This is a genomic window from Tsuneonella sp. HG249 (assembly GCF_053819205.1).
Genome location: NZ_JBSOQY010000002.1, coordinates 117,501 through 175,010, shown reverse-complemented (window position 1 = coordinate 175,010; position 57,510 = coordinate 117,501). Strand labels below are relative to the sequence as shown.

Sequence of the window (57,510 nt, the reverse complement as noted above, 5' to 3'; positions counted from 1 at the left end):
GGGACTGCAAAGGCTACTGTTACAATTACCATTTCCGGGGTGGGGCCCATCAATCCGACCACCTCCTCCGATGTAGCCACCACCCCTGCGGGCACGCCAGTCACGATCGATGTCACCGCAAACGACACGGGCGGCGCATCAATCACTAGCGTGTCAATCGGCTCGCAGCCATCTTCCGGAATGGTCCACATCTCTGGGTTATCAATAACCTACACACCTAACGCGGGCTTCGACGGGCAGGATACCTTTACTTACGTCGCCAATTCTTTGGGCGGACAGAGTTCGCCTACTCTGGTGACGGTAACCGTCAGTAAGACACTAACATTTGTTCCGGGGTCCATTTCACAGGCGACCGACAATCCCGCGCTGCTCTCCACTGCAGCCGCTTTCGACGATGTATGCATTGCACTCGCGGATACGGCCATGGCTAGCCAGAGCAGGCTGTTCTCAATCTGCCAAGGGCTTGCACAGGATGCGTCGCAGCAGCAGAGCATCGACAATGCGCTCTTGGCAATCGGAACGGAGGAAGCTTTTGCCGCGAGCGATTCATCGTTTGATTTCTCGGACGGGATTAACGCCAATCTATTCGGGCGCCTGCAAGCGGTTCGGTCGGGAGACCGCAAGCGCGGAGTAGACTTGGGATCATTGCGCGCAAGCGACCTGACCGGCCCGTTCACTTCGATGCAAGCCATCGCTATGGACGCGCTCGGCGATGGCCTGAGCTCGCTCGGCGGCGACAACGGGCCGTGGGGAGTGTTCTTTTCGGGCACGCTTGGATTTGGAAATCGCTTGGCCGGGGCATCGGCAGGGAGCCGGTCGTTTGACACGAGAGCCCTCACTGCGGGGGTTGACTACCTGATGTCAGACGCCGTTCTACTAGGCTTAGCAGTCTCCTTTTCCAACCAGGACAGCCAATTCGACGCCCAGGACAGTTTCCATGACGTGAATGGATTGTCCTATTCGTTGTACGGCTCCGCCGAACTCGGCCCAGTTCACCTTGAAGGCCATGCCACCTACGGCACTCGCGAGCACCAATTGCGGCGCAACATCAGCTTTCAAACGAATGGCAATTCGGTCGACGAACTGGCGCGCGCTGACTTCTCGGGCAAGGACCTGATACTCGGTCTGCGCGCCGCGTATCCCGTCGCCTTAGACGACTTCGATATCGATGCGAAGGTCGGGGTCACCTACATAGACGGACAGATCGACGGATACCAAGAGAGAGGGGCTGGCGATCTCAATTTGGTGGTTGGCGAGCAATCGTACGACTATTTGATCACTGACCTAGGAGCGCGGTTCGCCTACTCATTCGAAAAAAGCGACGGCGCCGTCCTCACGCCGTTCTTAGACCTTACTTACAGCCTTATTTCGGGCCGCGACGACCGCCATATCTCGGCAGGTCTCGTGTCGGATCCACTCGGGCGCCGCGACATTCTGCTGACCTCGATCACGGAGAATGACAGCGAGTATTTCGACCTAACCGCGGGTCTTTCCGCACGCATTCGCGGTATATCGATCAGCGGAGAATACTCGACGACCATGGGCCTCGCGGAAGTCAACTTGGACCGCGTTTCTGTTACGCTCTCGATGCCATTTGGACACTGAATTTGATGCATCTCAGATGGCCGCGAGTGTGCGGCAACAATGGAGGGACTACCATGAAGTTGTCGGCCACACGAAACCTAGCTGCGATCCTCTTGGCCGGAAGTTGGGTTGCTCCAGCTTGGGCGGATCACGACGAGGAAGCCAGCAACGCAGGGCCGACCGGCGACGTTGCCGATCTCATCAGCGATCTTTACGGCGGTGACGGAATCACCCTCGATCCTGGGATCGTCTTCCACGAGGCACACTTCACTGCGGATTCTCAAGAAGCCCTGACCAACCTGAGTAACATAATTAGCGCCAATGCTGGTCTCGTCGCGTTCAACTCGACGGTCTCTTCAATATCCTTCGATATCGAGGAAGGAGTGCCCGTTCGCTCGCAGCAAAGCCTGGGACCGATTGTCGCGGAACGAGCTACGACGATCGGGGCCGGGAGGATCAATTTCGGCGTTTCGTATACCCGTGTCGATTACAAACAGTTCAATGGGACTAAGCTTGACCACCTCCAGATAGTACTTGAACACGACGAACAATTCGGCGTCCCTTATGAGCAAGATTTGATTGTCTTGAACTTAGATCTTGACCTGCAACAGGAATTTGTCGCTTTCAGCGGAACCTACGGACTGACCAATAATGTTGACATTGGGGTAACTATTCCTCTTGTTCACTCGTCCGGCAGGGTGCGATCGGAAGCGACGATCATCGACAATGGCGGCGGTGGTATCCACAGGTTTGGTGGAAATACACAGGCCGTGGCGACAAACTCAGCAAGCGCAAGCGGAATTGGCGACATCGCGGTTCGCGCCAAGTGGCACGTTACCGAAGGCCGGTCATCTGTGGTCGACCTTGGAGTGGTTGGGCAGGCCACGTTTGCCACCGGAGATGAGAGAGATCTGCTCGGGTCCGGTGAGACGTCCGTTTTCGTCGGGGGAATTGCCTCGGGGTCTTTTGGGAAAATCAATCCACACCTTAACATCGGGTACGAGTATTATATCGACGAGGGCGATCTGGCGGGGCTTGGTATTGAGCGGTCGAACGCTCGTGCGGCAGCGGGCTTTGATATAAAAGCCCGTGACAATTTCGCTCTCGCGACTGATATCCTTGCCAGGTGGCGGCAAGATGGCCTCTCACTCTACGACCTTGCAATCGGAGCTAAGTGGGCTCCTATTGGCGACGTTCCTCTAAGCGCGAACCTAGTTGTCCCGCTGAATAGAAATGAAGGCCTCCGCTCTGACTTCTATTTCACGATCGGTATCGAGGGAACATTCTGACAGTTATGTTAATCTCGCCGGCTCACTTATTACGAGTCGTTTTAAAGACGATCAGGCGGTCGCGTTCAAGATGACATGCCGTGAACGGCAAGATGTGGGCGCGACACAGCCGCTGGGACTTAAAAATCTCTGAAGAGTCCTCGATAGGTCGAATGTCAGATGGCGTTTCCTAGCGAAGGTGCAGCTAAGGCTGGAGCGGCTGCCAAAAGCGGTCGGTCTCCTTCCGGCCCAATTGCGGATATTCGCGATAGCTCTGTTGGCGCTCAGTCAGTTCTCACTATTCAGATCGGTCGGCTGCTTTTGGGCAATTGCTTGCCGGAACAACGGCAGTGACAGACGGTTAGGGTCTCACGGCCACCTCCGTGGTCGATCGGTGCCGAGAGCTTTAGCGTCCTCCCTGCTCTGAAGCGGGAGGCGTATGCTTCAACGGTCGCCAATTCTGATAGTCGAAGACGAGCCACTCGTGGCGATGAACCTCGCGTTCGAGGTAGAGAGCATCCACGGCGTCGTCGTCGGCCCAACCGCGACGGTGGCGCAGGCGTTAACGCTCCTCAGCGATACCGACGTGGCCGGGGCCATTCTCGACGCGAACCTGGCCGACCGGGACATCACGCCCGTCGCCGTGTTGTTGTGGGAGCGCGGCATTCCATTCGTGCTGCATTCGGGCAAGGGCATCCCGGCCGAGCTGGCCGAGATCGTCCCCGGGTTGAAGTTCATTGCGAAACCGGAACCCGCTGCGGCCGTCGTCGAATGCCTATTAAAGCAGCTCAGATAAGCCACCGAGCTATTGAGAAAGCAGCGACGCCTTCATCGGCATCGTCGCGACGAGGCCGGTCGGCTGCCAGTCGTATTCGATCGTGCCGCCGAGTTCGGCCGCGAGGTTGCGGAACATCATCTTGCTGCCGAAGCCGCTCATCTCTGGCTGCCCGGTCACTTCGGGCCCCCCGGTTTCAGCCCAAACGAGCGTGAGCGTGTCCTCGTCCGCTGCGCCGGTGATGTCGAGGAACCCCGCCTCGCTGCTGAGCGCGCCGTGCTTGGCGGAATTGGTCGCCAGCTCGTGGAAGATCATCGCCAGTGACGTGGCGCTTCGCTCGCCCACCCCGGTGCGCGGCACGGCGACGCGGATTCGCCCGCTGAATGCGCCAAGATCATCGTAGGGCGCGAGCAGGACCGACAAGAGGTCGCCCAGCAGCGCTGCCTTGCCCTGCGAGCCCGGCAGCGGACGAACGAGGTCGTGCGCCCGGCCGAGCGCGGAGAGCCGCTGGGTCAGTTCCTGCGTCATGTGCTCGATGCTGCTCGCCGAGCGCGAGGTGAGCGTGGTGAGCGTGGAGGCGATCGCAAGCAGGTTCTTAACCCGATGGCTCATCTCGCCCGCCAGGAGCTCATTGCCCTCCTCCGCCTGCTTCCGCCCGGTGACGTCGAGGAACACTCCGAACATCCGGCGATCGACGATACCCGCGTCTGCCCCTTGCCCGCGGGCGGAGATCCAACGCACCTCGTCGCCAAGGATCACGCGGAAATCAATTTCATACGATCCCGCCACCGAACGGGTGGCGAGGAACGCCGCCCCTACCCGGTCGCGATCGGCAGGGTGAATGTGCGCCGACATCTCCTCGAACCGCACGGTGTCCGACCACGGCAGGCCCCATAGCTCGAACGCGCGCGCGTCCATCTCGAACGTGTTGTCGTCGACGTTCCACGACCACAGCGCGACGCACGCGGCCTCGACCGCCAAGCGCAGATGCGCGCTACTCCACTGCTCTTGTGTGGTATGGTCGGCGATGGCGGCTGATCCCTAAGAATGCTTGCGCCGTGTTGGCCGCTACCAGCGTTCATCACAACGAGTTTCGCTCCTACCGGCCGAACTAGGCCGTCTCGGCAGGGGTACGGCATGCTGGACTAGTTATCGGCCTAGGTGCACCTCTTGGGGACCGCGCACAGGAACTGAGCATGCCGACAGAGTCAGATGACCCAAAGCAAACATTGCGGTCCGCGCCCACGAGGCGAGCGTTAAGGTGACGCGCTAGGCTACTCGGATAAGCTTCCTAGCGCGCCGCGGGTCCTTTAGCACTTCGCCTGCCGCAATCCACTGTTTGGCCCGCCCGACAACACGTTCAACTATGTAGCCAATCATTCATCTGGGCTGGCCTACGGGGGCGCCGAGGCGCGTTCGGCTATCGAGACTTCCGTCAAAGAAGAGTAGGGCGCGCCTCACCTGTCCCGCGTTGAACGCACCGTCCCACCGACCCCACCCTAATCGTCCTGCGAATGCTCGTCACTTGGGCGTTGAGCGGACGCACGCAACGCTCCATCCCAGGTGAACCCCTGTTCACACCCGTAAATCCTGCCGTTCGTTTCATCCCCGTAACGAACGGAGATTTTGTCATGAAAAGACTTCTACTATCGGCCTGCGCCGTGGCGACGCTCTCGGTGAGCGCCCCAGCCGCAGCCCAGTCCGGCGTCCTGGGCGATGTCTTCCGAGGGATTTTTGGAAGCAACTCGTCAAACCAGATCGGCAACTACGACGAGCAAATTCGCATCGCGTATCAGCGCCGCGAGATTTCCCAGTCGGAAGCGAGCGACCTGCAACGCCGCTACTATGAGTTGCAGCGTCTCGAGCAGCAGTATCGCCAGAACGGGCTGAGCCGCGACGAGCGGTACGACCTAGAGCGCCGCGTGAACGACTTCCAGCGTCGGTTCGAGATGGCCCGCTCGAATGGCGGCTACAACGATGACGATCAGTGGGGTAACAATGACGGGCGTCGGTGCCCCCCCGGCCTAGCCAAAAAGCGGAACGGGTGCCTTCCTCCCGGACAGGTCGGCCGCGAGGACGGGCGCTATCGCGACAGCAACGGATATCGCGAGGGCTACGATTACAGAGACAGCGATCGGTATGTTTGGCAGCGTGACCGCAACGGGCGAATAGTCCAGATCGATCGACGCACGGGACAGGTGGTTTCGACTAGAAATCGCTGAAACACCCTAAGCAGGTAGTAGGCGGCCCCGTTGCTCTAGGTTGACGGGGTCGCCGCTTTGACAGGCTGGCTCTCTGCTCAATGGAAAGCCGCTTCGGAACGTGCCTGGGCCTTTGAGGCCAAGCCGGTAGCGTCGGCTTTCCACCCCAATTCCCGCCGTTGAGTCTAGCGGCTGGCATCGACCCATTGCGGACATTCGGTTGGCGGTCGTCACTTCCCACTGCGGACAGGACGATGGGGCAGCGACGCGCGGGAAGCACCGGCTACCGAATGTCCCCCGACGACTCCGAATCACTTTCCCGCTTGAAAGGTGACATAACCCAGAGGGTAACCAGGGTTGCCACTGACAACATCAGCGCCACGTCGTAGCTCCCAAGCCCCACTGCGGCCCCGATTGCGCCGGTAACCCACAAGCTCGCCGCTGTGGCCGTTCCCTTCACCGAATCCTTTAGTCGAAGGATGGCGCCACCGCCGATAAAGCCCATCCCGGTGATCAGGCCCTCGACGATGCGCGCCATGGCCTCGGGACTTCCTGCCGTCATAGTTTCTGCTGCCTGGATCAGGCCGCACGTCGCAATTGCCACCAGCGGAAATGTGCGAAGCCCCGCGCTTCGCTCCTCGCGCTCACGGTTCCAGCCGATCGGTAGCGCCAGAATGTAAGCAATGGCCAAAGCGATCGCGTGAGGAACCACGTTGAAGGAGTTGGACCCCAGCAGGTGTTCGAGCATGAGGTGTTCACCTTCAGATAGTGGATGTGCGATCCAACTGATCGCGGGTTTCCGTGATCTACGTCGCGTTTCAAGGCACGAGTGTCGTGAACAGATAGACCGCGAAAATAACGAGGTGGACGGCGCCCTGAAGGACCGTCGTTCGCCCGGTGCCGAGTGAGAGAGTCGACACCACAAGCGTCAGGAAAAGCAGCACGGTGCTCTTGGTGTCCAGACCAAGCGCGATTGGCAGTCCCGCTATGAGTGACAAGCCCGCGACCGCGGGGATCGTGAGGCCGATTGTCGCCAGCGCGGAGCCGAGACCAAGGTTCAGACTAGTCTGCAGGCGGTTGGCGAGAGCGGCGCGCAATGCAGCAACACTCTCGGGGAGCAACACCAGCGCAGCGATGATCACGCCGACGATGGCGCGAGGTGCGCCTGCGGCAGCAACCGCGCTCTCAATCGGCGGGGCAAGCGCCTTGGCCAACAGGACGACAGCGCCAAGGCATGCGATCAGCAAGAGCGACGAACGCAGCGTTCTCGCGTTGGAGGGCGGTTCCGCGTGAACGTCGTGATCGGCAGCGACTGTCTTGTCGGGAAGAAAGTAATCCCGATGCCGAACTGTCTGGACGGCGACGAAAGTAGCGTAGAGCAGAAACGATACCACGGCGACGAAGCCGAGCTGCGACGGTGCATAGACCGGCCCCGGTTCGCTCAGCGTGAAGTTCGGCAGCACCAGCGTCAGAACTGTTAGCGCGCATATCGTCGCCAACGCCGCGCTTACCCCGGTCTGCTGGAACACCTGTTCCTTGTGCCTGATTGCTCCCACGAGGATGCAGACGCCCATCAGTCCGTTGAGGATGATCATCACCGCGGCAAACACCGTGTCGCGCGCCAAAGTGGCCGCGCTTTCGCCGCCTGCAGACATAAGCGTGATGATCAGGCCCAGTTCGATGACTGTAACCGCCACCGCCAGCAAGAACGTGCCAAAGGGCTCCCCAACTCGGTGAGCTACCAATTCGGCATGATGCACTGCTGCAAGCACGGTCACGATAAGGACGGCCGCAAGTAAGGAGGACGGCATGATGCCGCCCAAACTGGCCAAATATAGCGCCCAAGCGGCGATAGGCGTGATCCAGGTCCAATTGCGCAGAGCAGCGGTCATGGCTTCGCCTTACCTGAGCGCTGTCTCTGGGCAATGGGTCGTTGGGTGATTGTCCGGTACTGAAGTTCGGCCACTTCCAGCTCTCTAGCTTCCGTCTTGCCTTGGCCACGCGCGGAACGAGACGAAGTCGGACTGGTTGGTGGAACAGACCGATCCAAGGAGACTCACGATGCGCTTGATTGCTGCCGCCAGCCTACCCTTGCTTGCCATTGGACTGGCCGCTTGCGGGTCCGACGCGGATCGACAGGCTGACGCCACTGAGGACCGGATCGAGCAACAGGCAGAGCAAAGCGCCGCCGCAGCAGGCGATGCGGTTGCCGCGCTAGGCTTGACGGAGCGTCAGCTTCTAGACGCTGACCTGGTCTCCGCGACCGGCGTAGACCTAGGCGACATCGAACAAATTCGCAGGGGTGCAGGCAATTCGGTCGAAGGTCTTCTGGTGGAGATCGAAGACAGCAACCCCGACCGCTATGTCGTGGTCCCACTTACGGGTCTGACAACGCGGCAAAGCGGCGGCGATACAGATATTCAAACTACAATGACGCCTGACGCGCTGCGCGCCCTCCCGGACGCTCAACTTGGGTCAAGTCCGGCCTCGGCAGAGACGAGCACGAACTAGGTCGCGAACGTCGGCCATCCCGCGCGGGCGCTCGCGCCTGCCGGAGGTTGAGGCGCTGCAAAGTTGTGCGCCTCGCGGCTGTCTAACGTCGCGTTCTACGCTGGGACGCGATTTTGCTAAGGGCCGAGTGCGGCGACAGATTCAGCAACCCGAATGTCCGGTTTCCACCCAATCGCGGACGGCCGCAAACTAGCGCCTGGCTTTGAGAAGCGGCCACCACCCGAGGGCGATGGCCGCTCCAACGTCAGATCTCAGTGCGCTCCGCGAGCATGAGCGCATCTTCGATATCGACGCCCAGATACCGCACGGTGTTCTCAATCTTGGTATGGCCGAGCAGGATCTGAACGGCGCGCAGGTTGCCGGTGGCTTTGTAGATCATCGATGCCTTGGTTCGGCGAAGCGAGTGGGTGCCATACTCCGCGCGCCGGAGGCCAATCGCTGTCACCCACTCGTCGACCAGCCGAGCATATTGCCTGGTACTCATATGATGAGCGCGGTCGATGCGGCTGGGGAATGCGTGTTCATCTAGCGACCCACCGCGTCGCTCGAGCCAGGCGAACAGGCTCGCGCGTACGTCGCTGGTGAGTTCGAACTGCACAGGCCGCCCGGTCTTCTGCTGCGTGACCATTGCTCGCGCTCGAATCTCATCGCCCGCGACGAGATCGCCGATCCTGATCTTCACAAGATCGCAGCCACGCAGTGCTGTCGATCGCGAGGTCGAACAGCGCTCGATCTCGCAACCGACCCTCCCTGTCGAGGAAGAAGCGGATCGCCCAAATTTGCTTCTGGGTTAGCGGTCGCTTGGTGCCGACAGTCTTGCCGGCATTCCAAGGTGCCCGACCTTGCATCAATGGATCATATTGTGAGTAGCCCATGGCATTTCTCCGTGGCCGGAATGGCCGTGAGAGAAACAGAGCTGCCGGTCGGATGCTGGGCCGTAAGCGGACCGGCCGCTTTCAGGCACACGACGTTCTAAACCTGACTATCCGCATCCTATCCATTTACCGTCATTCCTACCCACCTAAACCGTCAGGGTAACAGCGCCGTGGGGTGCCTGGCTTGATCAGCGGGCGCCGGGGTCGAACCCTCGCCAGTACGGAGACTCCTTTTTCGCCGAGACGACACCGCAATTGGAGGTGCTGGTGTCTGGAACGACTGCCTAGGCCGGCCTGCCGATCCGTTCCGACGACCAAGGAAAATTCAGATAGCGATCGCGGCTGTCGGAACAGATGTTGCCGTACATCTTGAGGTACGAGCTCCGGCGCGACAAGTTGGCATAAACGGTACCTGGATCGGCAACGTCGCGCTCGTATTGCGCAATATTGGCACTCGTTAGGGCCTTCGGCAGGATGTCCATCGCCTGCGGCACTTGCCGCCCGCTCATCCAGTCGGCGGCGAAGCGGCCCATAGCATAACCGAAAATGGGTGAAGCCAGGCTGATGCTGGCCTTGTAGGGGCTGCCAGGCTTCTTTAGTTCGGCGACTGCCGCCCGCTCTCCGTCAATGCCGCCAAGAAACTGGGCTGACCGTGCCTTCCTTGCTTCGCGTAGGGCATCGAGGGCGCCAAGAACCACCGTGTCGGCGCCCAGCACTACGTCGATGTTCGGATGCGCCAGCAAGATCATTTTCATGGTGCGATGGCCACCGGCTCGGTCAACCGTGGGGGGCGAGATGTCGGCCACGATCGTTACGCCCGGCATCTTGCGCAGGGTGTCGCGCATCGCGGTGAACCGGGGGGCGAGAAATTGGAGGTTGTCGTGGGTCAGCAGAACCACTTTGGCCTTCCCGCCCAGACGAGTGCGAATGTGCGCTGCCGCGGCGTCGGCCAGGACCTTGCCGGTCCTGTATTGCGGCGCATTGAGGATGGTCGTCGCGGGCGGGGGGACGACCGCGCCGACATATGTTCCTCCACCGATTAGGCGCTTAAGTCCCGGGCTCAGCGAGGGCGGATCTATCGGAGCAACAACGATCGCGCCTACCCTGCCGACATAGAGGCTATCGATCTGCTTCTTCATCGTGGCCGCGCTGTTGTCGGACCGCAGCACGCGATATGGCAGTCGTCGATCTGACGCGGCCGCGGCCAAGCCCCGCCCGATGCCTTGCACGAATTCTCGCTCGTTATCCTGCACAAACACCAGTTCGTTCCGCAGACCTTTCGGCTTAGCGCAGTTCGCCCGGTTGGGATCAAAAGGCGGAAGGACCACTGGCTTGGTCAAGCCGCCGCCCTGCCCGTGCGCTGGCGCCAGCCACATCATTGCGAACAGCCCAGCCGCCGCCATGCGCGCGGCCCGCTGGAGTGATCGGCGCCTGGTTGGGCGAACCGTCGATCGCCTGTAGTTCATGCGGGCCGCGCGGTCGCGAAGACCAACCGGGCCGCAGTTCCCGGGCCCCGATCGGTGTATTCAACCTTGGAGTGAAGCGCGGCCGCCATCGCAGATACGATCTTCGCCCCCAATCCCGTGCCGCTTTCGCGCCTCGTCCGGCCAAGCCCGACCCCATCGTCTTCGACGACAAGCTCGGCTCGCCCTTCATCAAGCGCTCGTAGCACGACGGTGATGTCCCCCGATTGCCCGGCCGGATAGGCATACTTGAAGGCGTTGGTCACCAGTTCGCTGGCGATCACGCCAAGGTTGATGCTTTGGTCTGTGAGCAGGGATACCGGGTCCAGCGAGCTCACGAGCCGGGCGGTATGACCCTCGGTTTGCATAGCCGCCCCGAGGTTATCTAGCATCGGGCGCAAATAATCATTCAAGGCGACCGCGCGTACATCGCTAGACGTGTAGAGGCTCTTGTGGATCTGCGCGATCGCCTGAATCCGGGTCTCGGTTTCTTTGAGCGCACCCTTGGCCGCTTCGTCGTTGACGGTCCTCGACTGCATATTGACCAACGCCGCCACGAGTTGGAGGCTATTGGCAACGCGGTGATTGACTTCCGCCAGCAGGACTTCGGCGCGTTCCCGGGCAAGCCCTAGCTCATGGGTCCGCTCTTCGACTCGGTCTTCAAGCGTGAGGTTGATCGCGCGCACCTCGTCGCGTGCCTTTGTAATCTCGCGCCGGTTGCGAGAAACCGTGGAGGCTACCGCAGCGACAACCAGAACGATAATGAGGGCGGCCACAATCGAGACCCATCGTAGCATCGCGGCATTGTTGCGCTGCTCCTCTTCGAAGAGAGCGGTTCGTTCATCGGCACTTAGCATCGCGCCGTAGAGAAAGATGTTGATCTCATCCATCAGCGCCTTGCCGCGATTGCTGCGGATGACAGAGAGGGCATCGGTATCCGAGCCGGCGCGTTTGAGATCGACGCTTCGGTCCATCTCTTGGAGCTTTCTGTCGACGGCCGCGCGCAAGCTGGGAAGGTAAGGCGGCGGCGCGGGCGCTGAGCCCAAACGCCGCTCGATATTGGACATCTCCTCCAGCACGCGCGCATGGGCCGTGTCGTAGGGAGCGAGGTAAATCTCATTCCCGCTCAGCAGATAGCCGCGTTGACTTGATTCCGCGGTCCGCAGCGCATCGCGCAGCTCAACCGCCGCGATCCGGATGTCCCGCTGCACCGCCGCGTCAGTGAAAAAGGTGTTGGACCGCTCCCCGAGCCACATCGTCGCCCCGACGACGGCGAAGAGCGCGAGAAATCCAACAATGATCCCTGCGGTGACCCCGAGTGCGAGGCGGCTTCTTGTCATTCGCAACCCCGCCGCCCCGCATCCAACCCCAACCTGCTCGCCTACGCCATACTGGACCAACTGAAAATTGGAATGTCAGCGGAGGGGCTGCGAGGGATCCGCGGCTAAACGCAGACCACGGCCGAAGCAGACAATGCAGTCCTAGCGGGCCAAGCGAGTTGGGCGAATTAACGGACGCACCCTGACCGAGCACACCATATTCAGAGCCTGCGCGTTCATTAGCTATGACAATGCATCATACGCGCACCGGGCGTGGCAAGCCCCTCCTCCTGGTCCACGGCTTGGGAGGGAGCACCCTGTCTTGGGATACCATCTCTAAAAAGCTCGCCGACCATAGAGAGATAATCGCCGTGGACCTGCCCGGCCACGGACAGACACCAGCAGATGCGGACAGCGGCACCTTCGCTGGGCTGGTGCGCACTGTGGATGAGTGGCTCACTGCCGAACAGCTGACAGGAATCGATATGGTCGGCAGCTCGATGGGCGCTCGGTTGGTGCTCGAGCTGGCTCGACGAGACCGTGCTGGCGCCGTCATCGCATTGGATCCGGGCGGCTTCTGGCATGGGTGGGAGCGTGCCTTCTTCCGGTCCACAATTACAGCTTCAATTGCTTTGGTACGTGCCCTGCGGCCGGCGCTTCCGGCGATCGCCAGAAATGTTGCTGGGCGGACCGCGCTTATGCTCCAGCTCTCAGCGAAGCCGTGGGCTCTCGACCCTGGATTGATCTCAAAAGAACTGCAGTCATTTGCGCGCACGCCTACCTTCGATGCGCTCGTGAGGGACCTGGCCACGGGCCCGACCCAACAGGGCTCTGCAGAAACGTCCTCATCCATAATGATCGGCTGGGGACGAAAAGATCGGCTGTGCCTTCCCCAACAAGCACAGCGCGCGATAGCCGCATTTCCCAAAGCAACGATGTACTGGTTCGAAGAGAGCGGGCACTTCCCAATGTGGGATCAGCCCGAGGAAGCTGTCCGGGTCATTCTAAATGCGACGGGCAATCGATAATCAGATTACCGCTTTTGGGCCGTTTGCTGACTGGCAGCTTCTGGCTTGGAAAGTTCAAATGCAGTCGGTCGACGTTTCGCTCGCCCCAGAATTAAGTGACATCTACTGGGCCGAGATGTCCGGTCCCCTTTGGATGAAGAGAGCTGCCTCCGCTGCTGCGTCGCTTGAAGCGAAAACTCGTCATGCAAAGGCGACCCACTCCATCTTCGTAGTACTTCTGTACGATCTCGATTGAGAGGCAAGGGGCCCGGTAATCCCTTCCTCACGAGCGCTCGCGGCGGCGTTAGACGCATTCAGGCGCCAGCCATTTCGCTGTGTTGATGGGCAGTCGCTTGCCAACGCCGCTAAGACCAGTTGTTCGGAGATATGAATGCGCCTCGCCCTTGCCCTGACCGCGGCTTTATCAAGCGTGCCAGCCCTCGCTCAACCGGCACAAGGGCATACAGCGTCCCCTGGACGGCCACCGGCGACCGAAGGCTGGTCGGTCACGGTGGGCGCCGCCCCCGTGATCAGCCCGGCGTGGCAGGGGTCTAAAGACTACGTGCTGTCGATCTATCCCGACTTGCGGGTTAATTATGGCGAGGTCTTCTTCGCGTCGATCCCGGACGGGATTGGCGTTAACGCGATCAAATCGAACGGATGGAGAGCTGGACCGATCGCCAAGGTACGCTTCGGTCGCGACGAAGACGGCCGCGGCTCGCCTTTTGCGGTGACCGGCGGCAGCGATGCCTTGATCGGCCTCGGCGATATCGGTGCCACGGCCGAGATCGGGGCGTTCGTCGAAAAGCGATTCGGTGATCGCCAGCAGTGGCGCGGCAGGCTCGAGACGCGGCGCGGCTTCGGCGGGCATGAAGGTATCGTCGGTGACCTGTCGCTATCCTACCAGGCGCGCGCCGGGCGCACGATCCTCAACGTCGGCCCGCGCGCGACGGTGGCCAGCAAGGACTTCACCCGCACCTTCTTCGGCATCGACGCGGCGCAGTCGCTCGCCTCCGGTCTGGCGCCTTACCGACCCAATGGCGGACTGGTGTCGTATGGCCTCGGCGGTTCACTGATCCATCCGTTCGGTCGGCACAGCGCGATTACCGCGTTCACTAGCCTCGAACAACTGGGCGGGGTAGCGAAGAACTCGCCGCTCATCGTTGAACGCGGCCGTCCGCTCCAGTTTACCGCGGGATTCGGATACGGTTACCGGTTCTGACCGGAAGGTCTTCCGAACCATGTTCCCGACGGCGCTCGCCTAAGCCCGACGACCGCACCGATCACGACAAGCACTGCCGAAACGGCGGCAGCCAGCGCGACTGCTTCCGCCCTTTGCCCGCCCGCCGCATAGATCGCCGAGAGCGCCCACAGGAAGACCAGCGCGTATGGCGGATTTCCGCAACCCCGCACGAGGGCAAGCGCGGCGATGATCCCGCCGACGAGCACGATCGCCGCGCTGATCAGCGGGGTGGCGCCACCTGCCTCCACGCCGTGAAATCGCAGCGAAGCAGCGATGTTGACGATTGTCGCGGCAGTCAGCCACGCGGCGAGCGCGCTGAGCGGAAGCACAGCCATCCAGCGCTGCGCTGTGGTGAAACCGCCATCCCAAGCTGAGAACAAGCGATAGCAACGCATCAGGCACACGAGAGTGAAGATGATGATCGCGGCCGAAATCGCCGACAAGCCAAACGACTGCGTGTACAGCGCCCATACCGCGTTGCCCATGAAGGTGCCCGTTGCGGGCCAGCGCAGCTTTGCGAGCAGCGGATCGGTCACCTTGCTTGGGAGAAGCTGGTAGATCGCGAACACGAACGCGCCGGTATAGAGCGGTCCCCAGATCGAGAACGCCCACCCGGCCGGGGTGATGAGGGTCCGCACGTCGTCTGACTGCGATCCGATCGGTTCGCCCACTCCGAGGCTGGGGAGTATGGGAATTAGAACCTGAAGAATGGCGGCTGCGATGACGAGCCAGCGAACCGACGAGGCTGGCGAGTTATTGATTTGTGATGCTGGCATGGCCCCTTGAACGGGCAGGGTCTGGTTTCGTGCCGTCCAAGGGATTGGACGGCGTTGTGTGACCCCTCCCGCGATGCTGAGATAGTCCAGAGAACGCGTTCCCTCAGGTTCCCGCCAACTCCGGAAGTTCACTTAGGGGGCACGCGGTAGGGACAACATCCAAATGTCGCTTCACTTATCTGCTTTGTAGAACTGCCCATCACCGGCGGTCCAGCAGGGTCGCCTCAGGCGAAGGGACTTGGACATGCGCTACACACAGGATTTCGCCGCCGAAGCGCGGATCGTCACCGCAGAAGAACTGGCGACTCTCACCGCGCCCGCGCCGGCTCTGCCGGAACATTCGGATTTCGAATTCCCGCGCTGGATCTGGGCGGTGATGCTCGGCGGCTATGGCACCTTCCTCGGCGGCCTGCTCGGGGCAACCGCAGGCGAAGGCCGCGCCGAATTCGCGATCCTTATCAGCGCGTTCTACATCGCGATGTTCTTCGGTACGGCGCGCATTCTTGCCAACGTCGACCGCCGCCGCGTGGGCGCGTTCAACCGCACCGGCGGCAAGCTCAACACGTGGACCGGACCGATGGATATCGGCTCGGTCGCCGGGCAGGTTCTCGTCCTTCCCGTGCTGCTCGGCTTCTTCGGGGTGGCGATCGCGGTGATCAGTGCGATCGTAGCCTGACGGTTAGCGGATAACCGTGACGATCGTCACCATCCGCACCAGCTCGGACAGCGTCTTGGCCTGCATCTTCATCATCAGGTTGGCGCGATAGACCTCCACGGTACGGGCACTGATGTCGAGGTCGAAGGCGATCGCCTTGTTCGCCTTGCCCGCGACCAGGCCATCCATCACCTCCCGCTCGCGGGGACTGAGAGTAGCGATGCGGTCGAGCACCACTTGGCGCTCGGCCGCCGCACCTTCATCACCGGCGTGCCGCGCCAGCGCATTGCGGATCGCGGTGAGCATCACCTCATCGTCAAACGGCTTCTCGATGAAATCGGCGACCCCGGCCTTCATCGCCTGGATCGCCAGCGGCACGTCGGCATGACCGGTAATGACGATCACCGGAACGTACCCGCCGCGCCGTTTCAGCTCCTCCGCCAACTCGATCCCGTTCATGCCCGGCATGCGCACGTCGGTTACCACGCAGGCCCCGGCGAGCGGCGGAGCGGCCTTGAGGAACGCGTCCGCGGAGGCGAACGAGCGCACCCGCACGCCCGCCACGTCGAGCAGGAATTCGAGGCTGTGGCGCGCGCTTTCGTCGTCGTCGATCACATAGACGATCCCGTCAGTTGCCCCGTCACTGGCCATCGTACAGTTCCTCCTTGCCGACTGCTTCGAGGGTGAACCCGAACTCCGCCCCGCCGCCTTCGATCGGCTGTCCCCAGATCCGCCCGCCGTGCGCTTCGACGATCGTGCGGCAGATCGACAGGCCGACGCCCATACCCGTGCGCTTGGTGGTTATGAAGGGCTGGAACAGACGGTCCGCGACTTCTGGGTCGATCCCCGGCCCGGTATCGGTGACGCGCACGCAAGCCATCTCGTCTTCCGCCGGCTCGATCGCCACCACGAGTTCGCGGCGCGCGGGGTCGCCGGCCGCCAACGCATCCACCGCGTTGCGAACCAGGTTGAGCACCACCTGCTGGACTTGCACCTTGTCGGCCAGCACGAGATCGACCTCGGAGCTAAACGCATAGTGCACGCGGATGCCGTGCTCCTTCGCGCCGACCAGCGCGAGCGCGCTCGCTTCCTCGACCAGCTTGGGCAGGCTTTCGACCTTGCGCTCGCTTTCGCCGCGGGCCACGAAATCGCGCAGCCGGCGGATGATCTCGCCCGCGCGCAGCGCCTCGCCGGCGGCGCGTTCGACTGCGTCGGCGACTCGCTCGTGCGGCACGTCGTCACGGGTGAGCAGCATGCGGCTGCCCTTAAGGTAATTGGCGATCGCCGAGAGCGGCTGGTTGAGCTCGTGCGCCAGCGCCGAAGCCATCTCGCCCAGCGCGGTCAGGCGCGAGACGTGAACCAACTCGTTCTGCAATTCCTGTAGCCGCGCCTCGGCTTGCTGGCGTTCGGTGAGGTCGCGGATGAAGCCGGTGAAATAGCGCTCCCCATCGGCCCACATCTCGCCCACCGCGAGCTCGAGCGGGAAAGTCGATCCATCCTTGCGCTCGCCGACGACCACCCGGCCCTTGCCGATGATGCGCTGCTCGCCGGTACGATAATAGCGTCCGAGATAGCCGTCGTGCGCGGTGCGGTAGGGATCGGGCATCAGCATGTTCACGTTGCGCCCCGATACCTCGTCGGCGCTCCAGCCGAATGTCCGCTGAGCCGCCGGGCTGAAGTCGCGGATGAGACCCGCTGCGTCGATAACCACAATGGCGTCGGGCACGGTTTCGACGATCGACCGCCAGTGCGCCTCGCTGCGGGCGAATCCCGCGGCGGCGTTTTCGGTCTCGATCCGCGCGCGCTGGAACCACTCTCCGCCAATCGCGATCGCGAGTCCGATCGCGAAATAGGCCGCGGCCGCGATCGCGCTGCCCATTTCGACCGGGCCGCCCGGCCAGTCGCACCACAGGCCGACGGCGGCTCCGGCAAGCGCGGCGAACGCCCCTGCACGCAGCCCCGACAGCGCGCTCGCGAACACCACCCCGGGGATGAGGAAAAGGAACGTGGCGCGGGTGCCGAGCTCGGCGTCGAACGCAAGCCTGACGGCCGCGCCGGCGGCGATCGCCAGCAGCGCAACCGCCACCGCCACCGGGGCCGACAGACGTGGCAGGAAGCGGCTGGCGAACGCCGTGCGGCCGGCCTCCGTTAAAGCCCTTAGGGGCGGTGCAGTAGGGACATCATCCAAATTTCGCGGCCTCCGCCGGGCGCTTAAATCGGCTTCATCAACGGCGCACAAGCAATTCCGCGCCGCCTATGGAGAAGTAACCATGACCGCACCGATCATCGATCTTGGCGTCCACCACCAGCCCAAGGGCGTGTCGGACCGGATCGCCTTCGGATTCACCAAGGTGCTGCGCTGGACTGCCGACACCTTCTTCGCCGAACGCTACGGCCACCGCGCGGTGGTGCTGGAGACGGTCGCCGCGGTGCCCGGCATGGTCGGCGCGACGATCAACCATCTCGCGTGCCTTCGCCGCATGTGCGACGACAAGGGCTGGATCAAGACGCTCATGGACGAGGCCGAAAATGAACGGATGCACCTGATGACGTTCATCGAGATCTCCAAGCCGACGATGTTCGAACGCGCGGTGATCATCGGCGTGCAGTGGGTGTTCTACCTGTTCTTCTTCGCGCTCTACCTGGTCAGCAGCAAAACCGCGCACCGGGTAGTCGGCTACTTCGAGGAAGAGGCGGTCATCAGCTACACGCACTATCTCGCCGAGATCGACGAAGGCCGCAGCGCCAACGTGCCCGCCCCGGCGATCGCCAAGCGGTATTGGAACCTGCCTGAGAGTGCCACGCTGCGCGACGTCGTCCTGGTAGTCAGGGCCGACGAGGCCCACCACCGCGACGTCAATCACGGCTTTGCCAATGAACTGGCCGGGCTGCCGGTGGGCCCCGTGGCGAATTGCGTGCCCCATGTGGTGCTCGAACCGAACTGGAAGAATGCGGCCTGAGCAAAGGCTGCGGGAGAGGAGGACAGGACATGCATGGTCCCATCGCACTGTTGGTGAGCGACCTTGCGGTCCTGTCCTCGCTCCAGTTCGCGCTTTCAGTGGAGGGCTATCAGCTGACTGTGGCCGGAAGTGATCTCGCCGCCGCCGCGCTGGTCATCGATCAGGGCTACTGCGGAGACGGCCTTGCCGCCCTCATAACGTTGCGAGGATGTGGTTGCACCGCTCCGGCGATCGTCCTGGCGACCAACCCCACGCTATCCTTTCGAGCCCGGGCTGCCAGCGCGGGTGCCCTGCTGATTGAAAAACCGCTCCTCGGTGACGAGTTGAGCAGAGCCATTGCCCACGTGATCGAGCCCCGAAAGGCCGCCTGACGATGACCGAACTGACCGTGACCGAGCAGGATATCGGTCGTCTCGTGCCGCGGTTCTATGCTCGCGTGCGCGCCGACGCGGTGCTTGGCCCAATCTTCAACGGCGCGATCGACGATTGGCCGCATCATCTCGGCAAGCTGGAGGCGTTCTGGTCATCGGTCATGCTCACCAGCGGGCGGTACAAGGGCCAGCCGATGGTGGCGCACCTGCGCCACGCCGATCACATGACGCGCGAAAATTTCGGCCGGTGGCTGGCGCTGTGGGGTGAGGTGACCGAAGAGGTGCTCGGCCCCCAAGCAGCCGCTGCGTTCCAGGAGAAGGCAGATCGCATCGCCGAAAGCCTGCAACTGGGCGTGCAGTTTCATCGCGAGCGAGAGTCGGCGGCGTGACCAGCGTGCTGCCCGAAGGTCTCCACTCATACAAGCGAACGCCCAGCTTCAACGAGACGACCGTGCCCGCCGGTTTGCTGGGCGAGCATGCGACCAAGGAAGGCGTCTGGGGATTGATCCGCGTCGAGGAGGGCGAACTCCGTTACTTCGTTACCGACGAACGGAGAGAGCCGACGCAGATGATGCTCACTCCGGCCACCGGGCCCGGCGTTGTCGAGCCCACCATCGTCCACCGTGTCGAGCCGGTGGGAGGGGTCCGCTTTCACGTCGAGTTCCTTCGCCCTACGGAATCGGGATAATTTAAGACCGCTTTTGGGCTGGAGCGAGTTGGTCTGGAATGACCAAAACTGGGCGCAAAGCCGACCTTGAACGTCGTTTGGATGATCGCTTTGGGTTGAAGCAGACACGCGCCGAAGCTGCCCGCTTTAGCCTACTGCAACCTCGTGCTCCTCGAACCCTAAACTTAGAGCGCGAACACGAGCTCGTCATCGGGCCGCATAACTTCCTCAGAGTCAGTTCCCGCGAGATCGAAAGGTTCGTCGGTAACCACGACCTCCGATAAGCCGGCCAACTTGAACACTCCCAGGCGCGGATCTTCACCAACCCTTCGAGCCTTGCTTGAGTTAAGTGCGCTGACGAAAAGCGCGCCGTGCCGTGCGAACATGCTGTGGGGCGAAAGCGCTAACGGAGTCCCGTTGTAGACCGCGGTCACCACCCGTCGGCGCACGATTGCTTCGATGACGGTCCGTTCGGTCGAGGTGGATCTGGTTTCGCCGTTGTGCATTGCAGCAATTTGGGAAGGGACAACGCCGGGAGCAAGCCCTTTTTTGCCTGATCCAGGACGCCACCTGACATTCAAAGGGCTTGAGGAAGGCCCGCTATTGGGCGCGTAGCTGCCGTCCAGAATGAACTCGACTTCGCGAGACGAAGGAGCATTCTGTTCATGCGAATCGCGGCCGCTTCAAGCGGGCCGCTGCCCTGACCGACGCAACCGGCAGGGCCTTGGGTGGTGGGGCGGCATGGTGCTGCTCCAGCAAGGAGAACCACCCATGACCAGCACTGATACGAAGAAGCGACCGCGCCGCATGGCACGCGAGCGGAGTACTGAGGTCACTGCGTTGGCAGAGAGCCGGGAGACCGGCCCACAGACGCCGCGCAGCTCGAATGCTGTCGTTCAATCGAACGGGCCGACGAAGACCGAGAAGATCCTGAACCTGCTCAAGCGCGAGCAAGGCGCCACTCTCCAAGAGCTCGCCGAGGCAACGAGTTGGCTACCCCACACCACGCGTGCGGCGCTGACCGGCCTAAAGAAAAAGGGCCACATCATCGCTCGCAGCAAAACCGATGGCGTGAGCCGCTACTCGGTCACGGAGGCTGGCTCGTGAACGGGCTCGGCGAGGAGCTCGAAGCACTTCAGGCCATGCCGCCTGCAGCGCTGCGCGCCGAGTGGCACAAGCTGTTCCGCACGCCTGCCCCGAAGCTGGGTCCTGACGCCTTGCGCCGGGGACTCGCGTGGAAGATGCAGGCGCGAGTGCACGGCGGGCTGCCCACCTCGACGCGCCGGCGCATCGAGGCCGCGCTCAGGCAGCTTGAGAAGACCGGCCAGGTCACCGGCGATAATGTCAGGCTCAAGCTCGGCACGCGGTTGGTGCGGCGCTGGCACGGTAAGGCCTACAACGTGCTCGTGCTCGAAGACGGGTTCGAGCACGAGGGCAGGCGCTACGTCAGCCTCTCGCAGATAGCGCGCACGATCACCGGCGCCCAATGGTCAGGGCCGCGGTTCTTCGGACTGCGTAAAGGGGTACGCCCCGATGGCTGAACGCAGGCGCTGCGCCATCTACACTCGCAAGTCGACCGAGGAGGGTCTGGAGCAGGCATTCAACAGCCTCGATGCCCAGCGGGAAGCCTGTGCGGCCTACATCCTGAGCTAGGCGCACGAAGGCTGGGAGCCGGTGCGCGACCTCTACGATGATGGGGGCTGGTCGGGTGGCAACATGGACCGCCCTGCCCTCAAGCAGCTGCTGCAGGACGTTGAAGCCGGGAAAGTGGACGTGATCGTGGTCTACAAGGTCGACAGGCTCAGTCGCTCGTTGGCTGACTTTGCGCGCATCGTCGATATCATGGACAAGGCCGGTGCCTCGTTCGTGAGCGTGACGCAGGCGTTTAACACCACCAACAGCATGGGACGCCTGACGCTCAACGTGCTGCTGTCGTTCGCGCAGTTCGAGCGCGAGGTGACCGGTGAGCGCATCCGCGACAAGATAGCCGCCTCGAAGAAGAAGGGCATGTGGATGGGCGGACCGGTACCGCTCGGCTACCGGCCCGAGGACCGGCGGCTGCTTATCGAACCTGGCGAGGCGGCGACTGTGCGCCTCATCTTCGAGCGCTATGTTGTCCTCAAGTCTGTCAGGGCGCTGGTCGATGAGCTGCGCGAGCGGGGCCTCAGGACCAAGGTACGCGAGACGCGCTCCGGGGCGATAGGCGGCTCGCACTTCGGGCGCGGACCGCTCGCGGTCATGCTGAGGAACCCGATCTATATCGGCAAAGTGCGTCACCGAGGGGAGCTTTATGAAGGTGATCACGAGGCGATCATCGACGAGGGGCTGTGGAACGAGGCGCAGCGGGTGATGCTGGACAACGGCAGCGAACGAAGGCTTGGCCGCAAGCTGCAGGCACCGAGCCTGCTCACGGGCATGATCACCGATCCCGATGGCAAGGAAATGACACCCACGCACGCCTGCAAGGGCTCAAAGCGCTACCGCTACTACATCACCAGGGAGCGATCCGGAGCCACGTACTCCAAACCATGGCGGGTACCGGCGGGCGACCTCGACAAGCTGGTGGTCGGTGCGATGGCCACGCTCCTGCGCAAGCGCGGCGAGCATCTTGTAGCGACGGACGCCGGCGACCTCGATGCGCTTGAGCTAGCCAGGAACTTGGCGGCCGCTCTGCCTTCGATGCGGGTCCCCGAGCAGCGACAGGTTGCGCTCGATGCCGGACTCGCGGTTCGGCTGTCCGAAACCTCGATCACCGTGGCGACCACCTCGGGCGCTGCTCTGGAGGCCACTCTCGATGCGCAGCTCACGCGACGAGGCTATGAGCTACGCCTCGCCTTGCCTCCCGAAGATGTTGAAAACATCGGCGACCCCGACCCCGTCCTGCTGAAGCTCGTAGCGCACGCGAATGCTGCCCAACAGATGGCGCTCAGCGGCGAGCCCCATCGTGCTGTTGCCCACTTCGGCAGGCGGCACCTGGAACGGCTTACGCGCATCAGCTGGCTTGCGCCGGATATCATCACCGCAATTGTTGAGGGTCGGCAGCCAGTCGAGCTGACTGCTTGCCGGCTCATGCGTGCATCCACCATCCCCCTCGACTGGAACGGTCAGCGCGCGATGTTCGGCATCGGCTGAACCTCCCCCACTATCCGAAATGGTATCCGGAAAATGGCGAGTAGAGAACTTGGCCAGAAAGGGTGCGTGGAAGCGGCGTCCGACGCGTCTCCAGGACTCGTCGGCGTTCTCAGGCCGACGGCAAGTGGCGGAAAGTGGGCAGGTAATCCTGCCCGTGGCGGGCAGAGCTCTCGTTGGCCCAAAAGCCGTGGACTGGGTGGTGCCGCTTACAGGACTCGAACCTGTGACCCCATCATTACGAATGATGTGCTCTACCAACTGAGCTAAAGCGGCACTCTGGCGGCCCCATATCGGCAGTGCAGCGGGGCTGCAATGCGCTTGGGATACGCGAGGTGGAGGCCCGAGCCGGAATCGAACCGGCGTGCAAGGATTTGCAGTCCTCTGCGTAACCACTCCGCCATCGGGCCTCGCCCGCTCTCGCGGGAAGCGGCCCCCTAGCGCCTTGCCCCTGACAAGGCAATCGCCGGAAAAGCCTCAAAACGTCTTGCTGATGTCGACATACCAGAAACGGCCGCTCGGATTATGCAAGGCTCCGTTGAACCCGTAATTGGAGGACGTGAGCGGCGGGTCCTTGTCGAACAGGTTGCGCACGCCGAGGCGCAACCTCGCTTGGCCGATCGGGCTTTCCTCGTCAAAGCTGTACTGGACGTAGCTGCTGACCGTAGTCCAGCGAGGCACGCGGTAAAACTGGCCGTTAACGACCGAGCTACCGGTGTCGAACACCTCGCCGACCGAGCTCACCAGCGTGGAGAAGGTCACCGGACCCGAGCGCCACAACGCGTCGAGGGCCCAGCGCCAGCGTGGATTGCCACCTTGCTTCACGAGGTCGCCCGCGCGGGTAATCGCGACGTTTGGACCGAGCAGTCCCTGCGCGTTGGCATCGATCAGCTGCTGCTGGAGATCGGATGGGGACTGCTGGAGCTTGGTGAGCTTGGCGAGGTCGGCGTTGAGCTCGAAGCGGCCTATCCCGGTCTCGCCGGTGCGGATGCCGACGTGCGCATCCCACCCCTCGATCACCCTCGGCCCGAGGTTGAAATAATTGTCCTGTACGTAGTCGATCGTGCCGACCACCTGGCCAGCGGCGACCGGCAGGCGGACGACGTTAGGATTGGACGAGCCGCTGCGGCGCAGGAGCAGATCGTAGAGAATCTGGTTCTGCGCGCCGGTAATGCCGATGACGCCGTTCGACTTGATCTGCCACCAGTCCCAGTTGAGCGTCAACCAGCGTCGGGGCTCGATCACCACGCCGCCGGTCAGGTTGGTGGAATTCTCCGGCTGCAATTGATCGTTGCCGGCACGCACCTCGAGGGTCGAGGCGCTCGGGCACGTCAGGGTTAGCGTCACCGTCCGGCAGCCAAAGTCGGTGCGGGTGTTGGAAACCGTCGCGCCGTCGCTGTAGAATTGCGGCAGGTTGGGCGCGCGGAAGCTCTTCGACCATGAGCCCCGCAGCTTGAAGCCCTCGAGCAGTTCCCAAAGGGCCGCGACCTTTGGTTTGGCGACATCGCCGAAGTCAGAATAGCGCTCGTAGCGACCGGCCAACTGGACGTCGAAGGCGCTCACCAGCGGGACGTTCATCTCCGGCGAGACCAGCGGAAGCGCGAGCTCGGCATAAGCCGCCCAGACGTTCCGGCTGGCTCCCACGTCCGGCGCCCCGCTCGCGCCGATGATGTCGGTGCCATAGGAAATTCCGGTGACGCTATCCCGGTAGGTGGTGGTGCCGTCGAGCCGGTCGTCGCGATCGTCCTTGAACGTTTCCCGGCGCCATTCGATGCCCGCTGCCATCCCGACATTTCCGCCTGGTAGGGCGAATAGGTCGGCGGTGTTGATGCGGAGGTCGGCCGTCGCCAGGCTGGTCTTGCCGATGCGGTAGACCTCGACCAGGAAAGGGGCGATCGAAGCGGCCGAGCTCGGCCTCGCGTCGCCAATACTATAGGCCGGGTCGCTCCCGCCATTGAACGGGTTGTAGGCGTCCGGCGTCGAGAGGGCGAGTTGTTGCTGCAAAAGTGTCGCGCTCACCGCGTTGTGGGTGTTGTCGACCGTCTTCGCCTCGGCATAGGTGACCGCGCTCTCCCACTTCCACACGCCAAGATCGCCGCGAAGGCCGAGTACTCCGCGGAACATGTCATCGGTGACCGTGAAAGTGCGAGGACCGGTATCGACGGGCCGATAGTTGGCGATGCGGACAGCGAGACCGGCCGCCGGAACGTTGACCAAGTTCGGCAGCCGGTTTGGATTGGCAACGCCGTTGATGGTGGTCGCGCCGAAGGGGTTCCAATAGTTGGTGTTCGGCACTGTAATCACCGCGCTCGAGATCGGCGCAGACTGTTCGCGCTGCCCGTCAAGCACTGCATGATAGTAGTTGGCCTCGCCGAACAGCTCGATCGAACCGAGCGGCTGCTCGAAACCAGCATAGCCCGTGTAGCGGTCGAGCTCGCCGCGGATCGTGCGGTCGGGGTTCTCGTCGTAGCGGAGCGGTCGGTCGACCGCGCCGGTAATAGCGCCCGTGCGAAGGCACACGCCGCCGTAAACACTGCTCGAGCACGCGGTCGGGGTGTATGTCGAAGGCTGGACGTGGAAAGCCCCGATCGCCGCGCCGGTGGCGGTTGTCACGGCGGTCGTGCCCTGCCGCACAGCGACCCCGTTGCCGGCGGCGTTAATCGCGACGAAGCCGCCATAGGGCCCGCTGGTCGAGCGGTTGTCGAAGCTGGTGTCCCCTTCGAAGGGAGTGCCGACCAGCGCAGGGAGATGATTTTCGCTCGCTGAATACGGCCTTTCGCTGGCGAACAGCGGGGTGCGGTGGAGGTAGCTGGCTGAAATGACATAGCGGCCGCCGGAATCGGTCATGAAGCCGGCCTTGGCAGCCGCGGTTGCCTCGCTGAAGCCGTCGGCCCACCCGTAGCGGCCGGCAACGCGCACGCCTTCGAAGCGGGTGTCGGTGACGACGTTAACCACGCCCGCCACCGCATCGGAGCCGTATAGCGCGGCAGCACCGTCGAGCAGCACCTCGATGCGGCGGATCGAGCCCACCGGCAGGGAGTTGGTGTTGGCGGTCTGCACCGGCACGAAGTTTTCGGTCTGCGTGCCTGGGGTAAGGATCATGCGGCGCCCGTTGAGCAGCACCAGCGTGTTGCCCGTGCCGAGATTGCGCAAGTTTACCGAGGCGTTGTCGCCGCGCGCGTCGTTGAGGTTGCCGGTGGTGCGCGATTCCTGGAACTGCACATCGCCCGCCTGGGGGATGGAGCGGAACAAGTCGTCCCCCGAAGTGCTGCCCGTAGCATCGAGGCGGTCTTCGTTGAGGACCACGACGGGCAGCGCTTCGGTGGTCTTCGCGCCTTCGATGCGCGTGCCGGTCACGACGATGTCCGCTTCGCCCTCAGGCTCGCCGATGGGCGCCGGCACCGTTTCCTGCGCCAATGCCGGGGCGGATAGGGTGGCCGCCGAGAGCAGCAGGACTGCGCGAAGGCGATAAGCACTCATGAACGGTTCCCCCCTTGAAAGCGCGCTCCGGCTCCCAGTTTAGGCGAGTTTGCCATCTCCCTGGCGCCTTGTCCCTCCCACTTGGTTCGACGCGCCATAGTTTCCGGCTATAGTGTGGCCCTACGGCTCCACAGCCAACGCGCCTGGACGACGCGGATCGGCCGCGCCGAGCAGCAGGCCCCGCTCGATCATGATCGACTGCGCGCTGCCCATCGTCTCGCCGGCCTCAACCTTGTGCCCCATGCTCTTCAGCGCCGCGACGGTGTCGGGATTGAAGTTGGGCTCTACATCGAGATCGTCGCTCGCGTCCTGGAAGATGCGCGGCTGGTGAGTGGCCTCGGCCACGTTGAGCCCGTGATCCACCGTGTTGACGATGACCTGTGCGACCGTGTCGATGATGGTGCTGCCGCCCGGCGTGCCGGTTACGAGCCAGGGCTTGCCATCCTTCATCACGATCGTCGGCATCATCGTCGAAAGCATGCGTTTGCCGGGCTCCATGGCGTTGCGCGGGGGCGACTTGCCCGCCTTGCGCGCTTCCCATGCCTGTTGGTGGCTGAAATTGTTCATCTGGTTGTTAAGTAGCACGCCGGTGCCGGCGATCATCACACCCGACCCGAAGTCCGAGCCCAGCGTGTACGTAAGCGTGACTACGTTGCCATCTTTGTCGACCACCGAAAGATGAGTGGTGGACGGGCTTTCGAAAGACAGCGGATCCCCGGCTTCGAGCTGGTCGGCCGGCCGCGCGCGTTGTCGGTCGATCAGCTTGGCACGCTCGGCCGCGTAGCTCTTTGATATGAAGCCGAGCACGGGCGACGACACGAAGTCCGCGTCGCCAAGCACCTCGTAACGGTCGGCGTATCCCAGTTTCATCGCTTCGGCCATTACGTGCAGCGAGGCTGCGCTCCCCACCCCCATCGATTTCAGGTCGAAATGTTCCAGTTGGTTGAGGATGTTGAGCAGCGTCGCCCCGCCCGCGCTGGCAGGCGGCGTCGTGTAGACTGAAAGGCCGCGATAGCTGCCGACAAGTGGATCGCGCTCCACTGGCTTGTAGGCCGCCAGGTCGGCCGCGGTGATGAGGCCGCCGTTTTCTTTCATGTCCGCAGCGATCCGCCGCGCCACCTCACCCCTGTAGAAGCCGTCGGCGCCCTTGGCAGCGACTTCGCCGAGCGTCCACGCCAGTTCGGGCTGCCTGAGCACCTCGTCCTTGCCGTAAAGCTGTCCGCCGGCCTTGTAGAAAGTTGCAAGTCCGGATGCACTCTTTGAGAGGCGCTCCTTGCCCCAGCCGAATACGAACGCCTCGTCGGCGGTCAGCGCGACGCCATCGCCGGCCAGCGCTTGTGCGGGGACGACCAGCGAACGCCATTCCGCGCGTCCCCATTTCCGATGGGCATATTCTAGCCCGGCCACCGTCCCGGGAACGGCAGGAGAAAGGTAGCCGTAGTTGGCCTCGTCTCGCTCCTTGCCGGCGTCGTCAACGAACAGGGCCGGCGTGGCGGCTCCCGGCGCCACGCTGCGGAAGTCGACCACCCGGGTTGCGCCGCTCTTCGAGTCGTACACCATCATGAACCCGTCGCCGCCGAGATTGCCGGCGCGCGGCAAGGTTACGGCCAGCGCGAAGGCCGTGGCGATGGCGGCGTCGACGGCGTTACCGCCCTCGCGCAGGACAACTGCTCCAACCTCGCTCGCCCGAGCGCTTTGCGACACCACCATTCCGCGAGTGCCTATGGTCGGCGAATGGATCGACGCGTATTCGAGAAGATGCCGGCTTTGCGCCACCAGCGGTGCGGGGAGGACCAGTGCGAAGCCCGCCAGAGCGGCGAGAACCCGTGAAATCATGCCGTATCGCATTGTTTGGTGACCTCTCTCGTGCAGCCACAAGCTAGCCGCGAACCTCGATGGCGGCAGGCGGAAACATATCGGCACGGCTTAGCCGAAAGTTATGCGCGTGACGTTCGGTTTCGATTTGCTATGGGCCCGCCCATGCGCTTCGCCAATCTCATAGACGCCGTTCCGGCCGACAATCGCCCGGTGACCCTGCAAGGGGCCGAAAACTGGATGCAGGGCCGCACGCTGTTCGGCGGCGCGTCCGCCGCGCTCGCTTTGGCCGCGGCCCGCAAAGCCATGCCCGACCTGCCCCCGTTCCGCGCTGCGCAAGTGGGCTTCGTGGCCCCGGTCGGCAGCACACTGGCGTTCTCGGTCGGGATCGTGCGCCAGGGGCGTAACGTCACCCAGGTTCGCAGCGACATCGCCTGCGACGGCAAGCTGGCGCTGACCGCGCTGATGCTGTTCGGCGACCCGCGCGAGCCCAACGCCGTTCATCCGGCTGGCAAGGCCGACCCTTGGCCGGGCGCCCCCGAGGACTGCGAGGAGCTTCCCAGCCCGACCAATTATTTCACCCAGAACCTCGAAATCCGGCGCGCGCAGGACGAGCGGGGACCGGGGGTGCCGATGGTCCGCCGGTGGGTCCGCCTGAAAGACCGCGAGGGCCTCGACCCGGTGGTCATGGCGATTGTGCTCGGCGACGCGCTACCGCCCGGTTCGATGCGGGTGATGCAGCGGCAAGGCCCGCTCTCGTCGATCAACTGGAGCTTCAACCTGCTCGATCCCGAAGCGAAGACCCGCGATGGCTGGTTTTTGGCCGAAGCGGCGAGCGACCACGCCGACCACGGTTATTCGAGCGAGCGGCTGCGCCTGTGGAACGCCGACGGTGAGCAGGTGCTGGCGGGCATGCAGGCGGCGGCGATCTTCGGTTAGCTAGATGTCCTCGTAGCGCGCCTTGCGCTTCTCCATCCCGGCCATCACCGCCTCCATCTGATTGCGCGAGCCGAGCAACGGGTGCTGCTCGAGACTTTCTTCCATCAACAGGTCGGCGGTGTTCTTGTCGGCCATGGCATTGATCAGCCGCTTGGCGCCGCGCATCGCGTGCGGGTTCCGGTCGGCGATCGTGCGGGCAATCTCTACCGCGCGGGGCAGCGGGTCTTCCTCGACATACGTCGCGAGGCCGAGCGTCAGCGCCTCGGCGCCGGTGAACTCGCGGTTGGTAAAGGTCAACTCGCGCAGCACGTCGTCGCGCACCAGCCCGCGCCACAGGGCGATCCCGCCCATGTCCGGGACCAAGCCCCAGCGCATTTCCATCACCGCCATCCGGGTATCGGGAGCGACCACCCGGATGTCCGCGCCGCTGGCGATCTGCAGGCCGCCGCCGAAGCACACCCCGTGGACCGCGGCCACCACCGGCACGGGCAGCTTGCGCCACTGCATGGCGACCTGTTGCGCGCGGTTGGCGTTGCCGAAGGTGCGCTCGGTCAAAGGCGGCTCGTCGCCCCGATTTCGGCCGAAGCTGGACAAGTCGAGGCCGGCGCAGAAGGCCCGTCCTTCCCCCGCCAGCACCACCGCCCGCAGGCCCTTCATGTTCTGCAGCGCCTGCCCCGCCTCGATCAGCCGGTCGAACATGTCCGCGTCGAGCGCGTTCATCTTGTCGGCACGGATCAGGCGAACCTGGGCGACACCGTCTTCCTCGAGGTCGATCGATACGCGGTCGTTGGCGCGGAACTTCATCGGCTTGCCCCTCGGCTGTTCTGCGGCAACGTCGCCGAAGCAAAGAGAATTGTCTAGGCCGCCGCGGGGCAGTACGACTTCAGGTAGTCGCCGTGCGCGGGCATATGCTCGACCACGAAGCGGATCGACTGCTCGATCGCATCGACTTCCTGCCGGGTCTGGGGCTCGGGCAACGTATCGGCCATCACGTTATGACCGCCCATCGCGATGCCCTGCCCCATCATCACTGCCGCCCAGCTCGTTTCGGTGAACAGCTCGTCTTCCTCGCGGAATATTTGCCCGTTGGAACGGAACAGCTCGATCTTCTCTGCCAGTGTATCGGGGATCGCCATCGTGCGGCAGTGATTCCAGAACGGGGAATCCTCGCGCTCGGTGGCGTGATAGTGGAGCACGAGGAAGTCCCGGATGCGCAAGTACTCGCGCGTGGTGAGGCGGTTGAAGGCGTCCTCCTGGGCCTGGGTCACCCCATCGAGGTTGAGCAGGGCAATCAGCTTGTTGATGCCGGTGTTGATCAAGTGGATCGAGGTGGATTCGAGCGGCTCCATGAACCCCGAAGCGAGGCCCAGCGCGACCACGTTCTTGTTCCAGAATTTCTTCCGCCGCCCGGTGACGAAGCGCAGGAAGTTCGGGTCCGCGGTCGGTTCGCCGGCCAGATTTCCGAGTAGGATCCGCAGCGCCTCGTCGTCTTCCATGTATTCACTGCAATAGACGTGCCCGTTGCCATTGCGGTGCTGCAACGGAACGGTCCATTGCCACCCGGCGCTGTGTGCGGTCGAACGAGTGTATGGAGCCGGGCCACTGCCGTCCGCCCGCGGGCACGGCAAGGCCACTGCCCGGTCGCATGGCAGGTAATTGCGCCAGTCCTCGTACCCGGACTTGAGCGCCTGCTCGATCAAAAGGCCGCGGAAGCCCGAGCAGTCGATGAAGAAATCGCCATCGAGCGGCTTGCCGCCCTCCAGAGTCAGCCGGGTTACGAATCCGCTGGCGCCATCGAGCGCCACATCGACGACTTTGCCTTCCTGGCGAACCGCGCCGCGCTTCTCGGCGTAGCGGCGAAGGAACTGAGCGTAGCGCCCGGCATCGAGGTGATAGGCGTAGTTGACGGGCGGCAAGTCTTCTCGCTGGTAGTCCTCGGTGCGCGCGAAGCGCCCGAAGTGCGCCGCCACCGTCTCCAGATTGAAGGCCTGGATGGGGCGCTTGTCGCCCGCCTGCCGGTATCTGTGCCAGACGTGGGGGAAGGTCACGCCGTGCATCTCGTAGCCGTAGTTGCCGAACGGGTGGATGTAGCTGCCGCCGAGCTTGCCCCAGTTGAGGAACTGGATGCCGAGCTTGAACGAGCCCTGCGAGGCGGCGAGCATCTCGGCTTCGTCGATCTCCAGCAGGCGGTTGAAATCGACGAACGGCGGGATGGTCGCCTCGCCTACCCCGACAGTCCCGATCGTCTCGCTTTCGACGACGGTGATCTCGACGGCACGGCCAGCGCGTAAGCGCGACAGGGCGGCCGCAGCCATCCAGCCGGCGGTTCCGCCGCCGACGATCACGATATGGCGGATGGCCTGCAAGCTGCTTCTCCCTTAGCGCACGGCTGCCTTGGCACACCGGCCCGGCAGCGCCAAATGTGAACGTTCATTATTGCCTTGTGAACGTTCACGCAATCGGTTATCCAAACGTCACGAGCGGGGCGCGATTCCCGCCGCTATGCCATATCGATCAGGGAGGATCGCTTGATTCGTCGCACCGCCACCGCCGCCGGCTTCCGCGCTTCGCGCCGCATCGTCGCCCTCTCGACCGCGTCGGCGATCGCCCTCGCCGCCCAGCCGGTTCTCGCCCAGGATGCCGAACCGGAAGAAGAAGCCGCGCAAGCCACGCCCGAAGCTGAGGACGAGAACGTCATCACGGTGACCGGCTTCCGCCAGTCGCTCGAATCGGCGCAGAACATCAAGCAGGCGGCCGACACCGTGGTCGACGTGATCACCGCGGAAGATATCGGGGCCTTGCCCGATCGCTCGGTGGCCGAAGCGCTCCAGCGCGTCCCCGGCGTCAACATCGGCCGTTTCGCAAAGCCCAGCGATCCCGACCGCTTCTCGGTCGAGGGCGCGGGGGTGGTCGTGCGCGGCCTGCCCTTCGTCCGCTCGGAACTCAACGGCCGCGACATCTTCTCCGCGACCGGCGGCCGCGAGCTATCCTTCAACGACGTCTCGCCGGAGCTTCTCGGCCGCATCGAAGTATTCAAGAACGTCACCGCCGACATGATCGAAGGCGGCATCGCGGGGACGGTCAACCTCGTCACCCGCCGCCCGCTCGACAAGTCCGGCTTCCACATCGCCGCCACTGTCGAAGCCAACTACGGCGACATGGCGAAGGAATGGTCACCGGGCTTCTCGGTGCTGGCCTCCAACACCTTCGAGACCGGCATCGGCACATTCGGCGTCCAGTTGGGCTATGCGCAGCAGGAGCTGGTCACCAGCACCGACGCTTCGCAGATCACCGACCCATGCTATCGCGCGGCGACCCTGACCGCGACCTGCATCCGCGTCCGTTCGGTGGGCTCGGGCGGTTTCGGCGGCGGCGGCGGTTTCAACGAAACCAATTTCCCGCCGCCCGGTGCGGTAGTTGTTCCCAAGGGCGCGGGCGTGCGCACCTCCACCCTCACCCGCGACCGCGACGCGATCAACGGGACGCTGCAGTGGGAAAGCAACGACGGCCGCGCCACCGTGACGCTGGAATACCTGCGCGCCACCACCGACTCCACGCTCGACGAGGCGGCGATCCTCGCGCAGGTCAACGACGACGCGCTGTTCCCGGTCGCGGCAACGGGCGGAGGCTTTACATTCGACGCGAACGGCATTTTCCAGACCGGAACCCTGACCAACGTCGGCGGGGCCGGGATCCCCACCGAGTTCCTGCGCTTCCAGCGCGCGGAAGACGCGAAGACCGAGGACTTCTCGATCGACATCGATCTCGCGCCCACCGACCGGCTGCGCTTCAACGCCGAAGTGCAATACATCCGGTCGGACCGGAATTACGATGCGATTCTCGCCGCGACCCAGACTTTCACGGACATCCGCATCGATGCGGGCGGCGAGACCCCGTCGGTCGAATTCCTGCAGCCGGGCACTACGTCTTCCTCCGCAGCCTATTTCACCGACCCCACGAAAACCTACTATTGGTTCCTGCTCGACAGCGCGGGCCAGAACGAAGGCAATCTGACCACCGTCCGCTTCGACGGCGAGTTCGATATCAGCGACACCGGCTTCTTCAAGCAGGCCCGCTTCGGCGCCCGCTGGGGCGACCGGGAGCGCATCAACCGCGACACGAACTTCAGCAACTGGGGCAACCTCGGCGCACCCTGGACAGGCCGGAACGGCAACTGGAACTGCGATGACTTCCAAGCCTTCGGCTGCGGCGGCGCCTATGTCGCCGACTTCCCGTCGTTCGCCAGTGCGCGCAATCCTTTCGGCGACAGCTTCCAGCGTGGCAACGCCCCGATCCCGGTCGGTGACGGTTCCGCCCTGTTCTTCGGCGGCGACGACCTACTCGGCGAGTATCTCGATGGCACCGTCGAACAGCGCCGCCGGCAGATCGTCGCGTTCACGCTGACCCCCGAACAGCGGGTGCCGATCTATGATCGCACCGCGACGCTTATCGACGGCTCGATCGTCAACTGCGACCCATTCTGCCCGGGCGAAATCTCGGACGTCGAGGAGTCGACGACCGGCGGCTACGTGCGGGTCGACTTCGGCACCGAGTTCGGCGGCGGAATCAAGCTCGATGGCAACATCGGCGTGCGCTACGTGGAAACCGAGATCCGCACTCGCGGTCTTTTCGGCTTCCCCGACCCACGCGCCCTCGGCCTCGCGCCGGGAACCGTGGTCACGGTGCCGCTATTGCGCGCTCGTTGCGCCAATGCCGCTCCCGGGACGCCGGGCCTCGAGTACTGCCAGCTGACCGATGCGCGGCTCGCGACTTTCGCGGCCGGCTTCACCGGCGAAGTGGTCACCGACAACGTCAACACGAAGTTCGACGACTGGCTGCCAAGCCTCAACCTCAAGCTCGATTTCGGCAACGGCATGCTGCTGCGCGGCGCGGTGTCAAAGGGTATCGTCCGTCCGGACCTCGGAGCCTATCGCGCGGGCGGGACGATCGGCAGCAACGTCGCCACGCTCGCCGCCGGCGGCACGCTGGCGACCGGGCCGCTGTTCGCGATTTCGGGCGGCAACCGCCTGCTGCGTCCCGTTAGCGCGTGGAGCTATGACCTTTCGGCCGAATGGTACTTCGACACGGTCGGATCGATCACGGTCGCCGCGTTCCTCAAGGACATTAAGGACTTGACCAGCAACGGCGCGGAAGTCCGGCAATACACCAGCCCCGGCGGCGTTACCAATGACGTCGAGTTTCGCGGTCCGTTCAATACCGATGGCGGTACGCTGAAGGGCGTTGAGGTAGCCTACCAGCAGACCTACGACTTCCTGCCGGGCATCCTCAGCGGGCTGGGATCGCAGTTGACCTACACTTATGTCGACGCGGGCGATTTCCGGAACACGTTCCTCGAAGCGGCCGGATCGTTCGCCGCCAGCCAGCCGCTGGCGGGCGTGTCCAAACACACGGTCAACGCGGTGCTGTTTTACGAAAAGGGGCGGGTCTCGGCCCGTGCCGCGTACAACTGGCGCTCCGAGTTCCTCATTACCCCGCGCGACGACATCTTCCCGTTCTCGCCGATCTGGGGCGAGGACACCGGTCAACTCGACGCCTCGATCTTCTTCTCCATCACCGACCAGATCAAGCTGGGCGTCCAGGGCGTGAACCTACTCGACGAGGTGACCCGGACCAGCCAGGTGATCGACTTCGACGGGACGCGGGTGACCCGCTCGGCCTTCCGCAACGATCGCCGGTACACTTTCCTGGCGCGGTTCAGTTTCTAGGCGAACCGTCCGGTCAAGATGAGGGAACGGGCCCGGGTCGCGAGATCCGGGCCCAGCCGTTTCCGGGGCTTACTTGCCTTCGGCCGATTGAACCTTAGAGACGTCTGCCATCCAGGCGGCATCAAGGGGGAACACGCAGAATATGGCTCGCCGCCGCCAGGCTGTCACCATCAAGCACGTCGCCGCCGATGCAGGCGTGTCTCTGCAAACGGTCAGCCGCGTCATCAACAAGGAGCCGAGCGTCCGGCCCGAGATGCAGGAACGGGTCCAGGCGTCGATCGACCGACTGGGCTACGTCCCCTCGATCGCCGCGCAGCGGATGAGCGGCTCGCGGTCCTACCTCATCCTTGCGATCAACGACCGCGAGCGGACCATCGCGGACTGGCGCGCGCGGCAAGGGACCGACTGGGTGGACCAGATGCTGCTGGGCGGGATGCTCAAGTGCGCCGAATACGGCTACCGAATGATCTTCGAGCTGGTCGACACGCACGACGATCATGTCGAACGCGAGCTGGCCGCGGCCATCGCTGCACTTCAGCCCGACGGGATCATCCTGACCCCGCCGCACTCCGACAACCCGCGCATCGTCGCGTTTCTCGGCAAGCAGCGCATCCCGTTCGTGCGCATCGGCTCGCGCGAGGACGGACCCGGCATCGCGCTGACGATGGACGACGAGGCGCTCGCGACCACCGCGACCGAATATCTCATAGCTCGCGGCCATGCCCACATCGGTTTCATCGCCGGCTCCCCCGAATATCAGCTCAGCGGCCGGCGGATCGACGGCTGGCGCTCGGCCATGAGCGCGGCCGACCTAACTTGCGACGACCTGCTCGAAGAAGGCGATTTCAGTTATGCCTCGGGTGCCCGCGCCGCGGCCGCCCTGCTCGACCGCCCGTCGCCTCCTACCGCGATCGTCGCCAGCAACGACCAGATGGCGCTGGCCGCGCTCGAAGTCGCCCGATCGCGCGGCATCGCGGTGCCGGAACAGCTCTCGCTGATCAGCTTCGACAATACGCCGCTGGTGCACTTCACCCACCCTCCGCTGACCGCGGTCGACCAGCCGATCGCCGAGACCGTCAGCCAGGCCGTCGAGATCCTCATCCGCGTGCAGAAAGGCGACCCGCCACCCACTGGCGTCACCGTCGTGCATGGAAACCTGGCCGAACGCGGCTCCGTTGCAGCGCTTCGTTGACAACTAAAGTGGCTGCTCCAGGCCGGATCGAGCGCTTCATTGCACTCTATGCGCTGGCCTGGGCGGGTGGATCGATCGCCTATACGCCGTTCCTCACCCTCCTGCTGCCGGAGCGGATTGCCGCGCTTGCGGGGCCGGACCGCGCGGTCGATTGGCTGTCGGCGCTCGCCTTCTGCGGCGCGATTACCGCCAGCATCGGCCACATTCTGTTCGGCTACGCGAGCGACATTACCCGCAACCGCCGAGGCTGGATCGCCCTCGGTCTCGTGCTGTCTTGCGCGCTGCTGGCGCTGTTCCCGTGGGTGACGTCGTTCACCGCCCTGCTCGTGTTGATCGCGGCTTGGCAGCTCGCCCTCAACATGATGCTTGCCCCCCTCGCCGCGCTGGCGGGAGACGTTGTGCCCGACGGCAACAAGGGCCTGCTGGGCGGGTTCCTCGCTTTCGCTCCCGCCGTCGGAGCGGCGAGCGGCGCGCTGGTCACCTGGCCAGGCCTGGCGAGCGCCGAGATGCGCCCGGCAACGGTCGCGGCGATGGTCGCCGTCTGCGTCGTCCCCGTAATCATTCTCGCCCCCCGGGGACGACCCGCTGACGAGGCACAGCATAAGTCGGGCGCGCAGGGCGAACCTCGCGGGCGGGTGGTGGTCGCCAGAATGTGGCTTGCGCGGCTGGCGCTTCAGGTTGCGGAGGCCGCGCTTTTCGCGTTCCTATACTTGTGGTTTCGCGCTATCGATCCTTCATTGGGCGCCAATCGAACGGCGCTGATCTTCGGCGCGGTACTGGCGGTGTCTGCGCCTCTGGGCCTCGCGGTCGGCCGTTGGGGCGACCGGCACGACCGCCCGCTCAAACCGCTCGTCTACTGCGCTGCGGTCTCGGCCTTGGCCCTGGCCGCGATGGCGCTTGCCAAGGATACGGCGGGGGCGATCGTGGCCTACGCGATGTTCGGCATGGCAAGCTCGATCTTCCTGGCGCTTCACTCAGCGCAGACCTTGCGCATTCTTCCTCGTCCGGAGCGCCGGGGCCGCGACCTCGGCCTGTTCAACCTCACCAATACTGCACCATCGATGATCATGCCCGCCCTTGCGCTCATGCTGGTGCCGGCGTTCGGCTATTCGGGTCTGTTCTTTCTGCTGGCTGCGCTCGCCGCACTGTCGGCCGCCCTGGTTCCCGCACGTCTCTCGAAATAAACGCAGGATAGCTTGCGCTCACGACACACCCATGCCACTATGAGAACGTTCACATGACTATGGGACGAGGGTAGGATGCGGGTTGGATGGGCGGCCGTCGCGTGCGCGACTTTTCTTGCGGGCTGCGCGACCAACGGACTGGATCCGGCGCCCGCGCCAGCCACCACCGCCGCGACGCTGAGCGACGAAGCGCGGGTGGCCGATCTCGTCTCTCGCATGAGCCTCGAGCGCAAGGTCGCGCAGCTAATTCAGCCGCAGATCAACTCGTTCACCGCCGCAGACATGAAGCGGTATCGTTTCGGGAGCTATCTCAACGGCGGCAACGGCGGCCCATACGGCGACGAGTTCGCGCCCGCATCGGAATGGCTCAGGCTCGCCGACGAAATGTGGGATGCTTCGACTGCCCCGTTGCCGGCCGGTGAGCCGGTAATCCCCTCCATCTGGGGCACCGACGCGGTTCACGGACACACCAATGTCGTGGGCGCGACTATCTTCCCCCACAACATCGGCTTGGGTGCCACGCGCGATGCCGATCTCCTTCGCCGTATCGGCGCAGCCACCGCCGCCGAGATCGCCGCCACCGGTATTGACTGGAACTTCTCTCCGACCGTTGCAGTCGCACAAGACGACCGGTGGGGTCGTACCTACGAAAGCTATTCCGAGGACCCCGCGATCGTCGCTCCATTGGGCGCTGCACTGATCGAGGGCCTCCAGGGCCATCGGGGCCCCCGCGCGCGGATCCCGGCGGGCCACGTCATCGCAACGGCGAAGCACTTCTTCGGCGACGGCGGAACCGCCCAGGGCGTCGACCAGGGAGAAGTTACCGGCGAAATCGCGGCTTTGAAAGCACTCCACGCAAAGCCCTATCCGGCGGCCATTGCCTCTGGGGTCGAAGCGATCATGGCGAGCTTCAATTCGATCAACGGCACCAAGATGCATGGCAACCAGCCGCTGTTGACCGGCCTGTTGCGCCGCGAGTTCGGCTTCGAAGGGCTCGTCGTCGGCGATTGGAATGGGCATGGCCAGGTCGCCGGGTGCAAAGTGGACGACTGCCCGCAGTCGCTGTTGGCCGGGCTCGACATGTACATGGTGCCGGACGACTGGAAGGCGCTGCATGCAAATCTCGTGCGCCAAGTCCGCGACGGCACGATTCCGCAAGCCCGGCTCGACCAGGCGGTCTCGCGCGTACTGACGATGAAGCTGCACGCGGGGCTGCTCGATGCAGATGCCAAGCGACCCTCTGCGCGCTTGCACGGAGGAAAGTTCGAACTGCTCGGATCGCCAGCGCATCGAGCGCTCGCGCGCGAAGCGGTGGCCAAGTCGCAGGTCCTGCTCAAGAATGATGGCGTGCTTCCGCTTGCGCGCGGAGCCAGGGTCCTTGTCGCTGGAGCGGCGGCTGACCGCATAGCCCAGGCGGCCGGTGGCTGGACGCTCACGTGGCAGGGCGGGCTCGAGCTCACCAACGAGAAGCACTTCCACGGTGCAACTTCCATCTGGCAGGGCGTCGCGGAGGCTGCCGGAGGCGGCGCGATCCTTTCTCCCGACGGCACGTTCTCGACCAAACCCGACGTCGCAATCGTGGTCTTCGGCGAGCCGCCGTACGCCGAGTTCGAAGGCGACCGCAAAACCGCGGTCCTCGCCGACGAGGAGGGGCTTGCCTTGCTTCGCAAGTTCAAGGCGTCTGGAGTTCGCACGGTTGCCGTACTGCTTTCGGGACGCCCGTTGTGGATGAACCGCGAATTCAACGCCGCCGATGCCTTCGTCGCGTCGTGGCTTCCCGGCGGGGAAGGCGCGGGCGTGGCCGATGTCCTCTTCGGCAAAGTGCCGGCCACCGGCCGCTTGTCGTATAGCTGGCCCGCGGCGTGCGGTGGGAACCCGGTCAATGGACCCGACGGGGCGCTTTTTCCCGTGGGCTATGGATTGTCGGCAGACGAGAAGCGTCCGCTTGCGCGGCTCGACGAGGATTGCGACTACCTTGGGAGCGGACCGTCCGCTGTCTGGTTTGCCGATGGTCGGCTGGCTACCGACATTCTCGCTACCGGGGATGACAAGCCCCTCGCAAACTTCCGCGGCTCGGCAGGTGGCATTACTGCCCGCGGCATCGATCGCTTGCGCCAGGAGGATGCGCGCGAGATCGTCTTTGCACCCGGCGCAACACTGACGCTCGCTCAGCCGCGCGGTGGGTCCGGCGCGTACAAGATCGCCTACTCTCTGCCTTCCGCGCCCACGGCCCCCGTGAAGCTTATCACCGGTGGCAACACGACCGACATCACGGCTCAACTCAAAGTCAGCGCGGGGAAAGGCTGGCGCGAAATGATCGTGACCGACGCATGCGCAGCTCGACTGGGCGACTCGATTGCCATCCGGTCGGAAGGACCGATGAACCTGCAAATCGGGAGTATTTCGCGCCAGGTCATGCCGGCCGGCGCCAACTGCTCGTTCTAGGACATCAATCTCGCGGGCCGCCAAGAAGCCTGCACAGGGAGTAACGAAGATGGCATTGGCACCCGAGGTCTCGACAAGCACCGATCCCAATCCGATCGAGAGCGACGCGCCGCCCGTCGACGCGCCCGGCCTCAATTATTTCGTCTTCGCACTGTTCTTCATCTTCGGAGGGATCACATCGCTGAACGACGTGATCATTCCCAAGCTGAAGGAACTGTTCACGCTATCGTATTTCGAAGCGAGTCTGGTCCAGTTCTGCTTCTTCATCGCCTACGCCGTGGTTGGCATTCCGGGAGCGCGCCTCGTCAAGCGCATCGGCTACATGCGCGGCGCAGTCGCCGGTTTGCTGACGATGATGGCGGGCTGCCTGCTTTTCATCCCGGCAAGCCAATCGGCCGTCTTCGGGGTGTTCCTCTTTGCCTATTTCATCCTCGCCACCGGCGTGGTGCTGGTCCAGATCGTCGCCAATCCGCTCATCAGTGTGCTCGGCCCGGCACGCACCACGCATAGCCGGTTGACCTTCGCCCAGGCGTTCAATTCGCTCGGGACGACCATCTTTCCCTACTTCGGCGCCATCCTGATCCTCGGCAGCCTCGCCACCGTAACGGCGGCCCAGTTGTCGGGCGCAGAGCTCGACGCTTATCGCACCGCCGAAAGCCAGGCGATCGTGAACGGTTACCTCGGCCTCGCTGCCGCACTGGCGGTTGTCGCGGCGGTCGTCTGGATGTTCCGCAACCGCTTGAAGGGAGAACGCCACGAAGAGACCAGCCTCGCCGAAGGTCTCAATCTGCTCGGCCGACCCCGGTTCGGCTACGGAGCGCTGTGCATCTTCCTCTACGTGGGTGCCGAGGTTGCTATCGGCAGCTTCATCGTCAACTTCCTGATGCAAGACCACGTGCTGAACATTCCCGAGCAGGACGCCGGCAAGCTTATCTCGCTCTACTGGGGTGGCGCCCTCATCGGCCGCTTCATAGGTTCGGGACTGCTCCGGGTGGTCAGCCCGGGCTTGTTGCTCGCCTCCGTTTCTGCCGGCGCAATCGCTCTCATTGCGATCTCGGCCAATTCCACGGGCGAGGTGGCCGGCTATTCGCTCCTCGCCGTCGGCTTGATGAACTCGATCATGTTCCCGACCATCTTTTCGCTCGCCTGCGAGAAGCTCGGTCCCCGCGCCGCGGACGGCTCGGGCATCATCAACGTCGCCATCGCTGGCGGCGCGGTGATCCCCGCCATCTATGGCGCGCTGGCGGACGAGATCGGCCTTGCGGCGGCGCTGACGCTCCCAGCCCTGTGCTACGCGGTCATCGCGGGCTTCGGGTTCTACGCCCGTCGACCTGCCTGAAGCGGATCGTGTCAAGAATGTCGCACAGCCCTTCCAATTGCTGCAAGGTTATGAGCGGACAAACAGAAAATATTGCGCCTGTCCCCTGACTGCTCCTTATGGATGCGACAGAGACGACGCGTCTATGGGGGATTTCTGATGTCGCTTTCCGCGAACTTGAAGCTGTTTTTGCTGTCTGGCACCGCCGGCGCCGCGCTCTTGATTAGCACTGGCGCCGCCGCGCAAGATACGCTCCCCACCGCGCCCATCGCCGCCGATGAGGCCGAGGGCGAGGACGACATCGTCGTCACCGGCACCCGCGTGGTTCGCGATGGTTTCGAGGCGCCGACGCCGGTGCAAGTTCTGACCGAAGAGGACATCGAGAACTCCTCGCCGACGAATAACATCGCCGACTTCGTCAATCAGCTTCCGGCGCTTGCAGCCTCGATACGGCCTTCGAACTCGCGCCTCGAACTGAGCAACGGACAGGCCGGCATCAACGCACTCAACCTCCGCAGCCTTGGCACTGTCCGTACCCTGGTGCTGGTCAACGGCCGCCGCTCGGTCGGCTCGACAGCGAACGGCATCGTCGACGTCAACACGATCCCGCAGTCGCTAGTCCAGCGAGTCGAGGTGGTCACGGGGGGCGCGTCAGCCGCCTACGGTTCGGACGCGGTCGCGGGTGTCACCAACTTCATCCTCAATAACGAATACGAGGGGCTTAAACTCGAGGCCGACGCCGGCGTCACCGACCGAGGCGATGGGTTCAACTATTCGGGCGCCATTACGGGCGGGATCTCGTTCGCTGACGGTCGTGCGCGCCTGATCGTTGCGGGCGAGATCGCCCATACGGACGGCGTTTTCTACGTCGATCCCGAAGAGCGAGGGTGGAACCACACCGGCTTCTTGCGGATCCAGAACCCTGCATGGTCTGCGAACGCCACCGTGCCCCGGTATCTCTTCCGGACCATGATCGGCGCCGCCAACTCCACGCCGGGCGGCCTGATAACCGGCTCTTCGGGTGGCACCCCCCTGTGCGGAACCTATTTCGGCCCCGGCGGATCGATCAACCAATATCAATACGGGCAGCTGGTTTTCCCGGCGCCGGCCTGTTCCTCGACCCCGTCACTCAATCAGGGCGGCGACTGGCGAGTCAACGATTCGGGACGCCGCATCGGCATCAGTCCGGATGAAGATCGCTGGGGCCTCTTCGGGCGCTTCAGCTTCGACGTAACCGACGGTGTGCGTCTTTTCGCGGAGGCTTCGTACAACAGGCAGGAGACCCTGTTCAACGCTGGGCCAAACCTGATGACCGGCCTTTCGATCCGTGCATCAGGTTGTGGTGCCGCAGCGACTGCGCCGATCTCGTGCAATGCGTTTCTCTACCAGACGCTGGGTTCGGCAGCCTTGGCGGGACGTAACACGGTCACCTTGGCGACGACTGCCGCGGATCTACCTGGTCGCGGCACGAACAACGAGCGTAAGATTGAACGCTACGTAATCGGGGCAGAGGGCGATTTCGAAGCCTTCGGCCGCTCCGCGCAATGGGACATCTACGGCCAATACGGCCGCGCGGACCTGCACGAGCAGCTCATCAACATTCAGCAAACCGACCGTCGCAACGCCGCGATCGACGCGGTCTTCGCGCCCGTCGGCAATGAAAGCGGCCTGCCGGTCGGATCGATCCAGTGCCGCATCAATGTCGATGGGGTCGCAACGAACAACGATGCAGCCTGTCGTCCCCTCAACCTTTTAGGCCTCGGCGTGTCTTCTGCGGAGGCGGTCGACTACGTCCTCGGCGATCCATTCCGCGACCAGTTTCTGGAGCAAACGGTCGTCGGCGCGAACCTTGCGCTAACACCTTTCGCGACCTGGGCAGGCGACGTCAGCATCGCCGTGGGGGCCGAGTATCGCAAGGAAGAGATCGACGGCTTCGTTCCGGCCGAATTCCAACCCATCTTTAATGCGGACGGCACCACGCGAAGCGTGTGGTCGGTAGGCAACTACCGACCGAGCAAAGGTAGCTACAACGTCAAGGAAGCCTACCTCGAAACGGTCATTCCGCTAGGCTTCGGCCTCGAGTTCAATGGTGCGGTCCGCGGGACGGATTACTCGACCTCGGGCTACGTTACGACCTGGAAGCTCGGCGCGACCTGGCAACCGATCGACGACTTCTTGTTGCGCGCCAACCGTTCTCGCGACATTCGCGCGCCAAACCTGAACGAACTGTTTCAGGCAGGCACCGCGAACACGTCTACTGTCACCAACCCGTACTTCGTCGCCGGGCAGAACAATCCCGGCCCGGGTACCGGCGTTTATGGCGCAAACCTGTCGTATCTGGGCACCGTCACCGGCAACCCCAATCTGCGCCCCGAGAAGGCGGATTCGTACAGCTTCGGCGGTGTCCTGACACCGCGCTTCCTTCCCGGCCTGAGCCTTTCCGCCGACTACTGGCGGGTCAAGGTCCAGGATGCGATCGACAGCCTGAGTGCCGACGACATCGTCAACCGCTGTTTCGAAGGCGTTGCGGAGTATTGCGCAGCGATCACCCCCGATCCGGCGAACCCGTCGCGCGTGCTGATCAGCCGTCAACCGTTCAACTTCCTGTCGCTTCTCATCCGGGGCGTCGATTTCGAGGCGGCATACCGCACCCAGCTTGCGGGCGGCAACTTCTCGATCCGCGGTCTCGCAACGCGCTACATCGAGAACACGATCGACACCGGTGTGACAGGGTTTGCCTCGCTCAATTCGGTGGGGACGCTTGGAGTGGGCACAGGCACTCAGTCGATTGTCCCGAAGTGGATTTACCGTGTGAGCGCCGCGTACGACACCGAAGATTACACCCTGACTGCGGTGGGCCGCGGAGTGAGCAGCGGGCGCTATGACGCCACTGGTGTCGAGTGCGCGAGCAGCTGCCCGATCTCGACCAACCAGTTCCCGACATATGAGGACAACAGCATCGATGGGGTAACCTATGTCGACCTCAACGCGACGTTCAAGTTTGATGCGTTCGGCGGCAAGAATGGCGAGTTCTTTGTCAATGTAACCAACCTGTTCGATGCCGATCCGATCGTGCTGCCGGAAACCGGCCTTGCCGCGAATAGCACCTACAGCGACCTACTCGGCCGCGCTTACCGCGTCGGCGTTCGCTTGAAGCTGCGTTAAACACGGGAACGGGCGGCGCGAGACGGCTCGCGTCGCCCGCCCGATCTGCTACGCCACCCTCGTGAGCGCAGCGAGACCTGAATCAGCGACCAGGGCGCGGGGTTTCGGATCGGCCCGCCGGCTGCAAGCGCTCTACCTCCTGCTCGGTTTTTCGGCAGGGCTGCCGTTCTACATGTTCAATGCGGTGCTGTTGCTCCGGCTGGCGCAGCACGGGGTCGACATCGCCGTTGTCGGGTTCTTCGCCTGGGCCGCCCTCCTGCCGACCTTCAAGTTCGTCTGGGCGCCGTTGCTCGAACGGTACGCGATCCCGGGCTTCACCCGCTTCTGGGGAAAGCGCCGCGGGTGGATCATGCTGGCCCAGCTCGGCATCTTCACCGCGATGCTCGGCATGGCGTTCACCGCCGACGACCGGAGCCTGCCGCTCACGGCGCTTTTTGCCGTGACCCTGGCGTTCTGGACGACCACCCTCGAAATTGCGGCCGACGGTTGGCGAATCGAGCTGGCTCCGACGCAGGCCGAGCAAGGTCCGCTCGTCGCGGCGAACTTGTGGGGTTATCGCAGCGCCATGGTTGCTGCCGGAAGCGGCGCCGCGTTCGTCGCCGCCCGCGCGGACTGGACCTGGGCCTATCTTGCGATCGCCGTCGCGGCCTTCCTGCCTTTCCCTATTCTGGCGGCGATGCGAGGCGAGCCCAACGCCACGGCGCCTCGCAGTTCGGCCCTGATCAACGGCGTGACCGCCAGCGTCTTTATCGCCGCCGCCGTAACTCTCGCCGCCGCTGCCACCGGTTGGCTCCTGCTGGGCGCGGCCGGCTCGGCCGGTCTCGATTCCGACAGCAACGTGACTCCGTTCGTGCTCGCGATCTGCATGGCACCCTTCGTCGCGCTGGCTTTCGCGCTTCCCCGTATCCGCCGCATGGGCCCTGAGGCTTCGCTACGGCGATCGCCGACGCTGGGGCCGTATATCGATTTCTTCTGGCGCTTCGGTTACGCGACACTGGCCGTGCTGGTGTTCGTCTCGCTGTACCGTGTCGGCGATGTCCTCGCGCTGACGTTGTCGCACCCGATGTGGAATGCACGCGGCTTCTCTCTCGACCAGATCGGGGTGGCCGACGGGTTCGTGGCGCTTCCCGCGAGCATGCTCGGAGTGGCGCTCGGCGGGTGGATGTCGGCAAAGTGGCCGCTCGGCCGCGCTTTAGCCGCGGGCGCGATCATCGCCGCCATGGGCAACTGGATATACGTGTGGCTGTGGAGTGCCCCGGTCGAAGGCTGGGCGCTGTTCGCGGCCGTAGCTCTCGACCAGTTCGGCAACGGGCTCGCGGGCACAGTGTTCGTGGTCTACCTGTCGATGCTGGTGAACCCGCGCTATCCTGCCGCGCAGTATGCGCTTCTTTCCGGCTTCGCGTTCCTGCTTGCGAGGCTGCTCGCCGGCGCTTCGGGCACGCTGGAGAAGGTCATCGGCTATGATGGCTTTTTCCTCCTGACCGGCGCGGTCACACTCTCGGCAGTCGTGCTGCTGCCGTTCGTGACTCGCCTCGTCCCGCGTGAGCCTGACGACGCATGATCGAGCCGGTTGTCGAGCGCGCTTTCATTCCGGCGGCTGAGGCCGTCGAAACGGGGGAGATTCCGGGTGCGACACTGGGGCTGGTGACCGCGTCGGGTGAGCGGGCGGTGCGCATCGCCGGCTACGCGGCAATTGACCCCGGGCACGAGGATCTCACCCGCGCGCACTGGTTCGACCTTGCCTCGTTGACCAAGGTCGTCGCCACGATGCCGATGATCCTCGCGCTCGCGGATGAGGGGCGGCTCGACCTCGACCGTCCGTTGACCGACGCCATACCGGATTTGCGGCAGTACGACGTGGCAGGCGCGGCCGAGCGGCGCGTCACGTTCCGCGACTGCCTGGCGCATCAAACCTTCCTCCCGGCGGTCGAGCCGCTCTACACCTTGGGCGACGATCCTCAGCGGCTGCGCGCTTACGTGCTGCAGCGGGAGTGGCCGCGAGGCCCGGCGGTGTATTCCGACATCAACTTCATCCTTCTCGGCATCGCCATCGAACGGCTTGGCGGGGAGTGGCGTCTTGGTGAAGGGTTGGCGTGGGGTCCGCCCCCGGGCCCGGCGGTTGCGACCGAACGATGCACCTGGCGCGGACGGGTGATGAATGGCGAGGTGCACGACGAGAACGCCTTTGCCTTAGGCGGCGCGCCGGGGCACGCGGGGCTGTTCGGTACGGTCGACGGTGTGCTCGACTTCGCGCAAGGCCTGCTCGATGGCAGCGGGGTCTCTCCCGCCGCGCTCTCGGCGATGCGCGAGCGACAGAACGGGGATCGAACTTGTGGCTGGGAGCGCCGCTTTGCCGGCTGGCCCGGCGGGGACGCTTGCTCTGACGAGACGATCGGTCACACCGGCTTCACCGGAACCGGCCTATGGCTTGATTTCGAGCGGGGATTGGGCTGGACGCTGCTCACCAACCGCATCCACCCGACTCGCCACAGCGCCGAAGCGATGACCATCTTCGACCTCCGCCCCGCCACCGGCGACGCGGTTATCGCGGCGTTCGATAGGCTCAGTTAGCAGCCGCCAGCGCGAGCAACGCGCGGTCCATGAACTGCGTCGCCCTAACGTCCTCGGGCACATCGTTGGCATAAATCGCGAAGGTCAGTGTCCTGCCGCTCGCCGCCGTCAGGTAACCGGCAAGCGCGTTCGTCGCATTCAGCGTGCCGGTCTTGGCGGTGAGCTTCCCGTCGAGCGCGGTGCCGCCGCCGAAGCGCCTCGCCAGGGTCCCATCCTTGCCGCCGACAGGGAGCGTCTCCCGCCAGGCCGCTCCCCACGGCTGGCGCGCGATCCAGCCGAGCAGCTTGGTCATGCCGCCCGGGCTCACGCGGTTGTAGGTCGACATTCCCGAGCCGTCAGATAGACTGACCGCGTGGATCGGGACTCCGGCTTCGTCGAGCATCGCACGCACCACGGCATGCCCGTCGGCGAGCGAACCGGTGCCGCGGATCAGGCCGAGCCTGTGAAGCAGTAGCTCAGCATGGAGGTTCTGGCTCACCTTGTTGACCACTCGGACGTCGTCGGCCAGCGGACCTGGGGTCAGCGCGGCAAGCGCGGGGACGTCCGGCGCGATCAGCCTGGCGGCGGGATCGCGCTTCTTCGGGTCGTCGATCGGCAATAGCGGGCGATGCCGGGAGACGACCTTGCCTTTCACCTTCACTCCTCTCGCGCGGAGCATCTCGGCGAGCCGCCACGCGGCGTAGTGCGCCGGATCGTCAACGCCGAGTTGTAGCGTCTGGGGCTGTGCCGCCGCGCCGATGGTCCCGCTAAGCACGAGCACCCTGCCGTTCGGCGCGCGGTCGAACTCGAGGTCGACTTGGTCGCCCGCGACGGTGCGGGCATGGTTCTCCAGCGTGTAGTAGGTCGGCAACGCCACCTTGGGGGCCGCGCCCTCCTCGCCAGGGGCGACGGTCGCGACGATCTCATTGTCGTCGACCGTCAGGGCCGAGATGCCGGTGCCCGAGTCGGTCGGAATGTTGTTCCAGCTCATGCCCGGGCTCCACCGCTGATCGGGAAACAGGGTGTCGTCGCCGATCACGTCGCCCACCGAGCGGGTCTTCGCGGCGACCGCGTCGGCGAGCGCCGCCAGGCAGTTGGTTACGCAATCGGAGGCGGCGGACATGCGCGCGTCCCCCCGGCCTTCCAGGACCACTTTTCGCTCGCGCGCGCGCGCGTCGGGCTCCAGGCGCACGCGCGCACCGCCGTTGCCAGCTTCGGGCAACTCGCCTTTCGACATCGCCCACATCGTCGCGGCGGTGGTGAATATCTTGGTGTTCGAAGCGGGGATGAAGCGGTTGTCGGGATCGATCGCGATAACCTCCCGACCGGTATCGTCCACCGCCACCAGCCCCCAGCGGGTGCCCGGTCCGGCCTCGGCGAGAATGGCCGCGGGATCGACCGTAGCGGCTTCCTGCGCCAGCGCCGGTGCGGCGAGCGCCGCCAGGAGCAATGTCAGTCCGCGCGCGGCGCATGCCAACCCTTGCCCGCGCCATAGCCCCCGCGCATTCGCGGCTTGCGGGCCCCGCTCGGCGCGGCCAAAGTCCGCTCTCGCTGTAGGACTTGAAACAGTTGGCACACTGTTCAAGTGACAAATTTTCGCCGGTTGCGACGAGTGCGTGATGCAGGGGCGGAGACGGTAGTTACGGGAGCGCATAAAGCCGACATGACACAGGCCGGTGGCTGTAGGACAGCGCGTTTTTCGCTCCCCTCGATATCCCTGACGCATTGGCTGGCGATGCTGGCCATGTGCCTCTTGGCAATCGCAGCGCCCGCGCGCGCCGCTTCGGCTGACGACCTGGCCGCCGCCCTTGCAATGCCACGTGCAACATCACTGGTGGGGGCAAAGGATGCGCCGCGCTTTGCCTGGGTGGTGAGCGAGGCGGGGGTGGAGACGATCTGGGTCGGCGGTCCGACCGAGCCGGCCCGGGCGGTGTGGAGCCATGGCAAGGACGACGGGATCGAGATCAGCGACCTCGCGCTGAGCCGCGATGGCCGCCAGATCGTGTTCGTCCGCGGCGGCGATGGCGAATGGGCCAATTCGTCGCTCCCCAACGCCTCGGCGCTCGCCGATCCGCCCGCGCAAGAAGTCCTCCTGCTCGATCTCGGCGCGGGCAACCCCCGCTTCATCGGCGAGGGCCATTCGCCGCTGTTCGGGCCGGACGGGAGCGTCCTGTTCGCGCGCAGGGGCGCCATCATGCAGGGCCGACCCGGCCGCACCGCACGGCGGATTGCCGAGCTTTCGGGCATGCCGACCAATCTCGAGCTTTCGCCCGACAGCAAGCGCCTGTTGTTCATCGACGACCGCGACGACCGCGCGTTCGCCGGCGTCCTCGACCTCGACGGAGACCGCGTGCGCTACCTTGCTCCCGGACTGTCGATTGCCGCCGATCCCACTTTCTCGCCCGATGGCAGTCAGGTGGCGCTGATCCGCTTTCGCGAACCGCCGGCGCGTAACCAGGACGGCGGCAAGGCCTCGTACTGGTCGATCGACGTGGCCGATGTTGCGAGCGGAAGGAGCCGCACGGTCTGGCGGGCCCCGGCTTCCGCCGGCGGGCGATACGCCGGCACGCGGCAGCAGAACCTTTACTGGGCCGCGGACGGCCGGCTGCTGTTCCCGTGGGAGCGCAACGGTTGGCTGCACGTCTACGAAATCCCGGCCGGCGGCGGCGAGGCGCGCGAGCTTACACCCGGCGAGTTCGAGGTCGAAACCTTCCTGCTGGATGCCGACCGCCGATCGCTGCTTTTCGTCGCTAATGTCGAGGACCCGGAGCGCCACCAGCTCTGGCGCGCCGCCCCCGGCCAAGCGGCGCGGCGCGTGACCGGCGACGCAGGCATCGAGAGCTATCCGGCGATCGCGGGCGGCGCGGTCGCGGTGATCGCCAGCGATACCATCCGTCCCGCGCATGTCCGTCTGGCCGGCGGTCCGTCGCTCGGCCCTACGGCGGTACTGGAGGGCGGCGTCGAACCGCGGGCCGTCACCTTCACCGCCGCCGACGGCACGCGGGTTCACGGCCAGTTGTTCGAAGGGCGCGGGCCCGGACCGCGACCTGCGGTGATCTTCGCCCACGGCGGGCCGCGGCGGCAGATGATGACCGGCTATCACCCGAGCGGATACTATTCGAACGCCTATTCGATGAATCAGCATCTTGCCGCGCAGGGCTTTACCGTGCTGTCCGTCAACTACCGCAGCGGCACCGGCTATGGCCTTGCCTTTCGCGACGCGCCGAAGACCGGCCGCGAAGGGGCGTCTGAATATCTCGATATTCTCGCCGGCGGAAAGTGGCTCGCCAAGCAGCCAGGCGTCGACGCCGGGCGCATTGGCATCTGGGGCGGCAGTTGGGGCGGCTATCTCGCCGCGCTGGCGCTGGCCCGGGATAGTGAGCTGTTTGCCGCCGGGGTCGATTTTCACGGCGTGCACGACATGTTGCGCACCCCCGCCGCGGGGCTTTCGCCCAGCGAACAGGAAGCGGCGCGGCAATTGCAGTGGGACAGTTCGCCGCTTGCCGCGCTCGACGCGTGGCGCTCGCCGGTGCTGCTGGTCCACGGAGACGACGACCGTAACGTGCCGTTCTCCCAGTCGGTGCTGCTTGCGCGCGAACTTTCGGCCAAGGGGATTCCGTTCGAAGAGCTTGTTTTTCCCAACGAGCGGCACACGTTTCTGCGCCACGACGATTGGGTCACCGCATTGCAGGCCAGCGCGGACTTCCTGGGCCGCCGGTTGGGAGAAGCCGGACGATGAGAACGATGGCGTGCTTGGCGGCGCTGCTGGCGCTTGCCTGGGCAGGAGTCGCCCCTGCGCAGGATCGGATACTGATCGAAGGGGCGCGAGTATTCGACGGTACCGGCGCGCCCGCACGGGTGGCCGACGTGCTGGTGGAGGACGAACGCATCGTTGCGGTGGCCGCCGACGTGCCGGCACCCGCAGGCGCGCAACGGGTCGATGGGCGCGGCAAGACGCTCATTCCCGGGCTCCACGACCTCCACACCCATATCCGCTCGCCTGCCTACGAAGGCCCGGAGGACATGGCCAAAGCCTGGGCGGGTTACCTGCTGGCGGGGGTCACGACGATCGACGACTTCTCGGTTTCGGGCGAGATGATCGCGCCGATCCGCGAACTCGTCGGGCAGCACGGATTCTGGGCGCCGAACCTCAATCATGCGGTTCGCTTCGGGGTGAACGGGGGGCACGGCACCGAGGCCGGTTGGGGCCCGTTCATGACGCTCGAGACCGACACGCCGCGCGCCGCCCACCAGGCGACACCGCTGGCGCTGTCGTACGATCCCGATCTCATCAAGGTCTTCACCGACGGCTGGCGCTATGGCCGCGACCCCGACCTGATGAGCATGAACCGCGAAACGCTCTCGGCGATCGTCGCCGACGCGCACAAGGCCGGCAAACCCGTCGTTACTCACACGGTCACTGTCGCAGGTGCCAAGGTGGCCGCCGCCGCGGGGGTGGACGCACTAGCGCACGGGATCGGGGACGCGGTGGTGGACGGCGATCTGATCGACCTGATGCGCCGCAGCGGCACCGCCTACATAGCCACGATGGCGGTGTACGAGCCAAAGGAAGCCCGCGTGCTGGCGCGCGGCGAGGCAGCTCTCCTCAACCCAGGAGAACGCGCGCGTGAGGCCGCGATGCAGGTAGCGGGGCGCGAGGAGACGGCGCCCTACAACGCCAGGCGCTGGGCGGTGCTGCGGGAAAACATCCGGCGCCTGAAGAAGGCGAAGATACCGATCGGTGTGGGAACCGACGCCGGGATCGGCGGCACGTACCACGGCAGTTCCGCGGTACGCGAAACCATCTGGCTGACCCGCGTCGGGTTCAAGCCCGCCGAAGCGCTGGTGGCCGCCACGCAGACCAGTGCGGCAATCATCGGCCAGGACGACACGCACGGGACGATCCGGCCAGGCATGCGGGCGGACCTCGTGCTGGTCGACGGCCAGCCGGACAAGCGCATCGACGACCTGTGGAACGCCAAGCGCGTGTGGGTCGCGGGGCGCGAGGCGCCGCTCGCCGCCTTGCGTGTGTTGCGCGACAATCCGGGAATGACCCCCCTGCCCGCGGTCGTCATGCCCGGCGCGGTGATGACCGGTGCGCGCGCGGACGGGCGCACCGACCTGGGTACGCTCCCCGTCGCGAGCACCGATCCCGGTATCGACCACTCGCATCTCGTCGCGCATCGCGACGAGAAGGACGCGCGGACTTTCCTTGCCGCCCGGATGGGCGCCGCGCCGCTGCCCTTCGTCCAATGGGTATTGCCCCTGACGCGCGGGCCTGTTCTGGTCGCCGATGCCAGCAAGTTCACCGGCGTCGAGCTTACGGCGAAAGGCATCGGGAATTATCGGCTGGTGCTCGAAAGCTACGGCGTCGAGGGGCGGGATTCGTTCGCCGCGCCTTTCGCGGCGGGCGACAAGCCGACCCGCCTCCGCCTGCCTTTCGCCTTATTCAAAAGCCGCGATCCGGGCGAGCGGCTTGACCTTACCCAGCTACGCGCGTTGCGGATCCAGCTATCGGGCGAGACCGGTGGTACCGCCACGCTCGAGCTCGGCGACGTGCGCTTCTACTGACATTTGCCCGCAGGTGGCGCCTTGGCCAGCGCTCGGCCGGCGGCGGCGCCCGTGAGCCGTCCATCCTCGACCGCGAGTTCGCCGTTCACGATCACCGCCCGCACGCCGATTGCCGTCTCGTCGAACTTCTCATAGGTCGCGCGCGCGGCGTAGCTCGCCGGATCGAACACAACGACGTCGGCGAATGACCCGGGGCGGAGCCGGCCACGGTCGGCCAAGCCGAACCAGTCCGCGGTGAGTGCCGAGCTGCGGTCGACGAACGCGCGCAGGCTCAGCACTTTCCGCTCCTTCACGTAGACCGCGTACTTGCGCGCGAAGCTCCCGTAGATGCGCGGGTGGGCCGTGGAAGCATCGCTGTCGGTCATCGTCCACGGCTGGCGCATGAAAGCCTCGATGTCGCTTTCGGCCATGTTGAAGCTGATGGTGGACGAATCCGCCTCGCGGATAGCGATCATCGCCGCGGAAACCGGGTCGGTGCCGAACTCACGCGCCAGCTCGTCGAGGCGGCGCCCCTTCCACTTGTCTTCGACGATCAGCAGGCTGCCAGCCCCGCCGCGCCGGCGCATGTTCTCGGCGATCTCCCCTCGCAGGCGATCGGCGAGCGCCGGGTCGTCGAATCGTGCCAGCATCGCCGCTCGGCCACCGTCCTGCGCCCACAGAGGCACCAGCGCGGCGACGAGGCTCGTGCCGCTGGCATTCCAGGGATACTGGCCCGCGGTCACGTCGAGCCCGGCGGCGCGCGCCGCCGCGATCTTCGCGACAATTGCAGGAGCGGATCCGTGCAGGTCCACCCCCAGCGCCTTGATATGCGAGATGTGCACCGGGATGCGCGCGTCGCGGGCTACCGCAATCGCCTCGTCGACCGCCGCGGCCAATCCCACCGTATAGTTCGCCTCGTCACGCAAATGGGTGTCATAGACCCCGCCCATCTCACCCGCGACTTTCGCCAGCGCGACGACCTCGCTCGTCTCCGAGAAGCTCTGCGGCGCATAGAACAGCCCGGTCGAAAGCCCCAGCGCCCCTTCGCACATCGCGGTGCGTACCAGAGCCTCCTCGCGCGCTAGCTCTTCCGTGGTCGGTGACCGGCGCGCCTCGCCCACCACCGCCTGTCGGATCGAACCGAACCCGGTGAACGCGGCGTAGTTGACGCCCACCGTCTTGCTGCGCGCGCTCGCGAGCTGCTCACCGACCTCGATCGGACCACCGCCGTCGTTGCCGACGAAGGCGGTCGTCACCCCTTGCAACAGGAAAGGCTCGACCAGCCGGCGCCGGGCGTCGTCGGACGTCAGCCAGCTAGCCATGTGCGTGTGCGGATCGATGAAGCCCGGCGCGACGACCATCCCCCGGGCGTCGATCGTGCGCGCCGCGTTGACCGCGAGGGATGGGCCCATCGCAACGATGCGATCCCCTGCGATAGCGACATCGCCGGTAACCGGATCGCCGCCGCCCGGGTAGATGGTCCCCCCGCGAATGACGAGGTCGACCTCGGCCGGCACCACCGACGGGGTGGCGCACGAAGCGAGCAGCGCCGGCAGCAGCGCCGCCGCCACCCTCCTCATCCCCAGAACCCCTTCTCGGGCGAATACATCATGCCATTCTCCGCGCGCACTCCGCCCGCGCGATCCTCGGCAAGCCAAAGCGGTCCGTCAAGATCGGCCCAGTCGGCCATCCGCGCGATGTGGAGGGCCGGCGCGATGCCGAGCGACGAGCACACCATGCACCCGCTCATCAGCCCCAGACCCCGCGCACGCGCCGCCGACGCCAGTTCCAGCGCTGCGGTAAGGCCGCCGGTCTTGTCGAGCTTCACGTTGATCGCATCGTAGCGCGCCGCCACAGTGTCGAGCTCGGCTACGGTGTGCACTGACTCGTCCGCGCAGATGGGGACGGGCCGGTCGTACCCGGCAAGCCAGCCGTCCTCCTCAGCCGGACAGGGCTGCTCGAGCACATCGACACCGCATTCGGCGAGGACCGGCATCACGCGGCGAACGGTAGCCTCGTCCCAGCTTTCATTGGGATCGACGATCAGCGCGGCCGCCGGCGCGGCGGTGCGCACCGCGCGAATCGCGGCGGCCGGGTCGTTTGCGTCCACCTTCACCTTGATCAGCGGGGCCGTGGCCATCGCTGCCGCCTCCCGCGCCATGGCCCCCGGGGTATCGATCACCACGGTAAGCGCGGTCGCAACAGGACCGGGCTCAGGCGCGCCGATCAGCGTGGCCACGGAGCGGCCTGCCAGCTTCGCCTCGAGATCCCACAAGGCTCCGTCGAGCGCGTTGCGCGCTGCGCCCGGTTCGAGCAGCGTCAGCAAGTCTTGACGGCCGGCACCGCTTTCGATGGCTGCGCGGAGCGCCTCGATGCGTCCGAGAGAGCCTTCGATGCTTTCGCCGTAGCGCGGATAAGGCACCCCCTCGCCGCGCCCGACGACCTCGCCCTGCGCGATATCCACCGTCACCACATCCGCCGCGGTCTTCACCCCGCGCGAGATGCGAAACGGCCGGCTCAGCGCGAAGCGGTCGTGACGCGCGCGGAGCGTTCGGGCCATAGAATGCGCTCGAGGATCGGCTCGACGCCGAAACGGTGGGGATCCGTGCACGGGAGCCCGAGCATGTGCGCGGTCTGGGCGCACAAGGCTTTCGCCTCGTCTTCCGGGAGGGTCGAGGTGTTGAGACAGGCGCCGGCAGCCCGGACATTGGGGCTCGTCAAGCGCGCGACCTGCAGATTGGCGGCAAGGCACTCGGCGAGCCCGGGCAGGCGCCGGCCGGGCAGCCCGCGCATCTCCGGTCGCGCCGGATCGTGGCACAGCACCAGCACTTCGGGCTGCGCGCCATGCAGCAAGCCCGTGGAAACGCCGGCGAACGAGGGGTGAAACAGCGATCCCTGGCCTTCGACGACATCCCACCCGTCGTCGTCGCGCGCGGGTGTCAGCATCTCGATCGCGCCCGAGATGAAATCGGCCACCACCGCGTCGAGGGGTACGCCGTCACCCGCAATCAAGATGCCGGTCTGCCCGGTTGCGCGGAAATCGGCGCGCAAACCGCGCGCGCGGAGCCCTTCGACCAGCGCGAGCGAGGTGTACATCTTACCGACCGAGCAATCGGTACCGACGGTGAGCACCCGATGGCCGGCGCGCGGCCGCCCGTTGCCGACCATCAGGTCAGCCGGGGGATCGCGCACGTCGATGAGCCGCAAGCCCTTCTCGGCGGCAAGCGCGACCAGTCCGGGAATGTCCCGCAGCCGCTGGTGCAGGCCGGAAGCGACATGGAGCCCCGCCCGAAGCGCCTCGCGAGCGTCCTCGACCAACTGGGGATCCATCGTTCCGCCCGGATTGGCGATGCCCAACACCAGGGTCCTGGCGCCGGCGGCGGCGCCTTCCTCGATCGTAACGCGCGGCAAACCGAGCGTTAGAGGGCAGTCGTCGTGGCGGAACTCTCCGACGCAGTCGGCACGGCGGAATTCGGCCAGCCCGCGCGATGTCTTGATCCCGACGGGATCGGTGCTGCTGCCCAGATAAAGGAGGAACGGTGCTTCGATCACGGCCACACCCGTAACGCTGGGCGAAGCGCGCGGGGAGGCTGAAACCGCGCGGCGCGGCATAACTCGCCGTTATGCCGGACGGGACAGCATCTCGATCGTGCCGGCCAGGGTTTTCAGGAACGCGGTTGCCAGCGCAGGAGGCGGACGATCCTGCAGGTACATCGCGTGGATATCGAAGGTGAGCCGGGATTTCAGCGGGCGCATGGCCAATCCGGGCGCGAGCGACGCACGCGCGGTGAGGTTGTCTACGACCGTCATGCCCACCCCCATCCGCACTAGGGCGGTGGCGATGTGGAAGGTGCGTGCCGACACCACCTCGTCGAGCTCGATGCCCAGCCGCTGGACCTCGGCGCTAAACAGCACGCCGATCGGTCCGCTGCCGGCAAGGCTGACCAGCGGCCGGCCAACGAGCTCCTCGAGCCCGATCCTTGCGGGCGCGTCAGGCATGTCCGTCTCGCGGTAGAGAACGACGAGTTCACCGGCCCCGAGCCAATGCCGCCCCAGCGGCGCTCCTTGCGGAACTTCGTAGGCAACCGCGAGATCGGTCTCGCGCTCGTAAAGCTTGCGAAGGAGATCGGCGTGGTGGACGGTCTGCAGGTCGAACCGCGTGTCCTGGTGCTTGCGCAGGAACTGCGCCACGGTTGCCGGCAGGACGTCGAGCGCGATCGATGGCAACGCCGAAATGCGCAGCAACGATCCCCCTCCCCGCTTGAGGTTCCGGCTCGCCTCCCGCAGGGCATAGACCCGATCCTGGATCTCGGAGACCTCGCCGAACAAGGTGTGCGCATCTTCCGTCGGAACCAGCCTTCCGGCAGTCCGGTGGAAGAGCGGAAAGCCGAGCAGCGATTCGGCATGGCGAAGCACTTTGGACACAGACGGCTGTGACACATTGAGCATCCGTGCCGCGGCACTGACCGAGCCGTTGACGTAGACCGCGTGGAATACCTCGATATGGCGCAGGTTCATGGCATGTCGTTACCTGCGACGCTCGCCGGGCGCCACGCCTGTTTGCCGATCCGCACAGCTGCGGACGGAGAGGCTTGCTGCGGGAAGCGGATTGGTCAAGTGACCGCGGCAACCACCACTTGAGAGGTTTGCCATGAAGACCCGCGCCGCCGTCGCTTTTGAAGCCAAGCAACCGCTCGAGATCGTCGAATTGGAACTCGAAGGGCCGAGAGCTGGCGAGGTGCTGGTCGAGATCATGGCAACCGGCATTTGCCACACCGATGCCTATACGCTCGACGGGCTCGACAGCGAGGGTCTGTTTCCTAGCGTGCTGGGGCACGAGGGCGCCGGGGTGGTGCGCGAGGTGGGCGCGGGCGTGACCTCGGTGAAGCCGGGCGACCACGTGATTCCGCTATACACGCCTGAATGCGGCCAGTGCAAAAGCTGCCTCAGCGGCAAGACCAACCTGTGCACCGCGATCCGCGCGACGCAAGGCAAGGGCGTGATGCCCGACGGGACCAGCCGGTTCTCTTACAAGGGACAGCCGATCTTCCACTACATGGGCTGCTCGACGTTCTCGAACTTCACCGTGCTGCCCGAGATCGCGGTGGCGAAAATCCGTGAGGACGCGCCGTTCCAATCCAGCTGCTATATCGGCTGCGGGGTGACCACCGGCGTGGGAGCCGTGCTCAACACGGCGAAGGTGGCGCGCGGCGACAACGTCGTCGTGTTCGGTCTCGGCGGAATCGGCCTCAACGTCATCCAGGGCGCGAGGCTCGCCGGCGCCGGAAAGATCGTCGGCATCGACATCAATCCCGACCGTGAGGGATGGGGGCGGCAGTTCG

General features: G+C 64.7%; 46 protein-coding genes, 2 tRNA genes and 2 pseudogenes (2 of these 50 running past the window's edge). 29 read left to right on the top strand and 21 right to left on the bottom strand.

Annotated features, from left to right (window positions below):
• From ACWPM1_RS12960 to ACWPM1_RS12950, 3 genes are all read left to right on the top strand, one after another.
• Positions 1-1,605 carry part of the coding region annotated (locus ACWPM1_RS12960) for an autotransporter domain-containing protein (RefSeq protein WP_455695316.1) on the top strand (this coding region is incomplete at its 5' end). 252 nt of the annotated region lie to the left of the window's left edge, so 1,605 of the 1,857 annotated nt are shown.
• 53 nt (positions 1,606-1,658) lie between these two features.
• Positions 1,659-2,873 (top strand): hypothetical protein, encoded by a 1,215-nt coding sequence (locus ACWPM1_RS12955; protein WP_455695315.1) that lies wholly within the window; start codon positions 1,659-1,661, stop codon positions 2,871-2,873.
• A 469-nt stretch (positions 2,874-3,342) separates the two neighbouring features.
• Positions 3,343-3,648: a response regulator gene (locus tag ACWPM1_RS12950; RefSeq protein ID WP_455695314.1), complete on the top strand. Its 306-nt coding sequence runs from the start codon at positions 3,343-3,345 to the stop codon at positions 3,646-3,648.
• Positions 3,649-3,657: 9 nt separating this feature from the next.
• Here the strand turns inward: ACWPM1_RS12950 and ACWPM1_RS12945 are convergent, their stop codons facing one another.
• Positions 3,658-4,608 (bottom strand): sensor histidine kinase, encoded by a 951-nt coding sequence (locus tag ACWPM1_RS12945; protein ID WP_455695313.1) that lies wholly within the window; start codon positions 4,606-4,608, stop codon positions 3,658-3,660.
• 650 nt (positions 4,609-5,258) lie between these two features.
• Here ACWPM1_RS12945 and ACWPM1_RS12940 point away from each other — a divergent pair.
• On the top strand, positions 5,259-5,849 hold the full coding sequence (locus ACWPM1_RS12940) for a hypothetical protein (RefSeq protein WP_455695312.1): 591 nt from the start codon (positions 5,259-5,261) through the stop codon (positions 5,847-5,849).
• 262 nt (positions 5,850-6,111) lie between these two features.
• On the opposite strand, the gene ACWPM1_RS12935 is transcribed toward ACWPM1_RS12940, so the two are convergent.
• Together ACWPM1_RS12935 and ACWPM1_RS12930 are read right to left on the bottom strand one after the other, a co-directional pair.
• Complete coding sequence (locus ACWPM1_RS12935) at positions 6,112-6,576, bottom strand: MgtC/SapB family protein (RefSeq protein ID WP_455695311.1); 465 nt, start codon at positions 6,574-6,576, stop codon at positions 6,112-6,114.
• Between the two features lie 70 nt (positions 6,577-6,646).
• Positions 6,647-7,720, bottom strand: a complete 1,074-nt coding sequence (locus tag ACWPM1_RS12930; RefSeq protein ID WP_455695310.1) for a calcium:proton antiporter — start codon at positions 7,718-7,720, stop codon at positions 6,647-6,649.
• A 139-nt stretch (positions 7,721-7,859) separates the two neighbouring features.
• On the opposite strand from ACWPM1_RS12930, the gene ACWPM1_RS12925 reads away from it, so the two are divergent.
• Positions 7,860-8,339, top strand: a complete 480-nt coding sequence (locus ACWPM1_RS12925; protein ID WP_455695309.1) for a PRC-barrel domain containing protein — start codon at positions 7,860-7,862, stop codon at positions 8,337-8,339.
• A 244-nt stretch (positions 8,340-8,583) separates the two neighbouring features.
• Here ACWPM1_RS12925 and ACWPM1_RS12920 read toward each other — a convergent pair.
• The 3 genes and pseudogenes from ACWPM1_RS12920 to ACWPM1_RS12910 form a co-directional block, all read right to left on the bottom strand.
• Positions 8,584-9,214: pseudogene (locus ACWPM1_RS12920) on the bottom strand (tyrosine-type recombinase/integrase).
• Between the two features lie 284 nt (positions 9,215-9,498).
• Positions 9,499-10,617: a sugar ABC transporter substrate-binding protein gene (locus ACWPM1_RS12915; RefSeq protein ID WP_455695308.1), complete on the bottom strand. Its 1,119-nt coding sequence runs from the start codon at positions 10,615-10,617 to the stop codon at positions 9,499-9,501.
• 59 nt (positions 10,618-10,676) lie between these two features.
• Positions 10,677-11,933 carry a sensor histidine kinase gene (locus tag ACWPM1_RS12910; RefSeq protein ID WP_455695322.1) on the bottom strand — a complete coding sequence of 419 codons (1,257 nt, stop codon included), beginning with the start codon at positions 11,931-11,933 and terminating at the stop codon, positions 10,677-10,679.
• Between the two features lie 308 nt (positions 11,934-12,241).
• Here ACWPM1_RS12910 and ACWPM1_RS12905 point away from each other — a divergent pair, with 308 nt between their 5' ends.
• The 3 genes from ACWPM1_RS12905 to ACWPM1_RS12895 all read left to right on the top strand — a co-directional run bounded on the left by ACWPM1_RS12905 (position 12,242) and on the right by ACWPM1_RS12895 (position 14,225).
• The gene (locus tag ACWPM1_RS12905; RefSeq protein WP_455695307.1) at positions 12,242-13,024 is read left to right on the top strand and encodes an alpha/beta fold hydrolase; all 783 of its coding nucleotides are present in this window, start codon (positions 12,242-12,244) and stop codon (positions 13,022-13,024) included.
• Between the two features lie 58 nt (positions 13,025-13,082).
• A complete protein-coding gene (locus tag ACWPM1_RS12900; protein ID WP_455695306.1) occupies positions 13,083-13,259 on the top strand; it encodes a hypothetical protein in 177 nt (58 codons plus the stop codon).
• A 135-nt stretch (positions 13,260-13,394) separates the two neighbouring features.
• Positions 13,395-14,225 carry a MipA/OmpV family protein gene (locus ACWPM1_RS12895; protein WP_455695305.1) on the top strand — a complete coding sequence of 277 codons (831 nt, stop codon included), beginning with the start codon at positions 13,395-13,397 and terminating at the stop codon, positions 14,223-14,225.
• On the opposite strand, the gene ACWPM1_RS12890 is transcribed toward ACWPM1_RS12895, so the two are convergent.
• Positions 14,213-15,022 (bottom strand): hypothetical protein, encoded by an 810-nt coding sequence (locus ACWPM1_RS12890; RefSeq protein WP_455695304.1) that lies wholly within the window; start codon positions 15,020-15,022, stop codon positions 14,213-14,215. The two genes, ACWPM1_RS12895 and ACWPM1_RS12890, sit on opposite strands and share 13 nt — an antisense overlap.
• Positions 15,023-15,266: 244 nt before the next feature.
• Between ACWPM1_RS12890 and ACWPM1_RS12885 the strand changes: the two genes are divergently transcribed.
• Entirely contained in the window at positions 15,267-15,698 is a 432-nt protein-coding gene (locus ACWPM1_RS12885; RefSeq protein WP_455695303.1) for a hypothetical protein, read from the top strand.
• A 3-nt stretch (positions 15,699-15,701) separates the two neighbouring features.
• On the opposite strand, the gene fixJ is transcribed toward ACWPM1_RS12885, so the two are convergent.
• Positions 15,702-16,328 carry a response regulator FixJ gene (gene fixJ / locus ACWPM1_RS12880; protein WP_455695302.1) on the bottom strand — a complete coding sequence of 209 codons (627 nt, stop codon included), beginning with the start codon at positions 16,326-16,328 and terminating at the stop codon, positions 15,702-15,704.
• Positions 16,318-17,769, bottom strand: coding sequence for a sensor histidine kinase (locus ACWPM1_RS12875; RefSeq protein ID WP_455695301.1), 1,452 nt, complete (start codon positions 17,767-17,769; stop codon positions 16,318-16,320). Before ACWPM1_RS12875 ends, fixJ begins: the two co-directional genes overlap by 11 nt.
• A gap of 178 nt (positions 17,770-17,947) precedes the next feature.
• Between ACWPM1_RS12875 and ACWPM1_RS12870 the strand changes: the two genes are divergently transcribed.
• Genes ACWPM1_RS12870 through ACWPM1_RS12855 form a run of 4 tightly spaced genes read left to right on the top strand, consistent with a single transcriptional unit; the run spans position 17,948 to position 19,696 of the window.
• Positions 17,948-18,637 carry an alternative oxidase gene (locus tag ACWPM1_RS12870; protein ID WP_455695300.1) on the top strand — a complete coding sequence of 230 codons (690 nt, stop codon included), beginning with the start codon at positions 17,948-17,950 and terminating at the stop codon, positions 18,635-18,637.
• Positions 18,638-18,666: 29 nt separating this feature from the next.
• Entirely contained in the window at positions 18,667-19,008 is a 342-nt protein-coding gene (locus tag ACWPM1_RS12865) for a histidine kinase (RefSeq protein ID WP_455695299.1), read from the top strand.
• Between the two features lie 2 nt (positions 19,009-19,010).
• Entirely contained in the window at positions 19,011-19,397 is a 387-nt protein-coding gene (locus ACWPM1_RS12860; RefSeq protein WP_455695298.1) for a group III truncated hemoglobin, read from the top strand.
• Positions 19,394-19,696 (top strand): DUF1971 domain-containing protein, encoded by a 303-nt coding sequence (locus tag ACWPM1_RS12855; protein ID WP_455695297.1) that lies wholly within the window; start codon positions 19,394-19,396, stop codon positions 19,694-19,696. The genes ACWPM1_RS12860 and ACWPM1_RS12855 overlap by 4 nt, the downstream gene beginning before the upstream one ends.
• A gap of 164 nt (positions 19,697-19,860) precedes the next feature.
• On the opposite strand, the gene ACWPM1_RS12850 is transcribed toward ACWPM1_RS12855, so the two are convergent.
• Positions 19,861-20,181, bottom strand: coding sequence for a hypothetical protein (locus ACWPM1_RS12850; RefSeq protein WP_455695296.1), 321 nt, complete (start codon positions 20,179-20,181; stop codon positions 19,861-19,863).
• A 265-nt stretch (positions 20,182-20,446) separates the two neighbouring features.
• On the opposite strand from ACWPM1_RS12850, the gene ACWPM1_RS12845 reads away from it, so the two are divergent.
• The 4 genes and pseudogenes from ACWPM1_RS12845 (at position 20,447) to ACWPM1_RS12830 (ending at position 22,807) form a co-directional block, all read left to right on the top strand.
• Positions 20,447-20,782 (top strand): DUF3489 domain-containing protein, encoded by a 336-nt coding sequence (locus tag ACWPM1_RS12845; RefSeq protein ID WP_455695295.1) that lies wholly within the window; start codon positions 20,447-20,449, stop codon positions 20,780-20,782.
• The gene (locus ACWPM1_RS12840; RefSeq protein WP_455695294.1) at positions 20,779-21,216 is read left to right on the top strand and encodes a DUF2924 domain-containing protein; all 438 of its coding nucleotides are present in this window, start codon (positions 20,779-20,781) and stop codon (positions 21,214-21,216) included. Before ACWPM1_RS12845 ends, ACWPM1_RS12840 begins: the two co-directional genes overlap by 4 nt.
• A gap of 130 nt (positions 21,217-21,346) precedes the next feature.
• Positions 21,347-21,676, top strand: a pseudogene (locus tag ACWPM1_RS12835) (recombinase family protein); the annotation flags it as partial.
• Positions 21,677-21,682: 6 nt separating this feature from the next.
• Positions 21,683-22,807: a recombinase family protein gene (locus ACWPM1_RS12830; RefSeq protein ID WP_455695321.1), complete on the top strand. Its 1,125-nt coding sequence runs from the start codon at positions 21,683-21,685 to the stop codon at positions 22,805-22,807.
• A 197-nt stretch (positions 22,808-23,004) separates the two neighbouring features.
• On the opposite strand, the gene ACWPM1_RS12825 is transcribed toward ACWPM1_RS12830, so the two are convergent.
• The 4 genes from ACWPM1_RS12825 to ggt all read right to left on the bottom strand — a co-directional run bounded on the left by ACWPM1_RS12825 (position 23,005) and on the right by ggt (position 28,120).
• Positions 23,005-23,080, bottom strand: a tRNA-Thr gene (locus ACWPM1_RS12825).
• Between the two features lie 60 nt (positions 23,081-23,140).
• Positions 23,141-23,214, bottom strand: a tRNA-Cys gene (locus ACWPM1_RS12820).
• A gap of 67 nt (positions 23,215-23,281) precedes the next feature.
• Positions 23,282-26,284 carry a TonB-dependent receptor domain-containing protein gene (locus tag ACWPM1_RS12815; protein WP_455695293.1) on the bottom strand — a complete coding sequence of 1,001 codons (3,003 nt, stop codon included), beginning with the start codon at positions 26,282-26,284 and terminating at the stop codon, positions 23,282-23,284.
• 120 nt (positions 26,285-26,404) lie between these two features.
• Complete coding sequence (gene ggt, locus ACWPM1_RS12810) at positions 26,405-28,120, bottom strand: gamma-glutamyltransferase (RefSeq protein ID WP_455695292.1); 1,716 nt, start codon at positions 28,118-28,120, stop codon at positions 26,405-26,407.
• Between the two features lie 144 nt (positions 28,121-28,264).
• On the opposite strand from ggt, the gene ACWPM1_RS12805 reads away from it, so the two are divergent.
• Complete coding sequence (locus tag ACWPM1_RS12805; RefSeq protein ID WP_455695291.1) at positions 28,265-29,038, top strand: acyl-CoA thioesterase; 774 nt, start codon at positions 28,265-28,267, stop codon at positions 29,036-29,038.
• On the opposite strand, the gene ACWPM1_RS12800 is transcribed toward ACWPM1_RS12805, so the two are convergent.
• Positions 29,039-29,842, bottom strand: a complete 804-nt coding sequence (locus ACWPM1_RS12800; protein ID WP_455695290.1) for a crotonase/enoyl-CoA hydratase family protein — start codon at positions 29,840-29,842, stop codon at positions 29,039-29,041.
• Between the two features lie 53 nt (positions 29,843-29,895).
• Complete coding sequence (locus tag ACWPM1_RS12795) at positions 29,896-31,404, bottom strand: tryptophan halogenase family protein (RefSeq protein ID WP_455695289.1); 1,509 nt, start codon at positions 31,402-31,404, stop codon at positions 29,896-29,898.
• Between the two features lie 162 nt (positions 31,405-31,566).
• On the opposite strand from ACWPM1_RS12795, the gene ACWPM1_RS12790 reads away from it, so the two are divergent.
• The 8 genes from ACWPM1_RS12790 to ACWPM1_RS12755 all read left to right on the top strand — a co-directional run bounded on the left by ACWPM1_RS12790 (position 31,567) and on the right by ACWPM1_RS12755 (position 46,639).
• Positions 31,567-34,764, top strand: a complete 3,198-nt coding sequence (locus tag ACWPM1_RS12790; RefSeq protein ID WP_455695288.1) for a TonB-dependent receptor — start codon at positions 31,567-31,569, stop codon at positions 34,762-34,764.
• 142 nt (positions 34,765-34,906) lie between these two features.
• Positions 34,907-35,956 (top strand): LacI family DNA-binding transcriptional regulator, encoded by a 1,050-nt coding sequence (locus tag ACWPM1_RS12785; RefSeq protein WP_455695287.1) that lies wholly within the window; start codon positions 34,907-34,909, stop codon positions 35,954-35,956.
• A gap of 8 nt (positions 35,957-35,964) precedes the next feature.
• Positions 35,965-37,140, top strand: coding sequence for an MFS transporter (locus tag ACWPM1_RS12780; RefSeq protein WP_455695286.1), 1,176 nt, complete (start codon positions 35,965-35,967; stop codon positions 37,138-37,140).
• Positions 37,141-37,215: 75 nt separating this feature from the next.
• On the top strand, positions 37,216-39,585 hold the full coding sequence (locus tag ACWPM1_RS12775; RefSeq protein ID WP_455695285.1) for a glycoside hydrolase family 3 N-terminal domain-containing protein: 2,370 nt from the start codon (positions 37,216-37,218) through the stop codon (positions 39,583-39,585).
• 49 nt (positions 39,586-39,634) lie between these two features.
• Positions 39,635-40,924 carry a sugar MFS transporter gene (locus ACWPM1_RS12770; protein ID WP_455695284.1) on the top strand — a complete coding sequence of 430 codons (1,290 nt, stop codon included), beginning with the start codon at positions 39,635-39,637 and terminating at the stop codon, positions 40,922-40,924.
• A 138-nt stretch (positions 40,925-41,062) separates the two neighbouring features.
• Positions 41,063-44,068, top strand: a complete 3,006-nt coding sequence (locus ACWPM1_RS12765; protein WP_455695283.1) for a TonB-dependent receptor plug domain-containing protein — start codon at positions 41,063-41,065, stop codon at positions 44,066-44,068.
• 61 nt (positions 44,069-44,129) lie between these two features.
• Positions 44,130-45,629 carry a permease gene (locus ACWPM1_RS12760; protein ID WP_455695282.1) on the top strand — a complete coding sequence of 500 codons (1,500 nt, stop codon included), beginning with the start codon at positions 44,130-44,132 and terminating at the stop codon, positions 45,627-45,629.
• Entirely contained in the window at positions 45,626-46,639 is a 1,014-nt protein-coding gene (locus tag ACWPM1_RS12755; protein WP_455695281.1) for a serine hydrolase domain-containing protein, read from the top strand. Before ACWPM1_RS12760 ends, ACWPM1_RS12755 begins: the two co-directional genes overlap by 4 nt.
• On the opposite strand, the gene dacB is transcribed toward ACWPM1_RS12755, so the two are convergent.
• Entirely contained in the window at positions 46,632-48,068 is a 1,437-nt protein-coding gene (gene dacB / locus ACWPM1_RS12750; protein WP_455695280.1) for a D-alanyl-D-alanine carboxypeptidase/D-alanyl-D-alanine endopeptidase, read from the bottom strand. The genes ACWPM1_RS12755 and dacB overlap by 8 nt on opposite strands.
• A 363-nt stretch (positions 48,069-48,431) precedes the next feature.
• On the opposite strand from dacB, the gene ACWPM1_RS12745 reads away from it, so the two are divergent.
• Together ACWPM1_RS12745 and ACWPM1_RS12740 are read left to right on the top strand one after the other, a co-directional pair.
• A complete protein-coding gene (locus ACWPM1_RS12745) occupies positions 48,432-50,357 on the top strand; it encodes a S9 family peptidase (protein ID WP_455695279.1) in 1,926 nt (641 codons plus the stop codon).
• Between the two features lie 14 nt (positions 50,358-50,371).
• Positions 50,372-52,189 carry an amidohydrolase family protein gene (locus tag ACWPM1_RS12740; protein WP_455695278.1) on the top strand — a complete coding sequence of 606 codons (1,818 nt, stop codon included), beginning with the start codon at positions 50,372-50,374 and terminating at the stop codon, positions 52,187-52,189.
• On the opposite strand, the gene ACWPM1_RS12735 is transcribed toward ACWPM1_RS12740, so the two are convergent.
• The 4 genes from ACWPM1_RS12735 to ACWPM1_RS12720 all read right to left on the bottom strand — a co-directional run bounded on the left by ACWPM1_RS12735 (position 52,183) and on the right by ACWPM1_RS12720 (position 56,686).
• On the bottom strand, positions 52,183-53,748 hold the full coding sequence (locus tag ACWPM1_RS12735; RefSeq protein WP_455695277.1) for an N-acyl-D-amino-acid deacylase family protein: 1,566 nt from the start codon (positions 53,746-53,748) through the stop codon (positions 52,183-52,185). The two genes, ACWPM1_RS12740 and ACWPM1_RS12735, sit on opposite strands and share 7 nt — an antisense overlap.
• Positions 53,745-54,728, bottom strand: a complete 984-nt coding sequence (gene dgcA, locus ACWPM1_RS12730; RefSeq protein ID WP_455695276.1) for an N-acetyl-D-Glu racemase DgcA — start codon at positions 54,726-54,728, stop codon at positions 53,745-53,747. The genes ACWPM1_RS12735 and dgcA overlap by 4 nt, the downstream gene beginning before the upstream one ends.
• Positions 54,686-55,720 carry an N-acetyltransferase DgcN gene (gene dgcN / locus ACWPM1_RS12725; protein WP_455695320.1) on the bottom strand — a complete coding sequence of 345 codons (1,035 nt, stop codon included), beginning with the start codon at positions 55,718-55,720 and terminating at the stop codon, positions 54,686-54,688. Before dgcN ends, dgcA begins: the two co-directional genes overlap by 43 nt.
• A gap of 69 nt (positions 55,721-55,789) precedes the next feature.
• On the bottom strand, positions 55,790-56,686 hold the full coding sequence (locus ACWPM1_RS12720; protein WP_455695275.1) for a LysR family transcriptional regulator: 897 nt from the start codon (positions 56,684-56,686) through the stop codon (positions 55,790-55,792).
• 133 nt (positions 56,687-56,819) lie between these two features.
• On the opposite strand from ACWPM1_RS12720, the gene ACWPM1_RS12715 reads away from it, so the two are divergent.
• Positions 56,820-57,510, top strand: the 5' portion of a protein-coding gene (locus tag ACWPM1_RS12715) for an S-(hydroxymethyl)glutathione dehydrogenase/class III alcohol dehydrogenase (RefSeq protein WP_455695274.1). Its footprint extends 422 nt past the window's final position; 691 of the gene's 1,113 nt are visible here — the first part of the coding sequence; the start codon lies at positions 56,820-56,822; its stop codon lies off the right edge, out of view.

Excerpts from the sequence above, each read along its gene's own strand:
- ACWPM1_RS12955 (WP_455695315.1), top strand. The coding sequence starts at position 1,659 with ATGAAGTTGTCGGCCACACGAAACCTAGCTGCGATCCTCTTGGCCGGA.
- ACWPM1_RS12950 (WP_455695314.1), top strand. The coding sequence starts at position 3,343 with ATGAACCTCGCGTTCGAGGTAGAGAGCATCCACGGCGTCGTCGTCGGC.
- ACWPM1_RS12940 (WP_455695312.1), top strand. The coding sequence starts at position 5,259 with ATGAAAAGACTTCTACTATCGGCCTGCGCCGTGGCGACGCTCTCGGTG.
- ACWPM1_RS12935 (WP_455695311.1), bottom strand. The coding sequence starts at position 6,576 with ATGCTCGAACACCTGCTGGGGTCCAACTCCTTCAACGTGGTTCCTCAC.
- ACWPM1_RS12930 (WP_455695310.1), bottom strand. The coding sequence starts at position 7,720 with ATGACCGCTGCTCTGCGCAATTGGACCTGGATCACGCCTATCGCCGCT.
- ACWPM1_RS12915 (WP_455695308.1), bottom strand. The coding sequence starts at position 10,617 with ATGGCGGCGGCTGGGCTGTTCGCAATGATGTGGCTGGCGCCAGCGCAC.
- ACWPM1_RS12910 (WP_455695322.1), bottom strand. The coding sequence starts at position 11,933 with ATGTGGCTCGGGGAGCGGTCCAACACCTTTTTCACTGACGCGGCGGTG.
- ACWPM1_RS12905 (WP_455695307.1), top strand. The coding sequence starts at position 12,242 with ATGACAATGCATCATACGCGCACCGGGCGTGGCAAGCCCCTCCTCCTG.
- ACWPM1_RS12900 (WP_455695306.1), top strand. The coding sequence starts at position 13,083 with ATGCAGTCGGTCGACGTTTCGCTCGCCCCAGAATTAAGTGACATCTAC.
- ACWPM1_RS12895 (WP_455695305.1), top strand. The coding sequence starts at position 13,395 with ATGCGCCTCGCCCTTGCCCTGACCGCGGCTTTATCAAGCGTGCCAGCC.
- ACWPM1_RS12890 (WP_455695304.1), bottom strand. The coding sequence starts at position 15,022 with ATGCCAGCATCACAAATCAATAACTCGCCAGCCTCGTCGGTTCGCTGG.
- ACWPM1_RS12885 (WP_455695303.1), top strand. The coding sequence starts at position 15,267 with ATGCGCTACACACAGGATTTCGCCGCCGAAGCGCGGATCGTCACCGCA.
- fixJ (WP_455695302.1), bottom strand. The coding sequence starts at position 16,328 with ATGGCCAGTGACGGGGCAACTGACGGGATCGTCTATGTGATCGACGAC.
- ACWPM1_RS12870 (WP_455695300.1), top strand. The coding sequence starts at position 17,948 with ATGACCGCACCGATCATCGATCTTGGCGTCCACCACCAGCCCAAGGGC.
- ACWPM1_RS12865 (WP_455695299.1), top strand. The coding sequence starts at position 18,667 with ATGCATGGTCCCATCGCACTGTTGGTGAGCGACCTTGCGGTCCTGTCC.
- ACWPM1_RS12860 (WP_455695298.1), top strand. The coding sequence starts at position 19,011 with ATGACCGAACTGACCGTGACCGAGCAGGATATCGGTCGTCTCGTGCCG.
- ACWPM1_RS12850 (WP_455695296.1), bottom strand. The coding sequence starts at position 20,181 with ATGCACAACGGCGAAACCAGATCCACCTCGACCGAACGGACCGTCATC.
- ACWPM1_RS12845 (WP_455695295.1), top strand. The coding sequence starts at position 20,447 with ATGACCAGCACTGATACGAAGAAGCGACCGCGCCGCATGGCACGCGAG.
- ACWPM1_RS12830 (WP_455695321.1), top strand. The coding sequence starts at position 21,683 with ATGTGGATGGGCGGACCGGTACCGCTCGGCTACCGGCCCGAGGACCGG.
- ACWPM1_RS12815 (WP_455695293.1), bottom strand. The coding sequence starts at position 26,284 with ATGAGTGCTTATCGCCTTCGCGCAGTCCTGCTGCTCTCGGCGGCCACC.
- ggt (WP_455695292.1), bottom strand. The coding sequence starts at position 28,120 with ATGATTTCACGGGTTCTCGCCGCTCTGGCGGGCTTCGCACTGGTCCTC.
- ACWPM1_RS12805 (WP_455695291.1), top strand. The coding sequence starts at position 28,265 with ATGCGCTTCGCCAATCTCATAGACGCCGTTCCGGCCGACAATCGCCCG.
- ACWPM1_RS12800 (WP_455695290.1), bottom strand. The coding sequence starts at position 29,842 with ATGAAGTTCCGCGCCAACGACCGCGTATCGATCGACCTCGAGGAAGAC.
- ACWPM1_RS12785 (WP_455695287.1), top strand. The coding sequence starts at position 34,907 with ATGGCTCGCCGCCGCCAGGCTGTCACCATCAAGCACGTCGCCGCCGAT.
- ACWPM1_RS12775 (WP_455695285.1), top strand. The coding sequence starts at position 37,216 with ATGCGGGTTGGATGGGCGGCCGTCGCGTGCGCGACTTTTCTTGCGGGC.
- ACWPM1_RS12770 (WP_455695284.1), top strand. The coding sequence starts at position 39,635 with ATGGCATTGGCACCCGAGGTCTCGACAAGCACCGATCCCAATCCGATC.
- ACWPM1_RS12765 (WP_455695283.1), top strand. The coding sequence starts at position 41,063 with ATGTCGCTTTCCGCGAACTTGAAGCTGTTTTTGCTGTCTGGCACCGCC.
- ACWPM1_RS12755 (WP_455695281.1), top strand. The coding sequence starts at position 45,626 with ATGATCGAGCCGGTTGTCGAGCGCGCTTTCATTCCGGCGGCTGAGGCC.
- ACWPM1_RS12745 (WP_455695279.1), top strand. The coding sequence starts at position 48,432 with ATGCCACGTGCAACATCACTGGTGGGGGCAAAGGATGCGCCGCGCTTT.
- ACWPM1_RS12735 (WP_455695277.1), bottom strand. The coding sequence starts at position 53,748 with ATGAGGAGGGTGGCGGCGGCGCTGCTGCCGGCGCTGCTCGCTTCGTGC.
- dgcA (WP_455695276.1), bottom strand. The coding sequence starts at position 54,728 with ATGGCCCGAACGCTCCGCGCGCGTCACGACCGCTTCGCGCTGAGCCGG.
- ACWPM1_RS12720 (WP_455695275.1), bottom strand. The coding sequence starts at position 56,686 with ATGAACCTGCGCCATATCGAGGTATTCCACGCGGTCTACGTCAACGGC.